Source organism: Pseudomonas sp. BT-42-2 (genome assembly GCF_025847435.2).
Lineage (GTDB): Bacteria > Pseudomonadota > Gammaproteobacteria > Pseudomonadales > Pseudomonadaceae > Aquipseudomonas > Aquipseudomonas urmiensis.
Genome location: NZ_JAOYTM010000009.1, coordinates 230087 through 287206 on the forward strand (window position 1 = coordinate 230087; position 57120 = coordinate 287206).

Sequence of the window (57120 nt, forward strand, 5' to 3'; positions counted from 1 at the left end):
AGATCAGCAACGCCAGCAGCAAACCGCCGCGCTTGAGACCGACCGTCAGCGCCGCGCCCACCGCGCCGAGCAAACTCAGTATCGGCGTGCCCAGCAGCAGCGAGGCGAGCAGCACTGGCAGGCAACTCGCTGGCAGGCCAAGCATCAATGCCAGGAGCGGAGCCAACAATACCAGCGCCAGCCCGGAAAAGATCCAGTGCGCCAGCACCTTGGCCAGCACCAGCATCGGCAAGGGATGCGGCGACAGCACCCATTGTTCGAGCGAGCCGTCCTCGAAATCACTGCGAAACAGCCCGTCCAGCGAGAGCAATACCGCCAGCAATGCGGCGACCCAGACCAGCCCCGGCGACAAGGTTTGCAACAATTGTGTCTCAGGGCCGACCGCCAGTGGAAACAGGGCGACCACGATGGCGAAGAACACCAAGGGGTTGGCCAACTCCGCCGGGCGGCGGAACAACAGACGGGCCTCGCGCCGCAACAACAGGACGAATACGCTCATGCCGCCCACTGCCCCACATTCAGTTCACGATAACCGGACGGCTTGCGCTCGAGGCTGTGATGGGTGGTCAACACGACCGTGCCACCGGCCTCGCAGTGGGCGGCCAGATGCGCCTCAAGCTGAGCCACACCCTGTTTATCCAGGGCAGTGAACGGTTCGTCGAGGATCCACAGCGGTGGGCTGTGCAGATACAGCCGAGCCAGCGCCACGCGGCGCTGCTGGCCGGCCGACAAGGTGTGACACGGCACATCCTCGAAGCCGCGCAGGCCCACCGCTGCCAGCGCCTGCCAGATCGCCTCGGGGGTGGCGGGCTGGTGCAGGGCGCACAACCAGGCGAGGTTCTCTTCGGCAGTGAGCAGGTCCTTGATGCCAGCGGCATGGCCGATCCACAAGAGGATGCTGGCCAGGGCATGGCGCTGCTCGGTCAGCGGCTGGCCATTGAGCAGGATCTGTCCGGCAGTCGGCTGCATCAACCCCGCCAACAGGCGCAGCAGACTGGTCTTGCCGCTGCCGTTAGGGCCGCTGACCTGGAGCATGTCGCCAGGGCGCAGCTGAAAATCCAGGTGCTCGAACAGCAGGCGCCAGTCGCGCTCGCAGGCCAGGCCAGTGGCTTGAAGGTCCAGGGTCACGGTTTCGCCTTATTCTGTGTCGGGTCTCGGCCAATATCTCAAGTCACCCCCTGCCCTGCCGTTATAGTGGGCAGTGGCGGGCGGCGCGGACGGCATTATTACATGCGACGACTCGCTGCCAAGAGGGCTGGCTCCACAGGTTGTATACAATCATGACCGAAATCAATAGTCTCGGCGCACAAACCGCGCTAGGCCCGCAAGCGGCCAAGGCCGCCATGACCGGCGAACTGCTGCGCCTGCTGCAGCCGCAGCCCGGTATCGTGCCGCCTGGCGAAACGGCCAAGGCCGAGGTGATGTCCTTGCGCCAGCTCGGCGTCGACTTCCAGTTGCTGCTGCGCCTGACCCTGGCCAACGGAACCCAGAGCCAAGTTCAGACCACTGCCAGCCAGCCACTGCCACCCGGCACTCAGTTGATGGTCAGCCAGGCTGACGGCAACCGCCTGGCGGTCATGGTGCAGCAGGCCAACGCCAGCAACGTCGCCACCCTCACCCGCCTGGACACCGCACAAATACCGGTGGGCACCCTGCTGCAAGGCAAAGTGCTGACTAACCAGGCGCTGCCGGTCAATCCGGGCGAGGCGGCCAGTTTCCGTTCGCTGGTCAGCCTGCTCAACAGCAGCCAGGCCGGCGCCACCTTGAGCATCGAAAGCCCCCGGCCACTGGCGGTCGGCAGCCTGCTCAGCGCCTTGGTGCAGAGTGATCAATCTTTGCGTTTCGTACCGCTGAGCGGTCGTCAGGATCAATTGCTGATCTCCCAGCAGCTGGCCTCCCAACAGAGCCGACAGGCATCGCTGCCAGGGCTGTTGAGCGCGCTGCAACAGTTGACCAGCAGCGCTGGTGGCAATGGCGCACTGCGTGCCAGCGCCGAGCGCCTGTTGGCCAGCCTGCCGCAAGCCAGTCAACTGGGCGATGCCAAGGCGGTGGCGCAAGCGCTGAACAACAGCGGCGCATTTCTTGAGGCGAAACTGCTGGGCGGCTTGAGCGCAGGCATCGTGCCCGACCTCAAGGCGCAGTTGGTCAGGCTGGTGGCGCAAGCCTTGCCCGGCGTGCCGGGCAACCCACTACTCAACCCAGCCATTGCCGCCAACACCCTAGCCCAGGTGCTGCCTGGCATGGCACGCAGTGCCTTGGGGATGCTCGACAAGGTCAGCCCGCGACCACAACCGGGTAGTTTTCCGCTGCCCTCGCGCCTGCTGCAAAGCCTTGAGCAGGAGGCCGACCTGCAACAGCTGCTGCGCCTGGCCGCCGCCGCCATCTCGCGCCTGCAAAGCCATGCCCTGTCCAGCTTGCAGCAGACCGGTACGCTGGAAAACGGCAACCTGCAGACCACCTGGCAAACCGAGATCCCCGTGCGTCATGGCCAGGACTTCATCCCCTTGCAGGTCAAACTGCAACGCGAGGAGACGCCGCAGCAGCAAGCCGACCCGCAGCGTGAGCAACGTGATCCACAGCAATCGCTGTGGCGCATCGAGCTGGCATTCGACCTGGCCCCGCTTGGCCCGTTGCAGGTGCAGGCGCAACTGAGCCAAGGCCGGCTGTCCGGCCAGTTGTGGGCGGAGCTACCGCGTACCGCCGAGCTGATCGACAGCCAGCTGGGCCACCTGCGTGAGCGTCTGCTGCAGCGTGGCCTGGATGTAGGGGATCTGGAGTGCCGCCCCGGCATCCCGCCGCAAGGCCCTCGGACCCGACTGGAGCAACGCTGGGTGGACGAAACCGCATGAGCAAGCAACCGCCACGTCAGGCCATCGCCCTGAGCTACGACGGCCAACAAGCGCCCACGCTCAGCGCCAAGGGCGATGACGCCCTGGCCGAAGCGATCCTGGCGATCGCCCGCGAACATGAAGTGCCGATTTATGAGAACGCAGAATTGGTGCGCCTGCTGGCACGCCTGGAGTTGGGCGAGCAGATCCCCGAGGCGCTGTATCTGACCATCGCCGAGATCATTGCCTTTGCTTGGCAGTTGCGCGGCAAGGTGCCGGCAGGGTTCAACGACGAGGCTGTAAACGAACGCGATATCACCGCGCCCCCACTTGGCCTGCCGATGGGACCTAGCAAGCTCTAACCCTCTCCAGATTGCGCCCGCCCTGAATCAATGGCTGTTGCGGCTCAGCCCCCAGCATGCAGTGCTCAACCTCAGTGAGTGGGTACAGCGTGCTCAAGCCCGGCGCCCCTTGGGCCAGAGCGCCTCGATAGGCCATGGGCAAAGTGGCGACGCAGCGGGTGCACTGCGCCACGCCCGGCGGCTCTATCGCAGCACTATGTACCGCACCGCTTAAAGAGCCTTGGGTGAACCTAACTGCTCCTATTAAGCTGGGTGACCGACATGACCCCATCCCTCATCAACGCTGCCGGCGTACAGTACGTGCGCGCCCATCTGGCAAATTTTCCGCGTCCTGACCGTGAGGCCGCTCAGGCCATACGCGACTGGGCATCGAGCAACGGCCTGGCCTTGGATCCAGACCGGATCGATGTGGTCACCTTGCACTATCGCCCTGATGGCCCACAGGGCTATCAGGCGCTGATCAGGCAGCGCCTGAGCCTGACTCAGGCGGTGCTGGGCAACTGGCAAGGCGAATCCAACAACGACGCCATAGGCGCCCTGTTTTCGGCCTCCTGGGCGGGCACCTTGCCCAATGGCCCAATCAAGATCGTCGAGCACCTGCCGCCACTCGGGCCGTTCGATAACAGCGCCGCGTTTGAAGTGTTCAATGGGTTGTTCCGCCGCACCGACCCGATGCGCTACGAGCCCGCCACACAGGTACACATACCCGCGGAAAAATTCCAGCGCTTTATCGAAAAGCTCGATTTCCACTCCCACTACCGCGCGCAGCTCGACCGTTATTGGCAACAACATCTGGACAGTCATCGCCTGTCCAGCAAGCTCAACTTCATTGCTGCCTGCAATAAGCAAGTCAGCGAAGGCAGTCTCAGTGACGCGGCACGAAAGCTGGTCTGGCGTGCCGCGAGGCTGATACCACGAGGACGCAAACTGCGCTTGAGCACATTGTCCGTTTACGGGTATGCCGCAACAGACCTTCTGTTCATCAACGAAGGCGAGACCGACCTGAGCCTGCTGTACCTACCCGGCAACAGTTCGCCGTTTCTGGAGTTTGCCAACCAAAACCTGCTCAAGGACTGGTTCGGCGAACAGTGTCAGTCCTCCGCCAAACGTCAAGCGCTCAAACAGTATTTCAACCTCGCCGATGGACCAGATGGCCTCGACTTCAGTGGCCTTGACACAGCCCTGGCGGGCATGGGCGATTACCCTGCCGTCCATCGACTGTCTTCTGATCGACCAGGTTTTACGACTGACGGACGCTGGTCGCCACGCGACTATGTCAACTACCGACCGGTAAAGTACAACCCACGGCTAACCGGCGATCTGTTCATGGCTGTGACGCTGCGACAACAGCAGCGCAGTTACGCCGATGCCGACTTCATCATCACCAGCAACAGCGAGGTCACCAAGGCCAGATGGCGTAGCTATCTCACCTCTGCGCTCAATCTGCTAATGCCCATGACCTTCGTAATACCTGGCCTGGCCCCGCTGCTCGCGCTCGGTGGCATAGCCCAGCTAGGCCTGGGGTTGGATCAGGCGATCAATGGCAAGACGCAGGAGGCGAAGGCTGATGGCGTCAGCAACATTGCTTACGGTTTGTTCAATGCCACGCCCTTGGCAGTGGCGGGCCTGACCAAAAGTGCCGAGATATTCCGGCTCAAAACCGATGGCTTTGTCTTGCCGAGCCGAGTCAACGACCAGATAGGCTACCCGCTGAGCCCGAGCGACCCGCCGCGGCTGCCCGAACTGGATGTCGCGCCCTACTTCCACAGCCCCGATCCCACTGCCCCACTGGATGACCTGCCCTCTGGAGAAAGCCCGGTTTCACGCATTCCTCAGTACACAGGCATGGCCGACCGGCTCAGCGCTCTGACGATCATTGAAGGTAACGTCCTAGTCGAGCTGGAGCTGGTCTATGACATGGAGTTCGATCTGTTCATTGAGCAAAGCCGCCTCAATGAGGTCAACGCACCCTACTACCAAGCTACTCCAGGTGAATTCGCCGTCGAGCGCGCTGACCCGCATGCTCGATCCGTCACAAATCCGATGCGGGTCACCACCCTGCGCAGTCTAGGGATAGACCTACCTATACCGGTAGAGCTGCCTGTGCCACTACGTGGCGAGGCGATTCCCAAGACAATCACCTCGCTCTGGGTCGGAGACAAGGTCATCGGCGCAGAGCTGTTGGAAAACGTTGCCAAGAACGCCAAGCGGCTCAAGGGCGGCGCCTATCAGTACCGGTTGTACCTGTCCCACGCAGACGCTGTCGCGCACACGGAAAACCTGCGTCTACTCAAGAGCAAGGCCCCTGACCTGCAAGTTCATACACTGGAGGAGCAACCTTTCTTCATCTCATTCAAGCAAAGCAAGTATTTCGCTCAGTACCAGGACGCTTTGGATGGCAATGCAGGAGTCGCCACCAACTACCCGTCGGCCTGCGATGTACTGCGCTACCCAATGCTGCACCATGAGGGCGGTTTGTACATGGACCTGGACGATGAGTTACTTGCCGCCAGCGGCAGGCGCTTGGGCTGTATTGGCGCCGGAGCGTGCGTGGCAGAGGCGATCGATGAGGTGGAGCTGGCGACCAGCAAAAACGGCTTGCTGCTTCATCCGGCGATGTCCAATGAAAAACTAGGGATGCACTTTCAGTACAATACCAGCATGATCGGCAGCCACCCAGGCAACCCGACCTTGGTGGCCATTTCTGATGAAATGCACGCACGCTATCAGAGCGAACCGGATCTCTATCGTAGCAAGCCAAGCCTGGCTGAAGACCCAACAGGATTTTATGAGTACGCCAGTCGCTTGAATCGCCTCACCGGGCCGGCCCTGTTCACCGATGTGGTCGACCGATTGCTCCCCGATCTGTACCGACTGCGCCAGCTCAGAAAGCTGTATGGCCTGCCCCGCACCAAAAGCTGGTTGTACGTGAATCTGCAGGCTTGGATGCTCGTTGAAAAAGAGCTATTGCCCCTCAGCCGCTTTGCCAAAGTCGGTGGCCAGCATGCGTGGATCACTACCTAAATGAAAACAGGCGACCCTGGTCGCCTGTTCTGCTCACTCGCCACGGTGCAACTTACTCATCAGTTGCGCCTCGGCTTGGGTCAAGCCGCAGGTTTGAGTCAGCTCCTCGATGCTGGCGCCCATCCCCACCAGCTTGGCCGCCTGGGTAAAGGTCACGTCATTAGGATCGCGCTGCTCCAGCTGCTGCAGCTTGTCTGGCAACGGCGCCACCACCGCACGCAGCTCATGGATCGCCTCCCCCATGCGCACGGTGCCATTCTGGTAGTCGTCCAGGCGCTTGGCCAGGTCCTTGATGCGCTGGTCGCGCAGCGCATCACCTTGAGCCTGCTGGGCGGCCAGCTCGCGCTGGCGCTTGCTGTAGTTGAGAAAAAACCACAGGCTCAGCGCCCACAACAGCGCCAGGAAGATGACAGCAACCTCGAAAATCAACTCAGATGTTCTCCAGCTCGGACCATTCTTCCTCGGTCATCATCTTGTCCAGCTCGACCAGGATCAGCAGCTCGCCATTCTTGTTGCACACGCCTTGGATGAACTTGGCCGACTCTTCGTTACCCACGTTTGGCGCGGTCTCGATCTCCGACTGACGCAGGTACACAACTTCGGCGACGCTATCGACCAGAATGCCGACCACTTGCTTGTCGGCCTCGATGATGACAATCCGGGTGTTGTCGGTCACTTCGGTCGGCACCAGGCCAAAGCGCTGGCGAGTGTCGATCACGGTGACCACGTTACCGCGCAGGTTGATGATGCCCAGCACGTAGCTCGGCGCACCCGGAACCGGAGCGATCTCGGTGTAACGCAGGACTTCCTGCACCTGCATGACATTGATGCCATAGGACTCGTTGTCCAGGCGGAAGGTTACCCACTGCAGGATCGGATCTTCGGAACCTTGTGCGGACGACTTTTTCATTCCCCTACCCCTCAAAATCCGCCATCGGCGGTGTGCTCGGTGTGGCCGCGGCAGCAGCGGCCGTCATTTATTAGTGTTTGGCGTGCAGCTGCTTGACGGCGCCGCTGGCGATCAACTCGGCCAGTTCAGCGACATCGAGCAAGGCACACATGTGCTCGATCACCGTGCCGGCCAACCACGGGCGTTGCCCGCGCTGGCTGCGCCACTTGATCTCGTTCGGGTCCAGGCGCAACGAACGGCTGACCTGATGCACCGCCAGCCCCCACTCATAGCCCTGGACGGAAATCACGTACTGCAAGCCCTGGCGAAAGTCATCGCGGTAGCGGTCAGGCATCACCCAGCGCGCGGTATCCAGAACCTTGAGATTGCCCGCCTGGCAGCTGAGGATGCCGAGGAACCAGTCCGGCTGGCCAAACAGTGGCGTCAGCTCCTGGCCGGCCAGGCTATAAATCGACCCCAGGCATACCAGGGGTACCGCCAGGGTCAGCCCGGCGACATCGAACAGCAAGCATTCGAAAGGCTCGGCGGCCCATTGCGGCCGGCCGTCAACCGTCGCTGGCGGCGCTGGAACGTTGGGCGCAGGCAGGTGCACCTCGACCAACGGCGCGACCGGCTCAGGCGCCTGAACTTCGGTCAGCACCGGAATACTGGCTTCGACCACCACCTGGGCCTCGACCACGGTGACCACCGGCTCTGCCACTGGCGCGGCAGGCGCCAGCACCGTGGCGAGCACCTTGGGTTGCGGCTCGGCAAAAGGCCGTGGGGCTGACGTTGGCGCAGGCTCGATCTGACGCTGGGCGTCGCGGGCCTGCTCTTCGCGTACCGCAGCCTCGAAGTCTTCGCTCGGCGCCGGCTGTGCAGCGGGCGCCTCGAACGTCTCGGTAGCGTCCTGCAGCAAGCCGTCCAGATAGGACTGCAAGGCCAACTGCGGCTTGCTGGTAATGGGCCGGGCTGAGTTCATCAGGCCACCTGCAGTGCGGATTTGTAAGTGAGCAAGTGCTTGAGCAAGGCGCGATAGGCAACCACCCCGCGGCTCTTGCCGTCGAACTGCGAAGGCGTGACGCCCGCCCGGCTAGCATCGCGCAGACGCGTGTCGACCGGGATATAGCCCTGCCAGACGTTCTCGGCGTAGGTATCGCGCAGCACTTTGAGCGTGCCCAAGGAAGCCTGGGTACGGCGATCGAACAGGGTCGGCACGATCTGGTAGGGCAGCGCCTGCTTGCGCGAGCGGTTGATCATGGCCAGGGTGCCAACCATCCGCTCCAGGCCCTTGACCGCGAGAAACTCGGTCTGCACCGGAATCACCAGTTGCTGACTGGCGGCCAGGGCATTGACCATCAGCACGCCGAGCAAGGGCGGGCTGTCGATCAGGGCGAAGTCGAAATCCTGCCACAGCTGCGCCAGACTCTTGGCGATCACCAGGCCCAGGCCACTCTGTCCTGGCGACTGGCGTTCGAGCACGGCCAGCGCGGTACTCGAAGGCAGCAGGGAAATACGCTCATCACTGGTCGGCAGCAGCAACTGCCCCGGCAGCCCCTCAGGCACCGTGCCCTTGTGCAGGAACAGGTCATAGCAACTGTGCTCCAGCGCATCGGGGTTGTGCCCGAAATAGCTGGTCATGGAGCCGTGCGGGTCAAGGTCGACCACGACCACGCGCTTGCCCGCCTCGGCCAGCAGCCCGGCCAGAGCGATGGTAGTGGTGGTCTTGCCGACGCCACCTTTTTGATTGGCTACTGCCCAGACTCTCATGGTGCCTTGCTTCCTCCCGGTATGGCCGCCTGCCCTGCCGGGAACGGTGTGAAAATGGGTGACGGGGATTTGACGGGGCTAGCCCCCTCCCGCCGCTGCAGGCGTTGCAGGTGCACTTTGTGTGCCAGCGCGGCGCAATGCCGAATCTGGCGTGGCATTGGCGCTGCCGGTAGCCGTGAGACTACGGCGCACTTCCAGATTGCGCGAAATCACCAGCACCACTCGGCGGTTACGCGCACGCCCTTCGGCGCTGTCATTACTTGCCACCGGCTGGTATTCGCCATAGCCCACCGAGGCCATCCGCCCAGGGTTTACACCATTCATCGCCAGCAGGCGGACGATGCTCGCCGCGCGCGAGGCCGACAGTTCCCAATTGGTTGGGTACTGGGCAGTTCGGATCGGCATGTTGTCGGTAAAGCCTTCGACATGCACCGGGTTGGCGAATGGCTTGAGGATATTGGCCACCTTCTCGATGATCTCGAAGGCAACGTCGCTGGGCATGGCATCGCCACTGCCGAACAGCAGCGCCGAGTTGAGCTCGACCTCGACCCACAGCTCGTTGCCACGCACGGTCATCTGGTCAGATTTGATCAAGTCGCCAAACGCTTCGCGCACATCGTCGCTGATAGTCTGCAAAGGATCGTTGCTGGTCTGAGCCAGGCCCGCATCGGTCTGCTCGCTGTCCTTGATCAAGGGCTCGGCCGGCCTCACACTCAGCGGCTGCTCATCACCGATCGGGATCGGCTTCATGCTCCGCTCAGGGTCGTTGAATACCCCGAGCAGAGCCTGGGAAATGACCTTGTACTTGCCCTCGTTGATCGAAGAGATCGAGTACATGACCACGAAGAAGGCGAACAGCAAGGTGATGAAGTCTGCATATGACACCAGCCAACGCTCGTGATTCTCGTGTTCCTCGGTGTGACGACGGCGACGCATGGCTTACTCCATGAAGCCTTGCAGCTTCAGCTCGATCGAGCGTGGGTTTTCGCCTTCGGCGATCGACAGCAGGCCTTCGAGGAGCATCTCGCGATAGCGCGACTGACGCATGACGATGGCTTTGAGCTTGTTGGCGATCGGCAGCAGGATCAAGTTGGCACTGGCCACGCCATAGATGGTGGCAACGAAGGCCACGGCAATGCCATTGCCCAACTGCGAAGGATCGGCCAGGTTGCCCATCACATGGATCAGGCCCATCACCGCACCGATGATGCCGATGGTCGGCGCGTAGCCGCCCATGCTTTCAAATACCTTGGCGGCCTGGATATCGCGGCCTTCCTGGGTCAGGAAATCGACCTCAAGGATACTGCGGATAGCCTCGGGCTCAGCGCCGTCGACCAGCAACTGCAAGCCCTTGCGCGCATACGGATCAGGTTCGCCATCGGCCACCCCTTCCAGCCCCAGCAAGCCTTCCTTGCGAGCGGTGAGGCTCCAGTTGACTACCCGATCGATACCGCCAGCCAGGTCTACCCGCGGCGGGAAGATGATCCAGCGGACAATCTGCAGGGCACGCTTGAACGACGACAACGGCGCCTGCAACAACGCCGCCGCCAGGGTGCCGCCCAGCACGATCAGCGCCGCCGGGCCATTGAGCAGCGCACCCACGTGGCCACCCTCGAGGAAGTTGCCACCGACGATGGCGACGAAGGCGAGGATCAGGCCAATCAGGCTCAAGACATCCATCAGACGCAGGCCTCGACCAGGTGCTTGCCGATCTCGTCCAGGCTGTACACCGCATCGGCCAGGTTGGCCTTGACGATGGCCATGGGCATGCCATAGATCACGCAGCTGGCTTCATCCTGGGCCCACACGGTGCTGCCGCCTTGCTTGAGCAAACGCGCGCCTTCGCGGCCGTCCGCGCCCATGCCGGTGAGGACCACCGAGAGCACTTTGTCGCCGTAGGACTTGGCAGCCGAGCCAAAGGTGATGTCCACGCAGGGCTTGTAGTTCAGGCGCTCGTCACCCGGCAGGATCTTCACCGTACCACGCCCGTCGACCATCATCTGCTTGCCGCCCGGGGCCAGCAGCGCCAGGCCTGGGCGCAGCACATCACCGTCTTCGGCTTCCTTGACGCTGATCTTGCACAGCTTGTCGAGGCGTTCGGCGAAGGCCTTGGTGAAGGCTGCCGGCATGTGCTGGATCAGCACGATCGGCGCCGGGAAGTTGGCCGGTAGTTGGGTCAGGACCCGCTGCAGGGCCACCGGGCCACCGGTCGAGGTCCCAATCGCCACCAGTTTGTAGGGCTTGCGCTTGGGTGCGGGCGAGTGCGTTGCGGCGGGAGCCGCAGCGCTACGTGCAGGTGCAGGCGCGCTAGCACGCACCGGAGCACTGCTGGCAAAGCTGCTGGAAGGCGGGTGGCTGCTCGACGCCGGGCTTGCGGCTGGCGCAGGCGCGGCGTAGCTGCCCAAGCGGCGGTTGCTGCGCGAAATGGTGTGGACCTTTTCGCAGAGCATCTGCTTGACCTTGTCAGGGTTGCGCGAGATGTCTTCGAAGTTCTTCGGCAGATAGTCCACCGCCCCGGCATCCAGCGCATCGAGGGTCACCCGGGCGCCTTCATGGGTCAGCGAGGAGAACATCAACACCGGCGTCGGGCAGCGCTGCATGATGTGGCGCACGGCGGTGATGCCGTCCATCATGGGCATTTCATAGTCCATGGTGATCACATCGGGCTTGAGCGACAGCGCCTGGTCGATTGCTTCCTTGCCATTGGTCGCGGTCCCCACGACCTGAATGGTCGGGTCGGCCGAGAGAATTTCCGAGACACGGCGGCGGAAGAAACCGGAATCATCCACCACCAGGACCTTGACTGCCATAAACACTCCATTAGGCGGCGCAACCGCCAGGCTGCGCCACCGAAATCAATAACGCTTGGCGGCGTAACGCTTGAGCATGCTCGGGACGTCGAGGATCAACGCGATGCGGCCGTCGCCAGTGATGGTGGCGCCAGACATACCCGGCGTGCCCTGCAGCATCTTGCCCAACGGCTTGATCACCACCTCTTCCTGGCCGACCAGTTGGTCGACGACGAAGCCAATGCGCTGGGTGCCGACCGAGAGGATCACCACGTGGCCCTCGCGTTGCTCCTCGTGCACCTGGTCCTGGACCAGCCAGCGCTTGAGGTAGAACAGCGGCAACGCCTTGTCGCGCACGATCACCACTTCCTGACCGTCGACCACATTGGTGCGCGACAGGTCGAGGTGGAAGATCTCGTTGACGTTGACCAGCGGGAAGGCGAACGCCTGGTTGCCCAGCATCACCATCAGTGTCGGCATGATCGCCAAGGTCAGCGGCACCTTGATGACGATCTTCGAGCCCTGGCCCTTGGCCGAGTAGATGTTGATCGAGCCATTGAGCTGGGAGATCTTGGTTTTCACCACGTCCATGCCCACGCCACGGCCAGACACATCGGAGATCTCGGTCTTGGTCGAGAAGCCCGGGGCGAAGATCAGGTTGTAGCAGTCCGACTCGCTCAGGCGATCGGCTGCGTCCTTGTCCATCAAGCCCTTTTCCACCGCCTTGGCGCGCAGGATGTTGGGGTCCATGCCCTTGCCGTCATCGGAGATCGACAGCAGGATATGGTCGCCTTCCTGCTCGGCCGACAGCACCACCTTGCCGGTGCGCGCCTTGCCAGAGGCTTCGCGCTCGTCAGGCATTTCCACGCCATGGTCGACTGCATTGCGCACCAAGTGCACCAGCGGATCGGCCAGGGCCTCGACCAGGTTCTTGTCGAGGTCGGTTTCTTCACCGACCAGCTCCAGGTTGATTTCTTTCTTGAGCTGGCGTGCCAGGTCACGGACCAAGCGCGGGAAGCGGCCGAAGACCTTCTTGATCGGCTGCATGCGGGTTTTCATCACCGCAGTCTGCAAGTCGGCGGTGACCACATCGAGGTTGGACACAGCCTTGGACATGGCCTCGTCGCCGCTATTGAGGCCCAGGCGCACCAGGCGGTTACGCACCAGCACCAGTTCGCCGACCATGTTCATGATCTCGTCCAGGCGCGCGGTATCGACCCGCACGGTGGTTTCCGCTTCGCTGACGTGCTTCTCGCCAGCCGGGGCCGGGGCACGGGCTGGGGCGGCCGGTTTGGCAGCAGCAGCTGCAGGCGCTGCGGCGGGAGGCGGGGCTGGTTTGGGCGCAGGCGTTGGTGCAGGCTGAGCTTGGGCCTTGGCCGCTACCGGTGCGGCAGCAACGGCAGCCGCTGGGGTTTCGGCAGTGGCCGTGTCGCCAGAGAACTTGCCCTTGCCATGCAACTGGTCGAGCAAGGCTTCGAACTCATGCTCACTGATCTCATCGCCCGACGCCGCAGGCGCGCCAGCAGCGGCAGGCGCCGCCGTGGCTGGCAATGCATCGGCGGCGAAGGTGCCCTTGCCATGCAACTGGTCGAGCAGCGCTTCGAATTCGTCGTCGGTGATTTCATCGCCAACCGGCGCCTCAGCAGCGGCCTCAGCAGCGCTGGCCACGACCTCAGGCGAGAACTGGCCCTTGCCATGCAGCTGATCGAGCAGCGATTCGAACTCGGCGTCGCTGATTTCGTCGCCTTCAGCGCTGGGTGCTTCGCCCTGCAGCTGTTCGGCAGCGGCCGCCTCAGCCTTGACCGCATCGAGCGAGTCGAGCAGTTGCTCGAATTCGGTGTCGGTGATGTCCGGTTCGGCGGCGGGAGCCTGGGCAACCGGCACCTCTTCGACGACCGCGGCAACCGGCTCAGCGGCGCCGGGCTCAGCCAGACGCGACAAGGCCGCCAGCAGCTCAGGCGTGGCCGGGGTGACTTCGCTACGCTCGCGAACCTGGCCGAACATGCTGTTGACCGTGTCCAGCGCTTCGAGGACCACGTCCATCAGCTCGGCGTCGACCCGACGCTCACCTTTGCGCAGGATGTCGAAGACGTTCTCTGCGATATGGCAGCACTCCACCAGCTCATTGAGCTGAAGGAAGCCGGCGCCCCCTTTTACAGTGTGAAAACCGCGGAAAATTGCATTGAGCAGGTCGGCATCATCCGGTCGGCTTTCCAGCTCGACCAATTGCTCGGACAGTTGCTCAAGAATTTCGCCGGCTTCTACCAGGAAATCCTGAAGGATTTCTTCATCGGCGCCGAAGCTCATTAAACGTGCTCCCTAAAAACCCAGGCTGGACAGCAGATCATCGACATCGTCCTGACCGGACACGACGTCTTCACGCTTATCGGCATGAATCTGCGGACCTTCACCCCGAGTCGGATGTTTTTCTTGATCTTTTTCAGCGCGCAGCTGTTGGTGGTCATGTTCGATACCGGCAAAGCGGTCGACTTGACTGGCCATCAGCACGAGCTTGAGCAGATTGCTTTCTACTTCGGTGACCAACGCGGTGACGCGCTTGATCACCTGCCCGGTCAGGTCTTGGTAGTCCTGAGCCAGGAGAATGTCGTTCAGATGCCCGGAGACCTTGCGGTTCCCTTCAGCGCTGTGCGTCAGGAAACTGTCGACCCGCTTGACCAACTCGCGAAATTCCGGCGCGGCCACTTCGCGGCGCATGAAGCGCTGCCAGTCAGCGCTCAGCGCCTGAGCTTCGCTGGCCAGATCGTTGAGCACTGGGGTGCTCTGTTCGACCAGGTCCATGGTGCGGTTGGCGGCGCCCTCGGTCAGCTTGACCACGTAGGACAAGCGCTCGGTGGCATCGGTGATCTGCGAGACTTCCTCGGCCTGCGGCATGGCCGGGTCGATCTGAAAGCTGACGATCGCGCTGTGCAGCTCGCGGGTGAGTTTGCCGACTTCCTGATACAGGCCGCGGTCGCGCGTCTGGTTAAGCTGATGGATCAGCTGCACCGCGTCGCCAAACCGGCCGCGCTCAAGGCTCTCGACCAGTTCCTGGGCATGCTTCTTCAGGGTCGTTTCGAACTCACCCAGAGACGTGTTGTTTGACTCCATGGCGCCCCCTGGCGTGACTTAGCCGTTCACGCGTTCGAAGATCTTTTCGATCTTTTCTTTGAGCACCTGGGCTGTGAAAGGCTTGACCACATAGCCATTGACGCCGGCCTGGGCCGCTTCAATGATCTGGTCGCGCTTGGCTTCGGCAGTGACCATCAACACCGGCATGCCCTTGAGGCGCTCGTCGGCCCGTACCTGGCGCAGCAGGTCGATCCCGCTCATGCCCGGCATGTTCCAGTCGGTCACCAGGAAGTCGAAGTGCTCGCTGTGCAGCATCGGCAGCGCGGTAACGCCGTCATCGGCTTCCTTGACGTTGGTGAAGCCCAGATCACGCAACAGATTCTTGATGATTCGCCGCATCGTCGAGAAGTCGTCAACGATGAGGATTTTCATGTCTTTGTTCAAGTAGACCTCCAAGCAGTCTTAAACGCGCTCGGCCCCCGAGCGCGCATTCAATCAATTCAGTACAACGTGAAAACGACTGCAGCGAACCCCGGTTACCGCGCCCGCCATTCACCCAAGCGACTGCGCAGCCGCGCCGCGCACTGGCTATGCAACTGGCTGACACGCGACTCGCTGACCCCCAGCACCTCACCAATTTCCTTGAGGTTCAGCTCTTCGTCGTAGTACAGCGCCAGCACCAGGCGCTCGCGCTCCGGCAGGTTGGCGATCGCATCGGTCAGCGCGGCCTGGAAGCGCTCGTCTTCAAGGTCACGCGACGGCTCGATCTGGCCGCTGGCTCCATCCTCGTGCAGGCCTTCATGTTCGCCGTCCTGCAACAGGTCGTCGAAACTGAACAGGCGGCTGCCCAGGGTATCGTTCAAAATCCCGTAGTAATCATCGAGACTCAATTGGAGTTCGGCAGCAACCTCGTGATCTTTAGCGTCGCGACCGGTTCTTGCTTCAACGGCGCGCATCGCGTCGCTGACCATGCGGGTGTTGCGGTGCACCGAACGCGGCGCCCAATCGCCCTTGCGCACCTCATCGAGCATGGCGCCACGGATACGGATGCCGGCGTAGGTTTCGAAGCTGGCGCCCTTGCTGGCATCGTATTTGTTGGCCACTTCCAACAGGCCAATCATGCCTGCCTGGATCAGGTCTTCGACCTGCACGTTGGCCGGCAGACGCGCCAGCAGGTGATAAGCGATGCGCTTGACCAGCGGCGCGTAGCGCTCGATCAACTCATACTGGGCATCTTTGGACGCCTTGCTGTACATCTTGAAACCGCTTGCACTCATAGGACGGGTCCCGCGCTGGTGGGCTGCACCAGTCGCTCGACGAAAAACTCCAGGTGCCCACGCGGGTTGGCAGGCAACGGCCAGCTGTCGACCTTCTGCGCAATGGCCTTGAATGCCAATGCACACTTGGACCGTGGGAAGGCCTCATAGACCGCGCGCTGCTTCTGCACCGCCTTGCGCACACACTCGTCGTACGGCACGGCGCCGACGTATTGTAGGGCGACGTCAAGGAAACGATCCGTGACCTTGGTCAACTTGGCGAACAGGTTGCGCCCTTCCTGCGGGCTCTGCGCCATGTTGGCCAGCACGCGGAAACGATTCATGCCGTAGTCGCGATTGAGCAGCTTGATCAGCGCGTAGGCGTCGGTGATCGACGTAGGCTCATCGCACACCACCAGCAGCACTTCCTGGGCGGCGCGCACGAAGCTCACCACCGAATCGCCGATGCCGGCAGCGGTGTCGATCACCAGCACATCGAGGTTGTCGCCAATCTCGCTGAACGCCTGGATCAGACCGGCGTGCTGCGCGGGCTGCAGATGGACCATGCTCTGGGTGCCGGAGGCGGCCGGGACGATACGCACGCCCCCTGGCCCCTGCAGCAGCACATCGCGCAGCTCGCAGCGGCCCTCGATAACGTCAGCCAGGGTGCGCTTGGGCGTCAGCCCCAGCAGCACGTCGACATTGGCCAGGCCCAGGTCGGCGTCCAGCAGCATGACGCGACGACCCAGCTCGGCCAACGCCAGGGACAGGTTCACTGAAACGTTAGTCTTGCCGACGCCACCTTTGCCACCGGTCACGGCGATCACCTGTACGGGATGCATGCTACCCATATTTGTTCTTTACCTTGTCTCGCTTGGACCGAGGCCACATGTGGGGCTGTTCTCGAAGCCCTTGATGTAGGTATTTTGCATTACGTTCTCCCTCAACCCGCGCGTTTGCCAGAGTTGTGGTAGAGATCAGCGAGCATATCGGCCATGGCCTCTTCGCTGGGGTCTTCCTGCATTTGCACACTGACTGCGCGGCTGACCAACTGGTGCTTGCGCGGCAGGTGCAGGTCGTCAGGAATGCGCGGGCCATCGGTGAGATAGGCAACCGGCAGTTCATGACTGATGGCCAGGCTCAATACTTCGCCGAGGCAGGCCGTTTCATCGAGTTTGGTCAGGATACAACCGGCCAGGCCGCAGCGCTTGTAGCTGTGGTAGGCAGCGGTGAGCACCTGTTTCTGGCTGGTTGTGGCCAGCACCAGGTAATTCTTGGCGGCAATCCCGCGCCCTGCAAGTGTTTCAAGCTGCATGCGCAGTGCCGGGTCGCTGGCTTGCAGGCCAGCGGTATCGATCAGCACCACGCGCTTGCGCAGCAGCGGCTCCAGGGCCTGGGCCAGCGACTCGCCTGGGTCGACATAGGTCACCGACACATTGAGAATCCGCCCAAGGGTCTTGAGCTGCTCCTGGGCGCCGATACGGAAGCTGTCCATGCTCACCAGAGCCAAGTTGCTGGCGCCGTACTTGAGCACGTAACGTGCGGCCAGCTTGGCCAGGGTGGTGGTTTTGCCCATGCCGGCCGGGCCGACCATGGCGATCACCCCGCCCTCCTCGATCGGTTCGATCTCCGGCACATCGATCATCCGCGCCAGGTGCGCCAGGATCATCCGCCAGGCCTGGCGCGGCTCGTCGATCTCGGCCACCAGGTCGAGCAGCTCGCGGGCCAGTGCGCCCGACAAACCGACGCGTTGCAGACGCCGCCAGAGGTTGGCCTGCATGGGCTTGCTGCCTTGCAACTGGCTCCAGGCCAGCGAGCCAAGCTGCACTTCGAGCAGCTCGCGCAGCCCGGAAAGCTCCGAGCGCATGGCATCGAACAGGCGCGGATCGACTGGCGCCGGCGCGGGTACGGCGGCAGCCGGCGGCACATCGACGTGTGGCTCGATCAACGGCTCGGATGCGGTCAGCGACAGACCCGCGAACAACTGGCGGTTGCCTTCATCGGTATCGTTGCGGCTGCTCAGCTCGGCCTGGGCGGTGGCGATGCGCGACTGGGTCTTGCGCAGCTCATCTTCAAGCTCGGCATTAGGCACGCGCGGGGCCAGCGCGGACAGTTTGTAGTCCAGCGCGGCCGTCAACTCGACACCGCCGGCAATGCGCCGGTTGCCGATGATGGCGGCATCGGCGCCCAGCTCATCACGGACCAGCTTCATGGCCTGACGCATATCGGCGGCGAAAAAACGCTTAACTTGCATAACCCACTACCTCAGCCGTTGGGGCCCACGGTGGCAACGATGGTGACTTGCTTGTTGTCAGGTATTTCCTGATACGCCAAAACATGCAAATTCGGTACAGCCAGCCGACCGAAACGCGACAGCATCGCGCGGATCGGGCCGGCCACCAGCAGGATAGCTGGCTGGCCTTGCATCTCCTGACGCTGGGCCGCTTCGATCAACGAACGTTGAAGCTTCTCGGCCATGCTCGGTTCAAGAAGAACACCATCTTCCTGACCTTGCCCGGCCCTTTGCAGACTATTGAGCAAAATCTGTTCCAACCTTGGCTCCAAGGTGATCACAGGCAGCTCGGACTCAACGCCGACAATGCTTTGCACGATGGCGCGACACAATCCGACGCGCACTGCGGCAACCAGCGCGGCGGTATCTTGACTCTTGCCGGCATTGTTGGCGATTGCCTCGGCGATGCTGCGGATGTCACGCACCGGTACTTGCTCGGAAAGCAGTGCTTGCAGGACCTTGAGCAGCCCCGACAAGGAAATGACGCCCGGCACCAGCTCCTCGGCAAGCTTGGGCGAAGCCTTGGACAGCACCTGCAGCAACTGCTGGACCTCTTCGTGGCCGATCAGCTCATGGCAGTGCTTCTGCAAGATCTGGTTCAAGTGGGTGGCGACCACAGTGCTCGCGTCGACCACGGTGTAGCCCAGCGACTGCGCCTGGGCGCGCTGGGCAATATCGATCCATACCGCTTCCAGGCCGAACGCCGGGTCGCGCGCAGCGATACCATTGAGGGTACCGAAGACCTGGCCAGGGTTGATCGCAAGCTCGCGATCCGGATAGATCTCCGCCTCGGCCAGGATCACCCCCATCAGGGTCAGGCGATAGGCGCTGGGTTGCAGGTCGAGGTTGTCACGGATGTGCACGGTAGGCATGAGGAAACCCAGATCCTGCGAGAGCTTCTTACGCACGCCCTTGATCCGCGCCAGCAACTGCCCGCCCTGGTTACGGTCGACCAGCGGGATCAGCCGGTAACCGACTTCCAGGCCGATCATGTCGATCGGGGTGACGTCGTCCCAGCCCAGCTCCTTGGTTTCCATCGCACGCTGTGGCGACGGCAGCAGGTCTTGCTGACGCTGTACTTCCTCCTGCGCCTTGACCTTGGCCGCCTGCTGCTTGCGCCACACCAGGTAAGCGCCACCGGCACACATCAGGCCAAGGCTGATGAAGGCGACATGCGGCATGCCCGGCACCACGCCCATTACCAGCATGATGCCAGCCGAGACCGCCAATGCCTTGGGCGAGTCGAACATTTGCCGATTGATCAGCTTGCCCATGTCCTCGGAACCCGAGGCACGCGTGACCATGATTGCCGCAGCAGTCGACAGCAACAGCGATGGCAATTGCGCCACCAAACCGTCACCGATGGTCAGCAGCGCGTAGACCTTGCCGGCTTCGCTAAAGCCCATGTTGTGCGAGAACATGCCGATCAGGATGCCACCGATCAGGTTGATGAACAGGATCAACAGGCCGGCGATGGCGTCACCGCGGACGAACTTGCTGGCACCGTCCATCGAGCCGTAGAACTCGGCCTCCTGGGCCACTTCGGCACGGCGCGACTTGGCCTGTGCCTGGTCGATCAGGCCGGCGTTGAGGTCGGCGTCGATGGCCATCTGCTTGCCGGGCATGGCGTCGAGGGTGAAGCGCGCGCTCACCTCGGAAATCCGCCCGGCACCTTTGGTCACGACCACGAAGTTGATGATCATGAGGATGGCGAACACTACCGCACCGACCACGTAGTTACCGCCGATCACCACTTCGCCGAAGGCCTGGATGACCTTACCTGCCGAGCCGTGGCCTTCGTGGCCATGCAACAGCACCACGCGGGTCGAGGCGACGTTCAGCGCCAGGCGCAGCAGCGTGGCCACCAGCAGGATGGTGGGGAAGGCGGCGAAGTCCAGCGGGCGCAAGGCGTACACGCAGACCAGCAGGACCACGATCGACAGGGCGATGTTGAAGGTGAAGAACACGTCGAGCAGGAACGGCGCTATCGGCAACATCATCATTGCCAACATCACCAGCAACAACAGCGGCACGCCCAGGTTGCCCCGGCCTAGTCCGGCCAGGTTGTTACGGGCGTTGCTGATTAACTGAGTGCGATCCACCGCGAGTCCTCTTCAAGCAAAACTTTGACGCCTTAAGGGCGCCTGGCGCTGCCTTTGCAAGAAGCTGTCCAACTTTTTCGTTGGTGGGGGATTGAATTGCGCGCATGAAGATCAAGAGCAGCCGAATAGCTACGCTCTCGCCAAAGCCAAATTTTGATTTTCTGTTTCGTGTTGTTTGTTCTGGCCTCTTCGCGGCGGTTCGGCGCCCCGACAAGCCCGCTCCCACAGGTACCGCGCAGGTTTTCAGTTCAGCGTTGAGCCAGCACTGACACCACGCAGAGACTGCAAACCCCACGAACCCTGTGGGAGCGGGCTTGCCCGCGAAGAGGCCGGACTATCCACCACACCTGCCACTATCGAAAGATAACGCCAGCCCAGTCACCGCCACTAACTTCGCGACTTCAGGAGGCCGCGCGGGCCCGGGAGGCACCGAAGCGAGGGGATCTCGCCACGGGCGGGACTGATGGTGAAGCGCAGACGTTTTGGTTACTTTTGGCTGGGCCGGCACACCGGGCGTTTGCCAAAAGTGACCTGCCGTAAGGGCGGAAAGGTGAATCAGCGTCTCCCTCGCAAATGGATCTGCTCACAAACCTAGAAACCTAAAAAACCTACAAATCAAGAATCACGCCGCAAATCCGGCGGAATCGGCAAATCCTTCTTCAACGGATCCGGCGCCTTCCCCTTCCCAGCCCGGTACTGCCGGATCTGGAACACATAAGCCAACACCTGCGCCACCGCCAAATACAACCCAGCCGGAATCTCCTGCTCAAGCTCGGTAGAGTAATAGATCGCCCGCGCCAACTCCGGCGATTCCAAAATCTGCACCTTATGCTCAGCAGCAATCTCACGCATTTTCAACGCGATGAAGTCGGTGCCTTTGGCCAGCAGCAGCGGCGCCGCCGAACCATTATCGGGGTCATACTTCAGCGCCACTGCATAGTGCGTCGGGTTGGTGATGATCACGTCAGCCTCAGGCACCGCAGCCATCATGCGCCGCTGCGAAACCTCCCGCTGCAACTGACGGATCCGCTGCTTGACCTCAGGCTTGCCTTCACTGTCCTTGTACTCGTCGCGCACTTCCTGCTTGGTCATCTTCAGCTTGTTGTGGGTTTGCCACAGCTGGAACGGCACATCCAGCGCAGCAATCAGCAACAGCCCCGCCGCCATCCACAAGGCACTCCACCCGACCACCTGGACACTGTGAATGATCGCCTGCTCAAGCGGCTCATTGGCAATCGCCAACAACGCCTGGCGGTCGTTGGAAAGCACCACCAGCGCCACCACCAAGATCATGAAAAACTTCGCCAATGCCTTGAGCAGCTCGGTCAAGGCATTCAAGGAGAACATGCGCTTGATCCCCGCCAAGGGATTCATGCGACTGAATTTGGGCTGCAGCAAGCTGCCTGAGAACAGGAACCCACCCAGAGCAATCGGTGCAATGAAGGCGACCACGAACAACAGGACCAGGATCGGCTGCACAGCCCAGATGGCCATCTTGCCCGAGTTGAGCAGATAGGCGGCCATGGACCCTTCAGCCATCAACACCTCACGCGGCAAGCTGAAGTTCAGGCGCATCAGCTCCATCAGGGTCTCGCCCAGGTAGCCACCAAAGGCCAACAGCGCACCCGCCCCGCCCAGGGTTACGGCAACGGTGTTCAGCTCCTTGGAGCGAGCCACCTCACCCTTCTCCCGCGCCTGCGTCTTGCGCTTGTCGGTGGGTTCTTCCGTCTTGTCCTGACCACTCTCGCTCTCGGCCATGCTCAGCGCGCCCGTGCCAATTCACGCAGCCATTGCAGCGCTTCGCTGGCCAATGCCTGGTAGTGGGAAAGAATGTCGGCCAGCCCTACCCAGAAGATGGCCATGCCCAACACCAGTGTCAGCGGGAAACCGATCGAGAAGATATTCAACTGCGGCGCTGCGCGGGTCATCACGCCGAAGGCAACGTTGATCACCAACAGCGCAGCGATCATGGGCAGCACCAGCAACAATCCGGCACCCAGCACCCAACCCAAACGCCCGGCCAGCTCCCAGAAATGATTGACCAATAGACCACTCCCGACCGGCAAGGTCGTAAAGCTCTCAGTCAAGACCTCGAACACCACCAGGTGGCCGTTCATCAGCAAAAATAGAATACTCACCAGCATGGTCATGAATTGGCTGACCACCGCGACGTTGACGCCATTGGCCGGATCGACCATCGAGGCAAACGCCATACCCATTTGCACCGCGATGATCTGCCCCGCCACCACAAACGCCTGAAACAGCATCTGCAATGAGAAACCAAACAGCGCACCGATGATCACCTGCTCGCCACACAGCAAAAAGCCCCGCAGGCTCAGCGGCTCGAACTCCGGCAATGGCGGCAGACCCGGCACGATCACCACAGTGATGGCTAGGGCCGCATACAGGCGAATGCGCGCCGGGAGCATCTTGGTGCCGAAGATCGGCATGGTCATCAGCACCGCAGTGACGCGAAACAGCGGCAGCATGAAGGTCGCAACCCAGGTCCCTATCTGCGCGTCGGTCAGCTCCAGCATGGCCGCCCTACCCGATCAGCTGCGGAATGCTGGTGTACAGACCAATGAAGTACTCCATGAACTTCTGGGTAAGCCACGGCCCGACGACAATCAAGGTCACCAGCATCACCAGCAAACGCGGCAGGAAGCTCAGGGTCTGTTCGTTGATCTGGGTGGCAGCCTGGAACATCGCCACCACCAGGCCGATCAACAGGCTCGGTACCACCAGCACGGCCACCATCAGGGTGGTTAGCCACAGAGCGTCGCGGAACAGGTCGACAGCAACTTCAGGTGTCATGCAAGGCTCTCCTTGATGGCGTCAGACGCCACCGAAACTGCCAGCCAGGGTGCCCATGATCAGCGCCCAGCCATCGACCAGCACGAACAGCATGATCTTGAACGGCAAGGAAATGATCAGCGGCGACAGCATCATCATACCCATCGCCATCAGCACACTGGCGACCACCATATCGATGATCAGGAACGGGATGAAGATCATGAAGCCGATCTGGAACGCGGTCTTGAGCTCGGAGGTCACGAACGCCGGCACCAGGATGGTCAGCGGCGCCTGGTCCGGGCTGGCGATATCGGTACGCTTGGACAAGCGCATGAACATGTCCAGATCGCTCTGTCGGGTTTGCGCGAGCATGAAGTCCTTGAGCGGAACCTGGGCCTTGTCGATGGCCTGCTGGGCGGTCATCTGCTCGTTCAGATAGGGCTGGATCGCCGTCTGGTTCACCCGGTCGAACACCGGCGCCATGATGAAGAAGGTCAGGAACAGCGCCATGCCAGTCAGCAACTGGTTCGATGGCGTCTGTTGCAGACCCAGCGCCTGACGCAGGATGGAGAAGACGATGATGATCCGGGTAAAGCTGGTCATCAGAATGACGAACGCTGGAATGAAACTCAGCGCCGTCATGATCATCAGGATCTGCAGGCTGACCGAATATTCCTGCTGCCCGTCCGCACCGCTGGACAGGGTGATGGCAGGGATCGACAGGGGGTCGGCGGCCAGCGCCTGCGGCGCCGCCAACCACAGCACGACTGGCAACAAGGTGCTCAACAGGATGCGCAGGGCGCCACTCATTACTTCTTGTCCTTCTGATCCTTGCCCATCAGCTCGAGCAGCCGCTGGGCGAATTCCGGCGTGGCCGGACGGGCACCGGCGGGCACCTCGACCGGTTCGGCCAGCACATGCAGGGCCTCGATGCTGCCCGGGCTATGCCCGATCAGGATCTGCTCCTTGCCCACCTGTACCAACAACAACCGATCACGCGGACCGATGGCGCGCGTACCGACGATTTCGATCACTTGCCCGCTACGCGGCGCGGCGCCTTGCATCCGGCGCACCAGCCAGGCGAGCAAGAAGATCAGCCCGACCACCAGCAACAGCCCGAAGACCATCTGCGCCAGTTGCCCACCGAGGCTACCTGGGGCTCCAGGGGCAGGCGTGGCAGGGATCGTCGCAGCGATCGCTACCTCACTGGCGAGCAGCGCCGCCAGGGCCGTCGCGGCCCGCATCAGCGCCTTCACTCAGCGCAGCTTCTTGATGCGTTCGCTTGGGCTGATCACGTCGGTCAGGCGAATGCCGAACTTCTCGTTGACCACCACGACCTCGCCATGGGCGATCAGCGTGCCGTTGACCAGCACGTCGAGCGGCTCGCCGGCCAGGCGGTCAAGCTCGATCACCGAGCCCTGGTTGAGCTGCAGCAGGTTGCGGATGTTGATTTCGGTGCTGCCCACTTCCATCGAAATGCTCACCGGAATATCCAGGATCACATCCAGGTTGGGGCCTTCGAGGCTGACGTTTTCGTTCGGCTTGGGCGAGCTGGCGAACTCTTCCATTGGCAGTCGGCCGGCACCGGAGTTGCCCGCGTCCGCCGCCAGCAGCGCATCGATGTCGGACTGGCCGGCATCGCCGGTCTCTTCCAGGGCTGCTGCCCACTCATCTGCCAAAGCCTGCTCCTCGGGGGAGCTGATCTCGTTTTCGTTAGCCATAATGTCCTCGACAAGCATTCAATTCGGGGGTTGCGAGCGGCACGCCTTCAGCGGCGCTCGATCGGATCGATGATCTGCAGCGACAGGGTGCCCTTGTGCGAACCCAGCCGCGCCTTGAACGACGGTACGCCGTTGGCGCGCAGTACCAGATGCTCGGGCAGCTCCACGGGAATCACATCGCCAGGCTGCATGTGCAGGATGTCGCGCAGCTTGAGCTGACGCCGCGCCACGGTGGCCGAGAGCGGCACGCTGACGTCCAGCACGTCCTCGCGCAGGGCCTTGACCCAACGCTCGTCCTGATCGTCCAGGTCGGACTGGAAGCCCGCGTCGAGCATTTCGCGCACCGGCTCGATCATCGAGTACGGCATGGTCACGTGCAGGTCGCCGCCACCGCCATCGAGTTCGATGTGGAAGGTCGACACCACCACTGCCTCGCTTGGGCCAACGATGTTGGCCATGGCCGGGTTGACCTCGGAGTTGATGTACTCGAAGTTGACCGGCATGATCGCCTGCCAGGCCTCCTTGAGATCAACGAAGCACTGGTCCAGGACCATGCGCACAACCCGCAACTCGGTCGGGGTGAACTCACGCCCTTCGATCTTGGCGTGACGCCCGTCGCCACCAAAGAAGTTGTCGACCAGCTTGAACACCAGCTTGGCATCGAGGATGAACAGCGAGGTGCCGCGCAGCGGCTTGATCTTGACCAAGTTGAGGCTGGTCGGCACGTACAGCGAGTGCACGTACTCACCGAACTTCATCACCTGCACGCCACCGACCGCGACATCGGCGGAGCGGCGCAGCAGGTTGAACATGCTGATCCGGGTGTAACGGGCAAAGCGCTCGTTGATCATCTCCAGAGTCGGCATGCGCCCACGCACGATTCGGTCCTGGCTGGTCAGGTCATAGCTTTTGACGCTACCGGGCTCGGCTGCGCTTTCAGTCTGTACCAGCCCATCATCGACGCCGTGCAACAGGGCATCGATCTCATCCTGGGACAGCAGGTCCTGTACGGCCATTGCGGACTCCTACTGCAATACGAAATTGGTGAACAGCAGCTGGTCGACGACCGGCTTGCCGACTTCCTTCTGCGCCACTTCCTGAACCACCGCAGTGGCCTTCTGGCGCAGCATTTCCTGGCCGACCGAGCTACTGGCCAAGGTGTCGAAACCTTGACCGGAGAACATCATCACCAGGTTGTTGCGAATGACCGGCATATGCACTTTCAGCGCGTCCAGGTCAGCCTGGTTGCGGCCCTGCATGGTGATGCTCACCTGCATGTAGCGCTGGCGGCCGTTCTGGTTGAAGTTGACCACGAAGGCGGGGGCCAGGGGCTCGTAGATCGCTGCCGGCTTGATGTTGGCCAGGGCTGGGTCCGCTGCCGGAGCCGACTCGCTCTTGTGCATGATGAACCAGGTGGCGCCCACCGACAGGCCGACGGCCAGTAGCAGGGCTACTACCAGCAGCAGGATCAGCTTGAGTTTGCCTTTCGTGGCGGGGTCTTTCACTGCGTCGCTCTTCGCCATGCCAATAATCCGTCGTCCATCGGGGTTTCAAAGGAAGATGACGTGGCTTGAGCAAGTGTTATGCCAGAATCGCCGGGAGGGGCCATTGCCGGGCGAGGTTAACGATAAACCGCTGTGTGCATGGCCAGGGCTGCGCCCTGGTTCGAGGGTAAGCCCGTACCCACAGCGTTAGCGTCGTCTTTCTAACGCGTGGCCGGCACGAACCCTGTAGGAGCGAGCTTGCTCGCGAACCAGGGCGAAGCCCCGATCAGGCGTAGTAGTCGACCGCACTATCACCGATCACTACTTGCTGCTCGAGTGGCTGGGCAGCGGCATCCGCCGGCTCGCCTGGCTCGCCAGAGGCGGCTTGTGCACGCCGTGCGGCCACTCCAGAAAGCTGCGAGTTATCTTGTTGCGCCTGCTGTTGCTGACCGCGCGACTGATCGGCAACGTTGACATCAGGCTGGGCCAGGCCCTGCTGGGCAAACAGCTCGCGCAGGCGATGCAGCTGACTGTCGAGGCTGTCGCGCACGCCAGCATGGCCGCTGATGAAGGTGATTTGGGTCGCCTGATCCGCCGCTACATTGACGCGAATATCCAGACGCCCCAACTCAGCCGGCTCCAGTTGAATCTCGGCAGACTTGAGGTTCTGACTGGAAAGGTACATCACCCGGTTCACCAAGCCCTCGGTCCAGGCGTTCTGATTCATCGACAGCGGCTGATGCAATGGCGCCGGGTTGACCGGCAGCGCATTGGCAGTTTTGGCCGTAGCTGCCTGGGTCAGACTGGCCAGGCGATCGGCGAAGTCGTCGACCCGAGTGTCACTGCCGGCACTCTTGATGTCTTTCAGGCCATCTTCAAGCAAACTACCAAAGGCTTTATCGCCCGGCTCGGACTGCTCACCCTCGGTTTGCGATTTGCTGATCAGGTTCGCCAAGGTATTGACGGCTGGCTGGCCGTCGTCAGGCTGCGGCTGGGCGCTATCAGCACTAGTGGCGTGTGCCGAGGTGGTGCCTTTGGACTGAGCGCTCTGCTCGAGGGCCAAGCGCAGGGTGGGCAAGCCCGCCAGCGGGTCCGCCTCAGGATCGAATGCTTCATTGGCGGCTTCGTCGCCCACGGTTGGCGCCAAAGGTGCTGCAGGCACGGGCTGTTGGACCACGGCCTGAAGCACTGGCGCCACTGCCTCGGCTTGCGCCTGGATCAATTGGGCGCCGGGCTGCGCATCGGTCACCTGCCCAGCAACCAGGCTGGCATCCAGTGAACTGGCAGCGTCATCCTTAGCGATTTCGCCTGCTGCAAGGGCTGCATCGGCAGCTGGCAAATTCTTGCCGTCATCGGCAACCGATGCCTTATCGCCAGCGTCTTTCTTGCCGCTAGCTGCAGCATCCGGTTTGTCTTTGGGCTTGGCCTGGGCAACCTTGTCGTCACGCACAGGGCTGTTATCACGCCCCTGCTTGGCCATGACCTGATCGAATCCTTTACCCTGCTCGGCCACCGCCGACTGGGGCTTGTCGGCCGTGCGCGACTGCTTGGCGATAGCGCTGGCTTGCAACAAAGGATTGGGTGCGACAGGCATTGAAAAGTCTCCGCGCCAGATGGCGTAAAAATCGTCTGGGCAGAAACACGCAAAAGTCGCGCCAAGTTTTGATCAGCTGCTAGAAACGCGCGCGCATTCACCGCGGTAGAAGCACTGAACTTCACGGTACTCCTGGTCGATGCGGTTGATCAGATCCTCGATGCCATACAACGGCGACTGGCGGACTCGCTCTTCCAGCTGCTGACACAGCGCCGCCAAGCCAACAGCGCCCATGTTGCTACTGCTGCCCTTGAAGCTATGGGCAGCCAGGCCGAGCTCGGCCGCATTCTTGGCACCGTGCAGTTGGCTCAGGCGGCGTTCGGAGTCCTCCAAAAAGGTCTCCAGCAGCTGTTGATAGCCGCCCTCCATGACGTCTTGCAAGTCGCTCAGGACTTGGTGATCGATATGCATGTCCACCACTTGCTCACTCCTTGATCAAGTCCAGTATGACGTATTGGCGGCCAACCGGGGTCAGCCCTCACCAACGGATTTGTATCCGCGCGCAGCGCCCGCCTTCCAGCCATTGCGCCTGCTGGCTCAAGCGCCGCACCAGATTCACTCCACGACCACTGAAGCCTTGCTCATGCGCAGGTCGAGCTAAAACCTGTTCGACATCAAAGCCTGCGCCACTGTCTCGCACCTCAATGCTCAGATGCCCACCTTGGCCAAGCGGTTCAACCCGTAAATCAAAGCGCACATAGCCATCGACCTGTCGCACCAGGCGCTCTGCGCGCTGCCGATAGTAGTCGGCAAACCCACTGGCATCGCGCTTGAGGCCCGAATCCAAGCCCAGCACGCCATGCTCCAAGGCGTTGGAATACAGCTCACTGAGCACACTGTGCAAGACTCCGCTGCTTGGCCGCAGCCCATGGACCTCTTGCAGCAACTGCAACAGATAGGGCACGGGGTTGAAGCGCTTCAAGCTATCGCCCCGCAGCGTGAACCCCAGCGACCAATCCAGCGGGCTGGATCGACCACTGTCAGAGTAGAGCATTGCCGCAGGCGGCTCGAACCCTGGCGCAACCATGCGGATGTCACACAGACTGATATCGTCGCGAGCACGCCCGCCAAAACGCTCCAGCGCCTGCAACACGTCATCGAACAAACGCTCTGGTTCAAGGTTCTCGGCCATCACCGCCTGCAAGCGCTCGACACCAAACAAGCGCTCTTGATCATCGCTGGTATCGAGCACCCCGTCCGATAGCAACAACAGCCGTTCGCCCACGCCCAGCGGCATTACCTCGGTGCTGTCATCGAACCGCTCTGGCGCCAGGATGCCCAGCGGCAAATGCCTGGAGGCCAAGGTAGCCAGCAGTTCGCCACTGGCCGACAAACGATAGCCGTCGGGCATGCCACCATTCCAGACTTCCACGCTGGCTCGCTGGAAGCTCAGGTTCAGCAACAGCGCACAGCAGAACATGTCCACCGGCAGGATACGCTTGAGCTTGGCGTTCATCTCGCGCAGGGTTTCGGCCAGGCCATAGCCCTTGGCCGTCATGCCGTAGAACACTTCTGCCAGGGGCATGGCGCCGACCGCCGCTGGCAGGCCATGACCGGTGAAGTCTCCCAGCAGCACATGCATATCACCGCTAGGGGTAAAGGCCGCCAACAACAGATCGCCGTTGAACAGCGCATACGGCGACTGCAAGTAGCGGATATTCGGTGAGCGCAGGCAACCGCTGTGGGCCACCTTGTCGAACACAGCCTTGGCTACCCGCTGCTCGTTGAGCAAGTGATGGTGGTGACGGGCTATCTGGTCGCGCTGCTCCAGCACCGTTGCTTGCAACCTGCGCAAACGGTCCATGGCGTGGATCTTGGCGCCGAGAATCACCGCACTGTAGGGCTTGGCCACGAAGTCATCGCCGCCTGCTTCAAGGCAACGCACCAGGTCGTCGTCTTCGCTGAGCGAGGTGAGAAAGATGATCGGCACCAGCGCCTGGCCGGCCAGCGCTTTGATCTGGCGGGCAGCCTCGAAACCGTCCATCACCGGCATCAGCGCATCGAGCAGAACCAGCTGCGGGCGTTTTTCGGCGAACAGGGTAACCGCCTGTTCGCCGTTTTCGGCGGTGAACACTTCATGACCTTGGCGACGGACGATTTGCGCGAGCAATAGCCGGTCGGCCGCTCCGTCTTCGGCAATCAATACGCGCAGCGCTTGGTTGGCTGGCATCGGGCTGTCAGCTGATGTCGAAAAGCTTATCGAAATTGGAAATGGCCAGGATCTTGCGCACATCGGAGCTGGTGTTGATCACACTGATGCACGAGTCATCACCGCCTTCGTGATCGCGCAACAACAACAGCATGCCGAGTGCGGAACTGTCCAGGTAGGTGGCCTCCTTGAGGTCGACTACGACAGTATCGGGGCGTTCAGGTTGGCGCTCATAGGCGCTTCGAAACTCCTGGTGCCTGCCGAAATCGAAGCGACCCTTGACCTTGATCGTCAGCTTTTTCTCGTCCCGTGAAAAATCAGTTTCGACTGCCATGCTAGCGATTCCTTCGATGATGGCGAATGCAACTTCAGAAGGTTTAGCAGGCCAGCGGCCATGCCGCAAGCGGGGGGTGCGGCAGGCAATCTGCGGCGCCCTTTTCGCGGGCAAGCCCGCTCCCACAAGGTTCAGCGTGGGCCTGGCATTAACGCACCTGCCCGCAGTCAAAATGGCACTGACTAGGCCTCGCACTAACGCGCCCGCCCGCAGACAAAATGGCACTGACACAACAAGACCACTGCTTCAGCGCAAAACCCTGTGGGAGCGGGCTTGCCCGCGAAAAGGGCGCCGCGTACTACATGTAGTTCTGCCGAGGCAAGCGCTGCGACAACTCATCCAGCAGCTTCTGCTCGCGCTTGTCCTCAGCCCGGCGCGCCTCATCCAAGTAACGCTGAACCAGCTTGCGCAAGCCCTCGACCCGCGCATAGGCCTGCTGCCAGGTATTGCGCGCATTGTTCAGGTTGGTCTGGTGCCAGGTCAGGCTCTGGCGCTGCTGGGTCATGGCCGTTTCAAGTTGCGCAAGGAAGCGCTGGTAGTTGAGCAACCAGCTGCCGTTGACCCCCTGCCCACCGCGGTTGATCCACTGCGCTTGGTAGTCTTCGCGAAAGCGCTCAAGCTCAGCCAACTTGGCCTGCGCCTGAGCCACCTGCTGCTGAAAATGGCCAAGCCGTTGCACGGCCTTGCGCTCGGCCTCCTCGGCCATCTCCACCACCGGCGCCAGGCGCGCGGCTCGACTGGGCATGGCCATGGCCTATCAACCGCCCGCCGGCGCAGCGAACACCGCACCCAGCTGTTCGCGGCTCTGCGCCATGCTGACGTTTTCGTCCAGGCCTTGGCGCAGGAAGCCGACCAGCTTGGCCTGCAGCGCGATGGCCAGGTCCGTCTCCGGATCGCCACCGGCCACGTAGGCACCCACGCTGATCAGGTCGCGGCTTTGCGACAGGCGCGACCATAATTGCTTGAATTTCTGCGCCTGGCGCAAGTGATCGGCATCGACCACTTGGGGCATGACCCGGCTGATCGACGCTTCGATATCGATCGCCGGATAATGCCCTTCTTCAGCCAGGCGCCGCGACAACACGAAGTGACCATCGAGCACACCCCGCGCCGAGTCGGCGATCGGATCCTGCTGGTCGTCACCTTCCGAGAGCACGGTGTAGAAGGCGGTGATCGAACCGCCCCCTGCCTCGCCATTACCGGCGCGCTCCACCAACTTGGGCAGCTTGGCGAACACTGACGGCGGATAGCCACGAGTCGCCGGCGGCTCGCCAATGGCCAGGGCGATTTCCCGCTGGGCCTGGGCGAAACGGGTGAGCGAATCCATCAACAGCAGGACATTCTTGCCTTTGTCGCGGAAATATTCGGCGATCCGCGTGCAGTACATGGCTGCGCGCAAGCGCATCAGCGGCGCATCGTCGGCGGGCGAAGCCACCACCACCGAACGCTTGAGGCCTTCTTCGCCAAGGATGTGCTCGATGAACTCCTTGACCTCACGACCCCGCTCGCCGATCAACCCGACCACGATGATTTCGGCTTCGGTGAAGCGGGTCATCATGCCCAGCAGCACCGACTTACCCACACCGGTACCGGCAAACAGGCCCAGGCGCTGGCCGCGACCCACCGTCAACAAACCGTTGATGCTGCGAATACCGACATCCAACGGCTGGCTGATCGGGTCGCGGTTGAGCGGGTTGATCACCGGGCCGTCCATCGGCACCCAGTCTTCGGCCTTCATCCCGCCCTTGCCGTCCAGCGCACGGCCAGCGCCGTCGAGCACCCGCCCGAGCATGCTCATGCCCATTGGCAGGCGGCCGCTGTCATCCAGTGGCACCACGCGCGCGCCCGGGGCGATGCCGGCGATACTGCCGACTGGCATGAGGAACACTTTACTGCCGGAAAAGCCCATCACCTCGGCCTCGACCTGGACCGGGTGATAAGTGTCGTCATTGATCACCATGCAGCGGCTACCGACGGCGCCGCGCAGGCCTTCGGCTTCTAGGGTCAGGCCGACCATGCGCAGCAGACGACCCTCCACCACGGGCTGCTCAGGCAACTTGATCGCCTCGGCGTAACCGCCCAGGCGCTTGCCGAAACTGGTGCGATCAAGGCGCATCAGCAGCTCCAGAAGGGGCATCCAGTTCGATCGACAGATCTGCCGCCGCCGGGTGCAGGGCCTGGTCATGCAACTGGTCGAACAGTTGCGCCACGGCCTTCTCCATACGGGTTTCCACAGTTGCGTCGATGCGGCTGTGGGCGGTCTCGATGCGGCAACCACCTGGCAGCAGCGCCTCGTCTTCAAGCAACTTCCAACGCTCCTCATGCCGTTCGCGCAGAGCCTTGGCCAGCTCGAAGTCTTGCGGGTTGAGATGGATGCGAATGTTGTCGGCGCCCATGGGCAGCAGCTTGAGCGCCTCGCGCAACACGTGGGTGATATGGCTGGAGTCGTTGCGCAGTTCGCGACCGATCACCTGACGGGTCACATGGGCGACCAGATGCACCAGGGATTTCTCGATCTGGGTATCCTGCTCGGCGATCGGCTCGAGCAAATGCCCCATCAGCTGTTCCAGGCTTTGCAGCTTGGCCGCCAGGGCCACTTCGGCCTCCTGGCGCACCTTCAACTGAGTGCTGTGAAAGCCCTCGCGCTCGCCAGTGGCGAAGCCTTCGTTGTAGGCCTCCTGGCGGATCGCTTCGAGCTCTTCGAGGGTCAGCGGCTGGACTTCCTCCAGCGGCACTTCCTCGACTTCTTCCTCGATCACTTCTGGCTCAGGTTCCGGCTCCGGCTCAGGTGCCGGATCGAAGCTAGGCAGCGCCCACACATCGACGCCCTCGAGGTCGCGGGCACGGATCAGGTCGCTGGGGTGTTCAGTAGTAGACATGCTTGATGTTCCCGAAACCAATTTCAACCAGAGCAGCGTAGGTGCGGGCTTGCCCCGCGATAGCGATAGCAGTGACAACCTTGCCGCCTGTTCTGATGCTATCGCGGGGCAAGCCTGCGCCCACGCAACTATCCGGCGAATTCGTTAGATCATCTCTTCGGCGCCCTTGCCGCCAAGCACGATCTCGCCGGCATCGGCCATACGCCGGGCGATGGTGAGGATTTCCTTCTGCGCCGTTTCCACGTCGCTGACCCGCACCGGCCCCTTGGCTTCCAGATCGTCGCGCAGCAGCTCCGAGGCACGCTTGGACATGTTCTTGAAGATCTTGTCCTTGACCCGCTCGTCGGCACCCTTGAGCGACACCACCAGCACGTCCGAGGAGACTTCGCGCAGCAGCGCCTGGATGCCGCGGTCGTCGACGTCGGCCAGGTTGTTGAAGACGAACATCAAGTCTTCGATCTGCTCCGACAGGTCGTTGTCGATCTCGCGGATCGAATCCATCAACTGGCCTTCGACGGAGCTGTCGAGGAAGTTCATGATGTCGGCAGCGCGCTTGATACCACCCAAGGTGGTGCGCGCGGCGTTGGAGTTGCCGGAGAACTGCTTCTCGAGGATCTGGTTCAGCTCCTTGAGCGCCGCCGGTTGCACGGTGTTGAGCGAGGACACGCGCAAGATGATGTCCAGGCGCACCTTGTGGTCGAAGTTGCCCAGCACCTCACCGGCCTGGTCAGGGTCAAGGTAGGCCACCACGATCGCCTGGATCTGCGGGTGCTCGTAGCGGATGACGTCGGCCACGGCGCGCGGCTCCATCCACTTCAGGCTGTCCAGGCCGCTGGTGTTACCACCCAGCAGGATGCGGTCGATCAGGCCGTTGGCCTTGTCCTCACCCAGCGCCTGGTTGAGCATCTTGCGGATGTAGCCGTCGGAGCCCACGCCCAGGCTGGTCTGGTCGCCGACGATCTCGACGAACTCGCTCATCACCTGCTGAACCTGTTCGCGATGGACGTTGCCCATCTGCGCCATGGCCACACCGACCCGCTGCACTTCCTTGGGGCCCATGTGCCGCAGCACCTGGGCGGCATCGGTCTCGCCCAGCGAGAGCAGGAGGATCGCCGCTTTGTCGGTGCGGCTCAGCTTGGCGGTAACGGCTCGGTTATCACTCATCGGCGTTGATCCACTCTTTCACGACCTGGGCCACGCGACCCGGGTCTTCGGCCACCAGGCCTTTGATTGCGTTCAGCTGTGCCTCGTAACCCTCGCTTGGGCTCGGCAACAGAATGCTTTGCGGGCCACCGAGGCTGACGCGGTCGTTGGCCAGTTCGCCATCCAGACCGATCATCCCGCCCAGTTCCATGTCGCTGTCGCTGGCAGCCTGCTTGCCGCCACCGGTGATGTTATTGAGCACAGGACGCAGCACACCGAACACCAGCACCAGGATGAACAGTACGCCGAGCACTTGCTTGACGATGTCCCAGAACCATGGCTGCGAGTAGAACGGAATGTCAGCGATTTCCGTGCCACGGTCGGCGGCGAACGGCACGTTGATCACCGTCACGCTGTCGCCACGGCTGGCATCGAAGCCAACGGCGTCCTGTACCAGGCGGGTGAAGCGCGCCAGATCTTCGGCGCCCCATGGCGCACGGGTCATTTCACCCGTGGCGGCATCGAGCTTGGCCTGGTCATCGACTACCACGGCCACCGACAGGCGGCTCAGACGCCCTTGCTGCTGACGGGTGTGGCTGATCGAGCGATCCAACTCGAAGTTCTTGGTCGACTGCTTGCGCTTGTCGGCCGGGTACGGCGCGAGCATCGGCTGGCCGGTGACCGGGTCCATGATCTGCGCGCCGTTGGCATCGAGCAGCGGCTGGCCAGGTTGGACTGCCCCGGCAGGCGGCGCGGCGGCAGTCGCGTTTTCCGGCGCGGCAGCGCCAGCCGGCGGCTGGTTGCTCAGGGCGCCAGGCACACCTTGCGGGCCTTGGCTGCTGGTGCGTTGCTCATCGACCGACTGCTCGCTGCGCAGCGCCGGCTGATCAGGGTTGAACTGCTCGGAGGTCGACTCGGTGGCACTGAAGTCGACGTCTGCCGAAACTTCTGCCTTGTAGCGGTCGTTGCCCAGTACCGGCTGCAGGATGTTGTGCACGCGCTGGGTGAGCATGCCTTCCATGCGGCGGCTGTAGTCGAACTGCTTGCCGGCCATGGTCAGGGCAGTGTCTTGCAACTGATCGGAGAGCAGGTTGCCCTTCTGGTCGACCACGGTGACCTGCGACTTGTCCAGCTCAGGCACACTGGTAGCGACCAGGTTGACGATCGCCATCACTTGGCCCGATTCCAGGGCACGGCCCGGATACAATTCGACCAGCACCGAGGCGCTCGGCTTGCGCTCGTCACGCACGAACACCGAGCTCTTCGGGATCGCCAGGTGCACGCGAGCGGCCTTGACGTTGTTCAAGCTGGAGACGGTGCGGGCCAGTTCGCCTTCGAGGCTGCGACGGTAGCGGGTCGCCTCCATGAATTGGCTGGTGCCCAGGCCCTGCTCTTTGTCGAGCAGCTCGAAGCCAACATTGCCATCGCTTGGCGCCACACCGGCGGCAGCCAGTTTCAGGCGCGCACGGGAGAGGTCGTCGGCCTTGACCAGCAACGCGCCGGAGTTGGGTTCCACGTTATACGGAATGTCAGCCGCACCGAGCACTTCCATGACTTGCTTGGTATCCATGCCCGCCAGGCTGCCGTACAGCGGCCGGTAGTCAGGCTGCTGCGACCAGAGCACCACGGCAAAGCCGATCGCCACGCTGGCAGACAGGCCGACCAACAGGCCAACCTGACGCAGCATGGGCATCTGCGAGATGTTTTCCAGGAACGCCATGCCAAACAGCGGCGGCTTTGCCGCTGGCGGGCCACTTTTGGCGGGGGCGTTATCGACGACTGCTTCGGCCATGACTCAATCTGTCCTCAAACCGGCATCTGCATGATGTCCTGGTACGACTGAACAACTTTGTTGCGTACCTGGGTCAGCGCCTGGAAGGACACGGTGGCTTTTTGCGAAGCGATCATCACATCGGTCAGGTCGACGCCGCTCTTGCCGATTTCGAAGGCATTGGCGATCTGCGACGAGGCCTGCTGGGTATTGTGCACAGCACCAATGGCACTGCCGAATAGATCGGCAAAGCTGCTCTGCCCCGGCGCCAGCTCAGGCGCGGCAGCGACCTTGGGCAGCGACATGGCATCGGCCTGCATGGCACGCATGTCCAACATCAGACGATTGAATTCAACACCTTGGCTCATGAACTTCTCTCTCCGGCGGCCGCATTTTTTTGACACTCATGCAGCGGATAGGCTGGAGCTAGCAACAAGAGTGCCAGCCCAATCCACAATCGTTTTAAAAATCCTCGATCAGCCGAACAGGCTGGCTTCCACATCCAGCCCGGCATCACGCATCTGCGCCAGCTTGTAGCGCAACGTGCGCGGGCTGATACCCAAGCGATCGGCCGCTTCTTTGCGGCGACCACGTTCGGCGCGCAGGGTGTCGATGATCATCTGGTATTCATGACGGCGCATGTCGTCGCCCAGGCCACTGCCTTGCCCAGCGGCTTCAGGCGGTGCCGGCTCGCTACTGACCGCAACGGGTGCCGACAAGGCAATGGCGCCACTCAGACAGAAATCCGCCGCCTCGATCACGCCACCCTGCTGCAGGATCAACGCGCGCTGCAACGCATTGTCCAGCTCGCGCACGTTGCCCGGCCACTGGTGCCCCTGCAGGCAGGCACGGGCATCCGCAGACAGGCGCACCGGGGCGTGCTTCATCTTCGCCACGTGACGCGCCAGCAGACGCTCGGCCAACGGCAAGATGTCGGCACTGCGCTGGCGCAGCGGACTCCAGGCCAAGGGAAACACCGACAAACGGTAGTAGAGGTCTTCACGGAAGCGCCCCGCCGCCACTTCGCCCGCCAGATCACGATTGGTCGTGGCCAGCACGCGAATATCCAGGGCGATCGGCTTGCGCCCACCCACCCGCTCCACCTCCCGTTCCTGGAGCACGCGCAGCAGCTTGGCCTGCAAGCCCAGCGGCATTTCAGAGATCTCGTCGAGCAACAAGGTGCCGCCGTCAGCCTGTTCGAACTTGCCCGGCTGGGCGGCGATGGCGCCGGTAAAGGCGCCCTTCTCATGGCCGAACAAAGTGGCCTCGAGCATGTTGTCGGGGATCGCCGCGCAGTTGATCGCGACAAACGCCTGGGTCGCGCGCGACGATTGCTGATGAATGTAACGCGCCAAGACCTCCTTGCCAGTGCCCGACTCACCAGAAATCAGCACGGTCGAATCGCTGCGCGCAACCCGCGCGGCCAGCTCCAGCAGCTGGCGACTGGCAGGCTCGCAGGCTACCGGCCCTTCTTCGTCGACGCCGCCCACCCGCCCACCGGCATGGCGCTCGACCAGGCTGAGCAGCGCTTTGGGCTCGAAAGGCTTGACCAGATAATCGGCAGCGCCCTGGCGCATGGCCTCGACCGCACGCTCGACGGCAGCGTGAGCGGTCATCAACAGCACCGGCAACTGCGGATGATGACAGCGCAGCTGGGCCAGCAACTGGTGGCCATCCATGCCGGGCATGTTGACATCACTGACCACCAGGCTGAACGCTTCGCCTGCCACGGCTTCGAGCGCTTCCTCAGCAGAACCTACGGCGTGATAGGCAAACCCACCCAGCTCAAGGGTGTCGGCCAGGGCTTGACGCAAGACCCGATCATCTTCGACCAGCAGCACCTTGATACCCATCACACGCCCCCCGCAGGCAGCTCGCCGATCAGCGGCAGAACAACCTGCACACAGGTACCACGCCCCACTTTCGAGCGCACCTTCAGCGCGCCTTGGTGGGCCCGCACCACTGCCTGAACTACCGCCAGCCCCAGACCGGTACCGGTAGCCTTGGTGGTCAAAAATGGCTCGCCCAGGCGCGCTAACAGCTGCGCATCAATGCCAGAACCTGCGTCACTCACGCACAGGTGCAATGACTGCCCACGGCGGAACAGGTGAACCTTGACCCGCGCCGGGCCTTGGCAGGCCTGCAACGCGTTCTCGATCAGATTGAGCAAGGCACCCACCAAGGTGTCGCGATTGCACAGCAACTCACCCAGGTGAATATCGCACTGCCAGCGCACCGCATGCCCCTGCACATGTGACTGCGCCGCTTGCTGCAGCGCCTGGAACAAGGCCTTTGGGCTGATCCGATCAGACACCGGCAGCTCGCCGCGGGCGAATACCAGCATGTCGCGAACCTGATGCTCCAGCTCATGCAGGCGCTCTTTCAAATTGCCGGCAAAGCGCTGGCGCGTGTCGCGCGGGAGTTCTTGCTCGGCATCGGCCAGGTGACTGGCATAGAGCATGGCCGCCGACAACGGCGTACGGATCTGATGGGCCAGTGAAGCGACCATCCGCCCCAACGACGACAGCCGTTCATGACGGGCCAATTGATCTTGCAGGCGACGAGTTTCAGTCAAATCATTGAGCAGCACCAACTGGCCCGGCTCGGCATCCAGCGAACGGGTGGCGATCGACAAGCGCCGACCATCACGCAGCGACACCTCATGCCCATCGTCCTTGCGCGGGGCAAAGCTGCGGGCGATAACCTGCCGCCACAGCTGACCAATCAGCGGCTCACCGAGCAGCTCGCATGCGGCTGGATTGGCCTCGCGCACAAAGCCCTGGGCATCGATCACGATGACCCCGCCTGGCAGCAGGTCGAGCAGGTTTTGCAAACGATTGGCCAGGCGTTCCTTCTCGTCCAGCTCCGCCATACGCTGGGCACTGACCACCGCCAGCTCGCCCTTGAGCTCGCTGACGCGCGCCTCAAGCATGCCGTACGACTCGCTGAGCTGGCTGGAGACCTGGCTGAACAGTGCGAAGGCCTGCTCAAGGCCCAGTCGACTTTCCTGCTCGACCGGGGTACGCCCCTGCGGATCGGGGGCTCGGGAAATCGTGGCGACTTGGGGCATCGTGCTCTCTCGCGTGACTGACCGTCAAAAACGGTGTGTTGCCTGCGATATAGCAATAGCCGTGCCGGAGATTCGAGAGGGCGTTGCGAAGAAAACCACAAGTGGGCGTGGAGCCCCTTGAATACGGGGCCTTGCGCCCCTGCAAATGGTGTGGACATTAGCTTCGGCGGGCCATCCCTTGCCCGGACCGAAGCGAACAGGCGTCAATCCTCCGCCTGCTCCTCGCCATCACGGCGGCTCATACCGTACTTGCGCATCTTCTCCACCAGCGTGGTGCGACGAATACGCAGGCGCTCGGCGGCCCGAGCAACAATGCCATTGGCGTCGTCCAGCGCCTGCTGGATCAAGCCTTGCTCAAGGCTACCCAGGTAGTCCTTCAAGTCGAGGCCTTCCGGCGGCAACATGGCGTGACTGGAGAAGTCCGGCGCGTGGCCATTGATCGCCACCCGCTCTTCGAGGTCGCTGCGCAAGCTGTCGACCAACTGCTCGTCTTCGTCATCGACGTAGCGGAATTTCTTCGGCAGCTCCGACACCCCGATCACCCCATAGGGGTGCATGATCGCCATGCGCTCGACCAGGTTGGCCAGCTCACGCACGTTGCCCGGCCAGCCATGCCGGCACAGCGACATGATCGATGCCGAGTTGAAGCGGATCGAGCCACGCTTTTCGTGCTCCATGCGCGAGATCAGCTCGTTCATCAGCAGCGGGATATCCTCGACGCGCTCGCGCAGCGGGGCCATCTCGATGGGGAAGACATTCAAGCGGTAGTACAGGTCTTCGCGGAAGGTGCCGTCCTCGATCATGGTCTCGAGGTTCTTGTGCGTCGCGGCAATGATGCGCACATCGATGCTTTGGGTCTTGTTGCTGCCCACCCGCTCGAAGGTACGTTCCTGCAGCACGCGCAGCAGCTTGACCTGCATCGGCAGCGGCATGTCGCCGATCTCGTCAAGGAACAAGGTGCCGCCGTTGGCCAGCTCGAAACGCCCGGCACGGCTGGTGATCGCCCCGGTGAAGGCGCCCTTCTCGTGACCAAACAGCTCGCTCTCGAGCAACTCGGCCGGGATCGCCCCGCAGTTGACCGGCACGAACGGCGCTTCGCGGCGCTTGGAGTGATAGTGCAGGTTGCGCGCCACCACTTCCTTGCCGGTACCTGACTCGCCCAGGATCAGCACGCTGGCATCGGTATCGGCGACCTGCTGCATCATCTGGCGCACATGCTGGATGGCGCGACTGGTCCCGACCAGGCTGCGGAACAGGTTCGGCTCGCGCTGACGACCGCGCTCACGGGCCTGGTCGTACATCTCGCGATAGACCTGGGCACGGTGCAGCGAGTCGAGCAGCTGGCTATAGCTGGGCGGCATTTCCAGGTTGGACAAGACGCGGCGGCGCAGATCTTCCGGGAACTCCGCAGAAGAAATTTCACCCAAAAGCAGCACTGGAAGGAACTCATCCCAGGCAGCCACTGTCTTAAGGAGCCCCAACACACTGGCTGGCGCATTTACGGTTCCGATGAGTACGCAGAGCACTTCACGACTGGAAGACAACGACTCCACCGCTTGCTGCCAATCCTGGCTGGAGCACGGGAGGTTTTCTTCGCCGAGGAAGTTCAACACCACCGCCAGATCGCGGCGGCGGGCGCTGTCGTCATCGATCAGGAGAATCTTGGTTTCACGCCACATGCAATAGCAACTTCCCTAGTCATATCGGCGCCCGAGGGCGTGCTCGACATCATTCCGACTGAATGGTCAGTGTTCGGACGTCTGAAATTCGAAAACAGCCACTAGTAAAGTCAAAAAACAGCACATAGTCAAATTTATGGCGCGCAGCTTTTTGCATCTTTCAGTGTCAGCTGAACAGATGGTATACCTTCGCCGCATTTTTCGCCTGACGGATTTGCGCCATCTCGTCGACTATTGATTGACGCTCACCACTTGCAACCTCAATTAGATGCCGGTAAGTCTCCAGCAATTGCTCAAGACTTGCCCGCACCGCACCTTCGTTTTGCGTGGCCTCTGCCAGTACGTCCTCGACGCACAAGCGGCATTCGAGGTCGAGCTCGCCCACCGCATCCCAGTCACGTCCGGCCAGGGCGGCCAACAACGCCTCACGGGTCTGTTCGATGCGCTCGATAACCTCGCTCATGACACTCTCCTCGAATCAGCCTTCAGGCTGCTGGTCGGCGATAGCATCCCAACCTTCCTTGACCGTGATCAGCAGGCGCGCGACTTCGTCGATGATCGCCGGATCACTGTTGACGTTGGCCTCGACCAGACGGCGGCTCATGTAGGTGTAGAGGTTGTCCAGGTCGGTCAAGCTGTCGGCGTGGTTTTCCAGGTCCAAGCCTTCGCGCAGACCGCCGATGATGTCGATGGCCTTGCCGATCAGAATGCCCTTCTGGGCCACATCCTTGCGCGCAATGGCGCCCTTTGCCTGAGCCAAGCGGTCCAGGCCACCCTGCATGAGCATCTGTACCAGACGGTGCGGGCTGGCCTCGGAGGTCTGCGCCACGCCATTGACTTTCTGGTATTGCCGAAGGGCCAACATCGGGTTCATGGATCTACCTCGTTGCAGCGAAAAAGGTTGCGTATACCCTGTGTATCGCCGTCACGTCAAAAAACTTTAGCGCCAAAGCGAAAAGCCCGGTGCGTCGATATGACGCTACCGGGCTTTGAGCCGCTGCCGTGAATCAGGATTTCTTGGCTTGGGCGTTGATCGCTTCGAAGATCGAGGTGATCTGGTCGGCCTGGGCTTTCATCTTGCCCAGGGCGGTGTCCAGCGCTACGTATTTCTTGGTCAGCGACTCGGTCAGCGACGCGGTGCGACGATCCAGGGCGGCCTGCTGGTCACTGAGGTTCTTGGCTACGATATCCAGGTTGTTCTTGCGGGTGACCAGGCTGCCGTCGGTGGCATTGTACGGATTAATGGCCTTGTTCATGCGCTCGAAGATACCATTGGTGCCGGTGAACAGCTCCTGAACCTCACCACCAAGTTTCTTGTCGTTCATGGCCGCGGTGAACTTGGTGCTATTGAACTCCAAGGTACCGTCTTTCTGGGTGTTGATACCCAGCTGGCTCAAACTGGTCAGGCGATCGCCCGCGCCGACCTCAGCCAGTACGCCACGCACATCCGACAACAACGAGCGAGTGGTCGGGTCGTTGGTCAGCGGGCCGAGCACCAGATTGTCATCGGCGTCACGGCTGGTGCTGGTCAGCGAGGTAATGGTTTTCTGCAGGGCATTGTAGGCGTCGACGAAAGCCTGGACGGAAGTCTTCAGGCCATCGTTGTTGGCCGCAACCGTGACTGCAGTCTTGGTGCCAGCCACGCTGGAACCGGTCAACTCCAGACTCAGGCCGCTGATGGCGTTACTGACCGTGTTCGACGCACTCTTGACCTCTAGACCGTCGATTTCCAGCACGGCATCTGCGGCGGGGGCGGTGATATATCCGGCGCCTTCGGTATTCATCGACTTGGTACCGTCGATTTTCAGCTCATCTATGCCATCAACAGAAATATCAGTGAACTCACCGGTGGTGGTCGACCCCAAAACCAGGCGCGAGCCGTCCTCACCGCTGATGATGTTGGCGGAAATACCGCTGGCACCCAACTCCTTGTTGATCTGGTCGCGCACAGACTGCAACGTGGCGTTGTCACCCACCTTGACGGTGTAGGTCTTGTCACCCTGAGTGATGGTCAGGTCACCAGGCGAGATCGCCTTGCTAGGACTGTCGAACGCCTGGCTGGCCACCTTCGAACTGGTGGCCAGGTTCTTGACTTCGATGTTGTAGGTACCCGCCACAGCAGCATTGCTGGCAGTAGCCTTGACAATGTTTTCATTGCCAGATTTGGCCGCGAAGGCATTGAACGCCGGCGCGGTCTTATCGTTAAGCTTGTTCATGGCAGTGGTGAAGGTCGTGAGGGCACTGCGCAGCGAGCCGATACCGGAGATGAACGCCGTGTTGTTGGCGGTCTGCCGAGTGATCTGCGCCTGCTTGGCGGCAGTATCGGATTGGACCAGGGCCGTGACGATCTCGGTGATATTGAGACCGGACCCCAGGCCCAAGCTGGGCGTAATCGGACTTGCCATACTGTATTCCCTCTCGTAAATGCGCCAGGAACCACTCCTGTGGACCTAGCCTTCACCACATCATGATGTTCGCCGCAGATCAGACTTTGGCGTCGAACAGAAGACTATTGACATCGCTCAAGCTATTGGCGATCCGCAGAGCCTCTTCGGAGGGCAACTGGCGAATCAACTCACCGGTTTCGCTGGCGATGACCTTGACCACGATCTTGCCGGATTCTTCGTCCGTGGAGAATTCCAGGTTACGTCGGGTCGAACTGAGAAACTTTTCAATCTCCGAAACAGCGCTGCGCACCTTTTCGACGTCTGTAACCGCCGACGGCTCTTTGGCATCGCTGCTACGCTCGGCGTCCGTCGCCCGGGCAACCGACTTATCGGCGATCGATTTATCGGCGACCTGCTCAGCCGGACGTGCGGCCGGGTAAGACAGGTTCAGCTTGACGCTCATGTCCATGCCCACCACCTCCCAATGAAAAGGCGGAGAAGCGCCTTCAGAGCACTTCCCCGCCAGGTACTGTCAGGCAGATTAGCCCAGCAGCTTCAGGACTGCCGATGGCAGCTGGTTGGCCTGGGCCAGAACCGAGGTCGAAGCTTGCTGCAGGGTCTGCTGCTTGGTCAGCTGGGCAGTTTCAGCAGCGAAGTCGGTGTCCTGTACACGGCCACGAGCGGCTTCAGCGTTCTCGTTGATGTTCTGCAGGTTGTTGATGGTGCTGGTCAGACGGTTCTGGGCAGCACCCAGGTCAGCACGAGTCGAGTTGATGGTCTGCAGAGCGTTGTCGATCGCGCTCAGGGCGGAGCTGAAGTTGGCGTTGATGTCAGCGTCAGCACCGGAAATGGCGATTGCGCCGCTGTCCACGCCCAGGGTGGCAGCAGTCATGTCGGCCAGAGTGATGGAGATCTGGTTGTTGCCGCCGCTGTCGGAACCGACCTGGAAGGTCATGGTGATGCCGGAGTTCAGCAGGTTCTTACCGTTGAGCTGGGTGCTGTTGGCGATACGCGACAGCTCTTCGGACATTTGGGTGAACTCTTTGTTCAGAGCTTCACGGTCTTTTTCGCTGTTCGAGTCGTTTCGCGACTGAACTGCCAGTTCACGCATACGCTGCAGGATGTTGGTCTGCTCTTGCATCGCGCCTTCAGCGGTCTGGGCGATGGAGATACCGTCGTTGGCGTTCTTGATCGCCATGGTCTGACCACGGATCTGCGAGGTCATGCGAGTAGCGATCTGCAGGCCGGCGGCGTCGTCTTTGGCGCTGTTGATTTTCAGGCCGGAGGACAGACGGGTCATCGAGGTGCTCAGCGCGTCGGAAGCACGGTTCAGGTTTTTCTGAACGCCCAGAGAGGTGGTGTTGGTGTTAACGGTCAAAGCCATGACGAATTCCTCGTTGGATTGGGTACTACGGCTTCCGGCCTTGGCAATTCGCCGGGTGTGGCACAGAGAACCTTCGTAATAGTTATCGTCGTCAGGGCGGGTTGCTTTAGCGGATTTTCGAAAAAAATTACTGGCATCCTGCCAGCCCAATGAAATCAAGGAGTTGACGCCAAAATACAGACAGCCTGATGCGCACAAAAGGGCAAGCGCATACTCGTTCAGAGCCCGCATACAAAAACGCCGCCCGGGAAACGGCGGCGTTGGTTCTCAGGAGCAGCTGTCAGTCACGTCGCTCGATGATCGCCGAGCCCCACGACAGCCCCACACCGAAGCCGCTCAGCGCAACGCGCTTGTGCTGCGAGCCAAGCACGTGCTTTTCCAGCAGCAACGGAATGCTCGACGACACGGTATTGCCAGTCTCTACCATATCCTTGACGAACTTGGTCTTGTGCTCCCCCTCATCAAAACGCGCCGAAACCGCATCAACGATCGCCGCGCTGCCTTGATGCAGACAGTACAAATCGATGTCATCGGCCCGAAGCCCGCTGGCCTCAAGCAGCTGCTGCAAATGCGCTGGCACTTTGACCAAAGCAAAATTGTAAACCTGACGACCGTTCATGAAGAACTTGCCATCGGTCGTACGCAGATGTTCAGCGCCGGAGCCATCGCTTCCGAACAGCGACTTGCCAAGCTGCCAAGCGGCGCCCTCGCCCATCCAGGTCGCTGTAGCGGCATCACCGAACAGCATGGTGGTGTTGCGATCCTCAGGGTCGACGATCTTCGAGTACGGGTCGGCGGTGAGCAGCAAACCATTCTTCAGACCTGACGCCTCCATGAAGCCTTTCATGGCATAGATGCCATAGACATAGCCGGAGCAACCCAAGGAAATATCAAAGGCAGCGATCGCGGTCGGCAGGCCCAACTTGTGCTGGACGATGGCTGCGGTGTGCGGCAGGCCTTCGGCATCGCCATTCTGGGTAACGACGATGACGATATCGATGGATGCCGGGTCAAATGAAGGATTAGCAGCGAACAGATTCCTCGCGGCTTCGACACACAAGTCGGAGGTTTCCTGCTCATCATCCTTGCGCGGCAAGAAGGTCGAACCAATCTTGCCGAAAATGAAATCCTGATCCTTGCCGAATTTCGCACCTTGGGCGTAGTTGTCGACACCCTCGACAGGTACGTAACTGGCGATGCTTTTGATGCCAATCATTGTGGCTTCCCGATAGATATGGCGGAATTTCGCGGACCGTGGCCCATGATACTGGCCTGACGCACAGTGGTGACGGTATTGCCCGCTGACTCAATAGATTAAAGATGCGCGTTTCGACTGCCAAGTCACGTCGCACCCCCAAAGTCACTTCACCCCACCCCTGCTTTCAGATCCTAGCACTCCGTTAGCTACTGCATCGGTGATTGGCAGACCTTTTGCTTACCCTGCCCCAACGCCGGAAGACTGACGCTCGCCTAGCCGCGCCCAGCCAACTGCCACCCCATCACATCAGCACGAGAGAGACTATGACCAGCCGAGGCCGATCAAAAGGTGAGCGGATTGACATCGACTACAGCTCGACCCAGGCCTTTTTCGACAAGCGTGGCAAGGCCGATTACGCCAATGTGCTTAGCGCCACCATGTACCAGGACAGCAATCCGGAACTGGTCGAGCAGCGCGACGCCACTGAGAAGCAGGTACTTTCACCTCAGTTGCGCCTAGGCACTGGCAGCCGCGTCCTCGATATCGGTTGTGGCATCGGACGCTGGGGGTGGTTCGTGCATGACCAGGCGCCGAGCGCTCAGTATCTGGGCATCGACTTCTCCCCCTCACTCGTGGAAAAAGCCCAGGCCGAGGCAGGCTTGCGCGGCAAGCCCGAGCTCCGCTTCCAGGTGATGTCGGCCACCGACATCACCCCAGACACGCTGGTGCTCGCGCCGCCCTACGACCTGATAATCGTTTCCGGACTGCTGATCTACCTCAACGACCAGGACTGTTTGAAGCTGCTCACTCAGGCCGGCAAGCTCTGCGCCCCCGGCGGCCAGATCTACTTACGCGAACCGGTTGGCGTCAGCGAGCGCTTTACCCTCGATCGTTTCTATTCCAATGAACTGCAACACGAGTATTCGGCCATCTACCGCACCATCGCCGAACTTGAGCAACTGCTGGAACAGGCTCTGACACCCGGAGCCTTCAGCGTTCGGGCGTCGGACTTTCTGTTCGCCCAGGACCTGGAAAAGCGTGCAGAGACTCGCCAGTACTACCGTATTCTGCAAAAGGCAGCGCAGCCATGAGCACCGCTTACTGCTTCGACCTCGACGGAACCCTGACGCGACAGGAACTACTGCCGCTGATCGCGTCTTCCGTGGGTCTTGAAGATGAAATCTCTGTCCTGACCCAAGCCACCATCAATGGCGTGCTGCCATTTGATAAATCTTTCAAGCTGCGGGTGCGCCTGCTTCGTGACGCACGGCTTGACTGGATTCACGCTGCCCTGGCCGAACAGGTCGAGTTCGACCAGCACATGCTCGAGTTCATCCGCCAACGGCCCGAGCAGTGCTTCGTTGTGACCGGCAACCTGGATGTCTGGGTGCGGCCGATTCTCGATCGCCTGGGCATCCAGAGCTTCACGTCCACCGCACAGCTGGAAAACGGCAGCCTTACCGGTATCGCCCACGTGCTGCACAAAGGTGATGCCATCGCCAGCCTTAGAGATCGCTTTGACCGGGTCATCGCCGTGGGCGACGGCATGAATGATGTGCCTATGTTCGAGGCGGCCAACTGGCGCATTGCCTTCGGCGGCACCCACACGCCAAACCCCTTGCTGGTCAAACTGAGTGATTTCGTCATCAACGACGGTAAAACCCTATGTCGCCTATTAAGCATGTTGTGATTTGCGCTGCCGGGATCGGCTCCCGGCTAGGCCTGAACAAACCCAAATGCCTGGTCGAAGTCTGTGGCCGTTCGCTGCTCGACTATCACCTGGAACGTCTGGCATGGGCGGAAAACGTCTGGCTGGTGGTCGGCTTCGAGGAAGAAGATGTCATTGCACACGCCATGGCCCTGCGCCGTGACCTGATCGTGGTGCGCAATCCCGACTACTTGCGAACCAATACCCTGCAAAGTTTGCATCTGGTTTCCCGGCACCTGGGCGAACGGTTCCTGATGATCGATGCCGATACCCTGGTGGAAGACACTTCTTTCCAACAGTTCATCGCGGCCGCCAACGAGCACCGGCAGTTGATCGGCGTATCGCGCTACACCACCAGCGACGGCGTGCGCGTGACACTCGACGCCGCCGGTGAATGCGTCACCGGCTTCACTCGCGAGCCGCACCCCCCACACGAATGGACCGGCATTGCCGTCATCGAACCGAACCTGGTCGTGGACAAACCGCTGTACGTCTACCAGGCGATAGAGCCGTTCCTGCCGATACGCGCCATGGAACTCAAAGCCTTCGACATCGATACCACCGCTGACCTGGACATGGCCGGCCAGGTACTTGCCAGTGGCTGGAAAGCCAGGACCGAACATGCATAAGGACAATTCCGTGAAGGGCAAGCGCCGCCTGGCCATTCTTTATCAACTGCCCGAATCATGGGGCAACGTGCGCACTCTCTGGGAAGCAGCCCGCGACGACGCCGATACCGAGGTGGTCGTGGTGCTGCTGCCGTTCATCCACAACGACTACCAATGGAAGCGCGAAGTCGCGCAAGCGCACCTGGATGAGATGGGCGTCCCCTTCGTGGCCTGGGATGCGTTCGACCTGCACGCCGCCGGTTTCGATGCTGTGATTTATACCTCGCCCTATGATGAAACCCGCCCACCGGCCTACCGCTTCGCCAACCTGCGCCAGCAGGTGCGTTATACGGCATATATTCCTTACGGCCTTGAGGTTGGTGGTGGCGCACACAACTATGTGTATCAGTACGGGCAGCCGGTGATCACAGGGGCCAGCGCTGTGTTCGTGCGCTCCGAGGGAGTGCGCGAAATGTTCGAGCGGCATTGCCCTACTGGCGCCAAGCATGTCCATGTCACCGGACACCCGCGCATGGATGGGCTGGCAAATCTCGAGCAATTCCCGGTCGACCCGACACTTCGCCAAGCTATCGGTGATCGCCGAGCAGTGCTGTGGAACGCGCACTTCTCCATCGACGGCGACCTGTGGTCCACTTTTGACCTGCTCGCCGCGCCAATCTTCGATGCCTTCGCCCGCCGCCCGGACCTGGCGCTGATCTTCCGCCCACATCCGTTGCTGTGGAAGAAGCTGATCAACCTGAACATTCTCGATGAAGCGGGTATCGCCGCCCTCAAGCAGGCCCTGCAAGCGCGAGGCGTGATCATCGACGAACACACCGACCACCGTCATGCCTTCGCTGCCAGCGACGCGCTGCTCAGCGACGTCGGCTCGTTCCTGATGGAGTACCTGGCAACTGGCAAGCCGGTACTGTACTTGCACAATCCCGATGGATTGGGGCTCAACGAAGAGGGCAGCAGCGTGGTCCGCCATTACCAGGTCGCCAGCGGCGCCGCCCAGATCGAGCAGTTTCTCGATCAGTTGCGCGACGGCCAGGACCAGTTGGGCGAGACCCGTCGCGCCGCCATCGAACAGTTCTTCCACGGTTTCGATGGCCGGGCCGGGCAGCGCGCCCTGGACGTGCTCAAGGAACTGATGGCATGACTACCCAACACCCTTTGGCCGATGTCCAAAGCAGCGCAATCGGCGACGGCACACGTGTTTGGCAATTCGTGGTGATCCTGCCAGGTGCTCGCATAGGCCGTGACTGCAATATTGCCGCGCACTGCTTCATCGAGAACGATGTACAGGTGGGCGACCGGGTCACGGTCAAGTGCGGCGTACACCTGTGGGATGGCCTGCGTGTGGCCGACGATGTGTTCATCGGTCCCAACGCCACCTTCACCAATGACCGTTTTCCTCGCTCCCGGCAATGGCCAGAGCGCTTCCCCGAAACCCGCATCGAACGCGGCGCATCCATTGGCGCAGGGGCGGTGATCCTGCCCGGCCTGACCATCGGCGAGCACGCCATGGTCGGCGCCGGTGCCGTGGTAACGCGAGACGTACCGGCACGGGCACTGGTGGTCGGCAACCCGGCCCGTGTCGTTCGCTATCTGGATGAAGACCATGCATCGCTTTCTTGACCTGCAACAGCTCACCGCACGTGATGAGGCGCAACTGACCGAGGCCTTCGTGCGGGTACTGCGCTCGGGCTGGTACGTGCTCGGCCAGGAAGTGCAAGCATTCGAACGCGAATTCGCAGCGCTGTGCGGCGTTGAGCACTGCATAGGTGTGGGCAATGGCCTGGACGCGCTAACCCTGATTCTCAAAGGCTACCGTCAACTGGGCAAGCTCGCGCCAGGCGCCCAGGTGATCGTGCCTGACAACAGCTTCGTCGCCACCGCCCTTGCGGTGAACGCAGCCGAGTGCGTACCGGTGCCAGTGGACCCAGTGCAGGACGGTTTCCTGATCGACCCCGCGCAAGTGCAAGCAGCCATCACCCCGCATACCGGGGCGATCATCGCCGTTCACCTATATGGCCAGTTGGCCGATATGGCCAGGCTGCGGGCCATAGCCGACGCCCATGGTCTGCTGCTGATCGAGGATGCCGCGCAGGCGCACGGCGCCCTGGATGCCCAGGGTGTTTCGGCGGGCGCACTCGGGGATGCGGCAGGCTTTAGTTTCTTCCCAGTCAAGAACGTCGGCGCGCTGGGCGACGCCGGCGCGGTGACCACCCAGGACCTGGCATTGGCCAATGAGGTGCGTCGGCTCGGGAACTACGGCTCCAGCGAGAAGTACGTGCATGCGGTAAAGGGCACCAACTCACGTCTGGACGAGCTGCAGGCTGCATTCCTGCGCGTGAAATTGGCCCGAATGCACGATGATGCCCGGCATCGCGAAGCACTGGCCCAGCGCTACCTGGACACCATCGACAACCCGCTGATCTTGCTGCCGCAACCCAGCGAACCGCGCCAGTCCCACGTCTGGCACCTGTTCGTGGTGCGCTGTGCCCAGCGCGACGCACTACAGGCGCACCTGCACGCCTGCGGTATCCCGACCCTGATCCACTACCCGATCCCGATCCATCGGCAAGGCGCCTATGCCGAGCTCGACAGCGCGCACTTGCCTGTGGCCGACCGGCTCGCCGAACAGGTCCTCAGCCTGCCCTTGTACCCCGGCATGCCCGAAACATTGGTCGAGGCTGTGATCGATGCATGCAATAGCTTCGCACCCGCCGCTGCCCCCAATTCGCCCAAGGATCCGTCATGTCTCTGAAAGACTGCAAAATCATCGATCTGCCAAAGATTGAAGACCCGCGCGGCAACCTGACATTCGTCGAGTCCGACCGGCACATTCCCTTCTCCATCGAGCGAGTCTACTACCTGTACGACGTGCCTGGTGGCTCCCATCGCGGCGGCCACGCGCACAAAGGCTTGCATCAGTTGCTCATTGCCATGTCCGGCAGCTTCGACATTCTGCTCGATGACGGCCGTACACGCTTCAAGTACCACCTCAATCGCTCCTACTACGGCCTATACATACCGCCAATGATCTGGCGCGAAATCGACAATTTCTCCAGTGGTTCGGTGTGTATGGTGCTGGCCTCCGAGCGCTACGACGAAGACGACTACTTCCGCGACTATGACACCTTCCGCGCAGCGGTACAGAAGGAGCAGGCATGACCCAGGTGAACATTCAGGACGCAGCCCTGGCGCGTTTGTTCAACGGGCTGGAACAGCTTCGTGAAATCAAGGCCCGCCAGCGCAAGCCCAAGCCCCCTGTGGTAGATGTCACCGTTGCGGTGATGTCCTACAACAATGCCAGCTTCGTCGGGCAGACTGTCGAGTCTGTCCTGGCTCAGGAAGGCGTGAACCTCGAACTGCTGGTATTCGACGATTGCTCGCCCGACGACAGCCTGCAAGTGCTCGAGCGCTACCAGCAGGATCCGCGCTTCACCTACAAGGTCAATGAACGCAACCTGGGGATGATCGGCAACTACAACCAATGCTTACGCTCCGGCAGCGGGCGCTATGTTGTGGTATTGGGCTCCGATGACGTGATTTACCCAGGCCACCTGCGCAGCTTGGTCGCGGCCATGGACCAGCACCCGCAGGTCGCCTTGGGTTATACCCAGTGCCTGTGGATCGACCAACACGGCCAGGTGCTCAAGCACGCCGTACACCCGGGGCACCGCGCCAATAATTACGTGGGCGGGCGCGACGAGCTGGTTGACCTGCTGACCCATGACAGCTACATCACCCCCTCGGCGGCGATCTTCAGACGCAGCGCCCTGCCTGGTTTCACCCTCGAAGACGGCTGCATCCACCGTGAGCAAATGCTGGCCGGTGACTGGGAACTGTGGACCCGCATCGCCCAGGTCGCCCCTGACTTCCTGTTCCTGAACCAAGCGAGCGTCGGCTACCGCATCCATGGCGGACAGATTTCGCAGAAGTTCTATGCCTCAGACAAACCCTTGGCTGAACATACCCGCATCCTGGAGCTGAACCTCGCTGTCCCAGCTGCCCGCCAGCGCATGCAGCAAGGCGCGGGCGGCATTTGGCAGCTGTACCTACGGCGCCTGGCGGGCTACCCGGCGCAGGTCCAGGCACGCTTCGCCGAACGGAAGGAGGCGATTCGCCAGATGCTGTTCGAAGTGCAGCACACGGCGATCGAATCCGACACGCTGTTCAGCGTGATCCTCACCACCTTCAACCGTCCGCGTTTGTTGGTCGATGCCCTGGACAGCCTGACCCGCCAAAGCTGCCAGGACTTCGAGGTGATCCTGGTCAACGACAAGGGGGCTGGGGTCGAGTCATTGCTCGACGGCTACGACTTCCCCATCACCTACCTGCGCCAGGGCCGCAACCAAGGTCCGGCGGCGGCGCGCAATGCGGCACACCGTCTGGCGCGCGGCCGCTACGTGGTGTACCTGGACGATGACGACCTGTACCTGCCGCACCACCTGCAGACGCTGGCCCATGCCATCGAGAGCCACCCTGGAGAGGTGGTCTACACCGATGCGGTGCTCATCACCGAGACGCTGGAGGGCGATCGTCGGGTGGAGATGCGTCGTGAGCAGCGCTACCGGCATGCTGAATACTCCCGTGAGCGGCTGTTCTACAACAACTATATTCCGGTCAACACCTTCGCCTGCCCGCGTGCCCTGATCGCTGCAGTGGGCGGTTTCGACGAGGCCTTGCCGGCGTTCGAGGATTGGGACTTCCTCATGCGCCTGGCGTTGCGCGCCAACTTCCGGCATGTGCACTGCGAATCCGTCGAAGCGCGCATGCGCGCCAGCGCAGTCGATCCAACGCGGCGCTCGCAACAAGCGCTCAAGGACTACCCGGCGCTGTACCAGCAGCTCTACGCCCGCCATTGGGACCTGGACAGCGAAACCGTTCGCACGGGCCGGCGCAAAATGCTGGTGCGTCTGGGCCTGATCGAAGAGGATCAAGCCGAGGCGCCGGGTGTGCAGGATTGGCTCGCACAGCGCAACCTTACACCGTTGCAGCGCGGCCTGGTCGAACAGCGCCTGGAACAGCATGGCCAGGGAGCGCGCTTCGCCGTGCTGGTACTTGACCTGCACGGTGACCCTGCCAAGGTCGCCGCGACCCAGCAGTCACTGGCCGCTACCCACCAGATCTATCGCAACATCCACCCCGTGCTGCTAAGCGTCGCCGACGCGCCTGAGTTCACTGGCCAGGTCATCCCGGTAACGACACAGCACTGGATCGAGGCGCTCAACCGCCTGCTCAGCGAACCTGCGTTCGACTGGTTCTGCCTGATCGATGCTGGCGACGAGCTGACCGCCAGCGGTCTGCTGGTGGCGGGCCTGGAACTGCTCAATGCGCCTGATTGCCGGGCACTCTACTGCGATGCTCTGTACCGCCAGGGCGACGACAGCCTGGGCGCGGTACTCAAGCCGGACTTTAACCTCGACTACCTGTTGAGCCTACCTGCCTCAATGGGACGCAACTGGCTGCTGCGCCGGGATGCGGTGGTAGCGGCCGGAGGCTTCGACAGCCATTACCGGCAACGACCGGAGTTCGAGTTGATCCTGCGCCTTATCAACCTCGGTGGCCTGGATGGCCTTGGCCATATCGCTGAGCCTTTGCTGATCAGCGATGCACCACAACTGGCTGATCTGACGGAAGAGAAGAACGCCATCACCCAGCATTTGCGCGCACGTGGCTACGAGGCGCCCGAGGTACTTTGCGAAAAGGCCGGCCAGTACCGCATACGCTATGGCCATCGACAGCAGCCTCTGGTCTCGATCCTGATCGTGGCTGGCAGCGACCTGAACTACCTACAGCGCTGTATTGAAAGCGTGCTCGAGCAGACACGCTACCGCAACCATGAGCTGTTGTTGATCGAAAGCGACCCGGAGGCGACAGAGGTCCGCGGCTGGCTCGGCGCCCTCGCTGGGCTGGGCGATCCGCGGCTGCGGCCTCTGCTTCATGACGCCGCCCATGCCAGTGAGGCAAGCGCGATCAACAACGCCGCCGAACAGGCGCGGGGCGACTACCTGCTGCTGCTCTCACCACGCGTCGCTGCCTACGATGACGAATGGCTTGATGAACTGCTCAATCATGCTCAGCGCCCGGAAGTCGGCGCGGTGGGCGCCAAGTTGCTGTCTGCCGACGGCAAGGTCAGCCATGCCGGCCTGATTCTCGGTCTACAGGGTCCAGTCGGGCGCCCCTTCCTCGGCCTGGCTGCAGACGCACCGGGCTACATGCAACGGCTGCAGGTCGACCAGAACTACAGCGCCGTCAGCGGCGATTGCCTGATGATTGCGCGCGAGCTGTTCCAGACATTGGGCGGTCTGAGCGATGACGTGTCGCCGCGCTATCAGGATGTCGACCTCTGCCTACGTGCCCGGCAGGCGGGCTACCTGAATGTCTGGGCCGCCAACGCACAGTTGCTGCTCAGCAGCCAGACCACCGAGCCCGCTTCACAGCAAGAGGACGACGCGCTGTACGCGAAGTGGTTGCCGTTGCTCGCCAGAGACACAGCCTACAATCCGAGCTTATCGCTCGTGCACAAAGGCGGCTTCCAGCTCGCTAATACGGCCTTGTCATGGCGCCCGCTGTCATCGTGGAAACCCTTGCCAACCGTACTGGCCCACCCTGCCGATCTATCCATGAGCGGGCATTGCCGCATCGTGCAGCCGTTCACTGCACTGCAGCAGGCTGGCAGCCTCGACGGAGCGTTATCGCTGGGCTTGATGCACCTGCCTGACCTTGAGCGTTATGAGCCAGACAGCATCATCCTGCAGCTCAAGCTCGACGAGGAACGCTTGGTCGCCATGCAGCGGATGAAAGCCTTTAACCGGGCGTTCAAGGTCTTGGAACTGGATAGCTGCCTGCCGGAGTTGCCTGGCGAACTGCGTGATGCCCTCAATGTATCGGGCGACGTGTGCGGCGCATTGCAACGAAGCCTGGCTTGCGTCGATCGCCTGGTAGTTCCCACCGCCTCGTTGGCGGAAGCGTTGGCTGGGTTGCACGAAGATATCCGCGTCGTCGAAAACCGGCTGTATCTACCCGCATGGGCAACCGTTCAGGGGCAGCGCCGCGTCGGCCGCAAGCCGCGCGTCGGCCTGACCGGCCAGGCCCAGGACAGCCGCGACTTGCTGATGTTGCTGGAGGTAGTCAAGGAACTGGCCGCCGAGGTCGAGTGGGTGTTCCTTGGCCACTGCCCCGAGCCATTGTGCGCATTCATGCATGAACTCCATGGCGCGGTCCCGCCGGAGCGCTATCCGCAAGCGCTGGCGGGGTTGAATCTGGACCTGGTCCTGGCTCCACGGGAGCAAACTCGTTTCAACGAGTATCAAGGCAATGTGCAATTGCTGGAATATGGCGCTTGCGGCTTCCCGGTAATCTGCAGTGACGTACTGGGTGAGCGCAGCGAGGAACTTCCCGTAACGCGGGTAGACAACCGCGACCAGGACTGGCTGCAAGCGATTCGTATGCACCTGAGCGATCTGGACGAGACTGCACGTCTGGGCGACAAACTGCAAACGAGAGTGCGCAGGGACTGGATGCTAGACGAGCGATCCCTGCAAGCCTGGCGCAACGCCTGGTTGGCTGGTTAAGCGAAATGCCTGTGGGAAGGGGCAAGCCCTTCTCACAGGTCCAACGTCGTTATTGCAAGACGCAGTGAAGAAACCCGCCCAGCACTTCAATCGTCCAGCCAACCTCTTTCCCAAGCCCGCAGTGCATCGCCGCGCAGCACGTAATCGCGCATCACTCGCTCATGCAGTTCGTCGCCCATTTTGTAGCTGGCGACCGGGTCGCTCAGATGCATGCGGATAGCTTGCAACCAATCATCGGTACTGTTGCTGCGCACCCGGGTGCAGGGCAAGTCACCGCGATAGGCCTCAGTGTCGGAGCACACCACAGGGTATCGGCAAGCCCCGTATTCGAGCAGGCGCAGGTTGCTCTTGCAGTCATTGAAAATATGCTGCTCCAACGGTGCCAGCGCCAGATCCAGGTTCAAGCTGGCCAACTTGCGCGGGTAATCGTGCAAGCCAATCGCCGGGTGGAACTCATGCACATAGGGCAGCAGGTTATCCGGGCACATACCGAAGAATACCCATTCGACGTGAGCGGCTAATTCCCGCACAACCTCTGCGATCACCTCCAGGTCTCCGCCATGGCTGGTTCCCCCGCCCCAACCGATGCGCGGCTTGGACGAGGTCGCGCGCAGGCTCTGCAAGCCTGTCCATAGGTGCGGAGCCAGCGTGTTAGGGACTACGCGAATGTCGCGATGCATACTCGACAAAGCGTTCGCCAGTGCCTGAGTGGTCACGACCACCCGATCGCATAAGCTGATACTCCTGCGCAGATGCTGTTCGATGTCCGCCGGCTTGTTGCGTGCATGACTGTTCTTCGACGGGGCAGCCAGCACATAGTCATCGATTTCGAATACCCTTCGAGCCGATGAGATTCGCGCGATGCGCTCGATATCCTGCGCCGTCCCTGCGGTGTGCCGAAGCTGCAGGACCACCACGTCCGGATTCATCCGTGCCAACTGCACGGTGTTGGGGGACTCATGGGCAACGTGGCCGATCACCCTTCCCGCGCCCTCAAGCTCAATGAACGGCTGGATGACCCGGTAGTGACCGACCGCCGAGGCATTGATAGGCAGGCAAAGCACCGATGGCACTATTCTCGCGCACAGCGGGTTCCAGCTGCCACGAATGGTGGGCTCGACCGCAAAGTTAGCGACGGTCAGGTTGAGGTTGGGGTTGTATGCCGGGTCCTGGATCAAACGCGGCAGCCATTGATCAACGAAAGCCTGTATCTGGTTATCGGGCCGTGCCAGACCTTTTGCCGGTCC

Annotated in this window: 55 protein-coding genes (2 of these 55 only partly in view); 11 read left to right on the top strand and 44 right to left on the bottom strand. The window is 61.7% G+C overall.

What is annotated here, in order from left to right:
- On the bottom strand, positions 1-499 hold the 5' portion of the coding sequence (ccmB, locus tag OIU19_RS11085; protein ID WP_264235030.1) for a heme exporter protein CcmB. The gene continues 170 nt to the left of window position 1, outside the view; the window shows 499 of its 669 coding nt (coding positions 1-499); the start codon lies at positions 497-499; its stop codon lies beyond the left edge, outside the window.
- Complete coding sequence (gene ccmA / locus OIU19_RS11090) at positions 496-1128, bottom strand: cytochrome c biogenesis heme-transporting ATPase CcmA (RefSeq protein WP_264235031.1); 633 nt, start codon at positions 1126-1128, stop codon at positions 496-498. Before ccmA ends, ccmB begins: the two co-directional genes overlap by 4 nt.
- Positions 1129-1280: 152 nt before the next feature.
- On the opposite strand from ccmA, the gene OIU19_RS11095 reads away from it, so the two are divergent.
- The 3 genes from OIU19_RS11095 (at position 1281) to OIU19_RS11105 (ending at position 6214) form a co-directional block, all read left to right on the top strand.
- Entirely contained in the window at positions 1281-2849 is a 1569-nt protein-coding gene (locus OIU19_RS11095) for a flagellar hook-length control protein FliK (protein ID WP_264235032.1), read from the top strand.
- On the top strand, positions 2846-3190 hold the full coding sequence (locus OIU19_RS11100) for an EscU/YscU/HrcU family type III secretion system export apparatus switch protein (RefSeq protein ID WP_264235033.1): 345 nt from the start codon (positions 2846-2848) through the stop codon (positions 3188-3190). The genes OIU19_RS11095 and OIU19_RS11100 overlap by 4 nt, the downstream gene beginning before the upstream one ends.
- 261 nt (positions 3191-3451) lie before the next feature.
- Positions 3452-6214 (top strand): dermonecrotic toxin domain-containing protein, encoded by a 2763-nt coding sequence (locus tag OIU19_RS11105; RefSeq protein WP_264235136.1) that lies wholly within the window; start codon positions 3452-3454, stop codon positions 6212-6214.
- Between the two features lie 33 nt (positions 6215-6247).
- On the opposite strand, the gene OIU19_RS11110 is transcribed toward OIU19_RS11105, so the two are convergent.
- The 41 genes from OIU19_RS11110 to OIU19_RS11310 all read right to left on the bottom strand — a co-directional run bounded on the left by OIU19_RS11110 (position 6248) and on the right by OIU19_RS11310 (position 45986).
- Positions 6248-6643 carry a DUF2802 domain-containing protein gene (locus OIU19_RS11110; RefSeq protein ID WP_264235034.1) on the bottom strand — a complete coding sequence of 132 codons (396 nt, stop codon included), beginning with the start codon at positions 6641-6643 and terminating at the stop codon, positions 6248-6250.
- Position 6644: 1 nt separating this feature from the next.
- Entirely contained in the window at positions 6645-7124 is a 480-nt protein-coding gene (locus tag OIU19_RS11115) for a chemotaxis protein CheW (protein ID WP_119143286.1), read from the bottom strand.
- A 70-nt stretch (positions 7125-7194) separates the two neighbouring features.
- Positions 7195-8085, bottom strand: a complete 891-nt coding sequence (locus OIU19_RS11120) for a CheW domain-containing protein (RefSeq protein WP_264235035.1) — start codon at positions 8083-8085, stop codon at positions 7195-7197.
- Positions 8085-8873 carry a ParA family protein gene (locus tag OIU19_RS11125; protein ID WP_264235036.1) on the bottom strand — a complete coding sequence of 263 codons (789 nt, stop codon included), beginning with the start codon at positions 8871-8873 and terminating at the stop codon, positions 8085-8087. Before OIU19_RS11125 ends, OIU19_RS11120 begins: the two co-directional genes overlap by 1 nt.
- Before the next feature lie 78 nt (positions 8874-8951).
- The gene (motD, locus tag OIU19_RS11130) at positions 8952-9809 is read right to left on the bottom strand and encodes a flagellar motor protein MotD (RefSeq protein WP_264235037.1); all 858 of its coding nucleotides are present in this window, start codon (positions 9807-9809) and stop codon (positions 8952-8954) included.
- A gap of 3 nt (positions 9810-9812) precedes the next feature.
- The gene (locus OIU19_RS11135) at positions 9813-10553 is read right to left on the bottom strand and encodes a flagellar motor protein (RefSeq protein WP_186555997.1); all 741 of its coding nucleotides are present in this window, start codon (positions 10551-10553) and stop codon (positions 9813-9815) included.
- Positions 10553-11683 carry a chemotaxis response regulator protein-glutamate methylesterase gene (locus tag OIU19_RS11140; protein ID WP_264235038.1) on the bottom strand — a complete coding sequence of 377 codons (1131 nt, stop codon included), beginning with the start codon at positions 11681-11683 and terminating at the stop codon, positions 10553-10555. The genes OIU19_RS11135 and OIU19_RS11140 overlap by 1 nt, the downstream gene beginning before the upstream one ends.
- Before the next feature lie 45 nt (positions 11684-11728).
- Positions 11729-13969, bottom strand: a complete 2241-nt coding sequence (locus tag OIU19_RS11145) for a chemotaxis protein CheA (protein WP_264235039.1) — start codon at positions 13967-13969, stop codon at positions 11729-11731.
- A 12-nt stretch (positions 13970-13981) separates the two neighbouring features.
- Entirely contained in the window at positions 13982-14770 is a 789-nt protein-coding gene (locus tag OIU19_RS11150) for a protein phosphatase CheZ (protein ID WP_186555994.1), read from the bottom strand.
- Positions 14771-14788: 18 nt separating this feature from the next.
- On the bottom strand, positions 14789-15163 hold the full coding sequence (locus tag OIU19_RS11155; RefSeq protein ID WP_186555993.1) for a chemotaxis response regulator CheY: 375 nt from the start codon (positions 15161-15163) through the stop codon (positions 14789-14791).
- Positions 15164-15267: 104 nt separating this feature from the next.
- Positions 15268-16008, bottom strand: a complete 741-nt coding sequence (gene fliA, locus OIU19_RS11160) for an RNA polymerase sigma factor FliA (RefSeq protein WP_186555992.1) — start codon at positions 16006-16008, stop codon at positions 15268-15270.
- Positions 16005-16838 carry a flagellar synthesis regulator FleN gene (gene fleN / locus OIU19_RS11165; protein WP_186555991.1) on the bottom strand — a complete coding sequence of 278 codons (834 nt, stop codon included), beginning with the start codon at positions 16836-16838 and terminating at the stop codon, positions 16005-16007. Before fleN ends, fliA begins: the two co-directional genes overlap by 4 nt.
- Positions 16839-16930: 92 nt before the next feature.
- A complete protein-coding gene (gene flhF / locus OIU19_RS11170) occupies positions 16931-18241 on the bottom strand; it encodes a flagellar biosynthesis protein FlhF (RefSeq protein ID WP_264235040.1) in 1311 nt (436 codons plus the stop codon).
- A gap of 11 nt (positions 18242-18252) precedes the next feature.
- On the bottom strand, positions 18253-20382 hold the full coding sequence (gene flhA / locus OIU19_RS11175) for a flagellar biosynthesis protein FlhA (protein WP_264235041.1): 2130 nt from the start codon (positions 20380-20382) through the stop codon (positions 18253-18255).
- A 615-nt stretch (positions 20383-20997) separates the two neighbouring features.
- Positions 20998-22140: a flagellar biosynthesis protein FlhB gene (gene flhB / locus OIU19_RS11180; RefSeq protein ID WP_264235042.1), complete on the bottom strand. Its 1143-nt coding sequence runs from the start codon at positions 22138-22140 to the stop codon at positions 20998-21000.
- A 2-nt stretch (positions 22141-22142) separates the two neighbouring features.
- On the bottom strand, positions 22143-22919 hold the full coding sequence (gene fliR / locus OIU19_RS11185) for a flagellar biosynthetic protein FliR (protein WP_264235043.1): 777 nt from the start codon (positions 22917-22919) through the stop codon (positions 22143-22145).
- A gap of 7 nt (positions 22920-22926) precedes the next feature.
- Positions 22927-23196, bottom strand: a complete 270-nt coding sequence (gene fliQ / locus OIU19_RS11190; RefSeq protein WP_264235044.1) for a flagellar biosynthesis protein FliQ — start codon at positions 23194-23196, stop codon at positions 22927-22929.
- A gap of 21 nt (positions 23197-23217) precedes the next feature.
- Positions 23218-23985 carry a flagellar type III secretion system pore protein FliP gene (fliP, locus tag OIU19_RS11195; RefSeq protein ID WP_264235045.1) on the bottom strand — a complete coding sequence of 256 codons (768 nt, stop codon included), beginning with the start codon at positions 23983-23985 and terminating at the stop codon, positions 23218-23220.
- Positions 23985-24419 (bottom strand): flagellar biosynthetic protein FliO, encoded by a 435-nt coding sequence (gene fliO / locus OIU19_RS11200; protein WP_186555984.1) that lies wholly within the window; start codon positions 24417-24419, stop codon positions 23985-23987. The genes fliP and fliO overlap by 1 nt, the downstream gene beginning before the upstream one ends.
- Positions 24420-24431: 12 nt before the next feature.
- Positions 24432-24896: a flagellar motor switch protein FliN gene (fliN, locus tag OIU19_RS11205; protein WP_186555983.1), complete on the bottom strand. Its 465-nt coding sequence runs from the start codon at positions 24894-24896 to the stop codon at positions 24432-24434.
- Positions 24897-24943: 47 nt separating this feature from the next.
- Positions 24944-25912 (bottom strand): flagellar motor switch protein FliM, encoded by a 969-nt coding sequence (fliM, locus tag OIU19_RS11210; RefSeq protein WP_186555982.1) that lies wholly within the window; start codon positions 25910-25912, stop codon positions 24944-24946.
- Between the two features lie 9 nt (positions 25913-25921).
- The gene (gene fliL, locus OIU19_RS11215) at positions 25922-26419 is read right to left on the bottom strand and encodes a flagellar basal body-associated protein FliL (protein WP_186555981.1); all 498 of its coding nucleotides are present in this window, start codon (positions 26417-26419) and stop codon (positions 25922-25924) included.
- Between the two features lie 247 nt (positions 26420-26666).
- A complete protein-coding gene (locus OIU19_RS11220) occupies positions 26667-27974 on the bottom strand; it encodes a flagellar hook-length control protein FliK (RefSeq protein ID WP_264235046.1) in 1308 nt (435 codons plus the stop codon).
- Between the two features lie 72 nt (positions 27975-28046).
- Entirely contained in the window at positions 28047-28394 is a 348-nt protein-coding gene (locus tag OIU19_RS11225; protein ID WP_264235047.1) for an Hpt domain-containing protein, read from the bottom strand.
- 58 nt (positions 28395-28452) lie between these two features.
- The gene (locus OIU19_RS11230; protein WP_264235048.1) at positions 28453-30144 is read right to left on the bottom strand and encodes a fused response regulator/phosphatase; all 1692 of its coding nucleotides are present in this window, start codon (positions 30142-30144) and stop codon (positions 28453-28455) included.
- A 7-nt stretch (positions 30145-30151) separates the two neighbouring features.
- Complete coding sequence (locus tag OIU19_RS11235; protein WP_186555977.1) at positions 30152-30457, bottom strand: STAS domain-containing protein; 306 nt, start codon at positions 30455-30457, stop codon at positions 30152-30154.
- Positions 30458-30755: 298 nt separating this feature from the next.
- Positions 30756-31208 (bottom strand): flagellar export protein FliJ, encoded by a 453-nt coding sequence (fliJ, locus tag OIU19_RS11240; RefSeq protein WP_264235049.1) that lies wholly within the window; start codon positions 31206-31208, stop codon positions 30756-30758.
- Between the two features lie 6 nt (positions 31209-31214).
- Entirely contained in the window at positions 31215-32573 is a 1359-nt protein-coding gene (gene fliI, locus OIU19_RS11245; protein WP_264235050.1) for a flagellar protein export ATPase FliI, read from the bottom strand.
- On the bottom strand, positions 32563-33336 hold the full coding sequence (fliH, locus tag OIU19_RS11250; protein WP_264235051.1) for a flagellar assembly protein FliH: 774 nt from the start codon (positions 33334-33336) through the stop codon (positions 32563-32565). Before fliH ends, fliI begins: the two co-directional genes overlap by 11 nt.
- Before the next feature lie 144 nt (positions 33337-33480).
- Positions 33481-34500 carry a flagellar motor switch protein FliG gene (gene fliG, locus OIU19_RS11255; RefSeq protein WP_186555973.1) on the bottom strand — a complete coding sequence of 340 codons (1020 nt, stop codon included), beginning with the start codon at positions 34498-34500 and terminating at the stop codon, positions 33481-33483.
- A complete protein-coding gene (gene fliF / locus OIU19_RS11260; RefSeq protein WP_264235052.1) occupies positions 34493-36271 on the bottom strand; it encodes a flagellar basal-body MS-ring/collar protein FliF in 1779 nt (592 codons plus the stop codon). Before fliF ends, fliG begins: the two co-directional genes overlap by 8 nt.
- A 14-nt stretch (positions 36272-36285) precedes the next feature.
- A complete protein-coding gene (gene fliE, locus OIU19_RS11265) occupies positions 36286-36618 on the bottom strand; it encodes a flagellar hook-basal body complex protein FliE (protein ID WP_264235053.1) in 333 nt (110 codons plus the stop codon).
- Positions 36619-36726: 108 nt separating this feature from the next.
- Positions 36727-38103 carry a sigma-54 dependent transcriptional regulator gene (locus OIU19_RS11270; RefSeq protein ID WP_264235054.1) on the bottom strand — a complete coding sequence of 459 codons (1377 nt, stop codon included), beginning with the start codon at positions 38101-38103 and terminating at the stop codon, positions 36727-36729.
- Positions 38103-39320 (bottom strand): PAS domain-containing sensor histidine kinase, encoded by a 1218-nt coding sequence (locus OIU19_RS11275; protein WP_264235055.1) that lies wholly within the window; start codon positions 39318-39320, stop codon positions 38103-38105. Before OIU19_RS11275 ends, OIU19_RS11270 begins: the two co-directional genes overlap by 1 nt.
- Positions 39321-39523: 203 nt before the next feature.
- A complete protein-coding gene (fleQ, locus tag OIU19_RS11280; protein ID WP_264235056.1) occupies positions 39524-40999 on the bottom strand; it encodes a transcriptional regulator FleQ in 1476 nt (491 codons plus the stop codon).
- 166 nt (positions 41000-41165) lie between these two features.
- Positions 41166-41462 (bottom strand): flagellar protein FliT, encoded by a 297-nt coding sequence (gene fliT / locus OIU19_RS11285; RefSeq protein WP_264235057.1) that lies wholly within the window; start codon positions 41460-41462, stop codon positions 41166-41168.
- A gap of 15 nt (positions 41463-41477) precedes the next feature.
- Entirely contained in the window at positions 41478-41873 is a 396-nt protein-coding gene (gene fliS, locus OIU19_RS11290; RefSeq protein ID WP_186555966.1) for a flagellar export chaperone FliS, read from the bottom strand.
- A 133-nt stretch (positions 41874-42006) separates the two neighbouring features.
- Complete coding sequence (gene fliD, locus OIU19_RS11295; protein WP_264235058.1) at positions 42007-43404, bottom strand: flagellar filament capping protein FliD; 1398 nt, start codon at positions 43402-43404, stop codon at positions 42007-42009.
- Positions 43405-43483: 79 nt separating this feature from the next.
- Positions 43484-43855, bottom strand: a complete 372-nt coding sequence (locus OIU19_RS11300; RefSeq protein ID WP_264235059.1) for a flagellar protein FlaG — start codon at positions 43853-43855, stop codon at positions 43484-43486.
- A 72-nt stretch (positions 43856-43927) separates the two neighbouring features.
- Positions 43928-44770: a flagellin domain-containing protein gene (locus OIU19_RS11305; protein WP_264235060.1), complete on the bottom strand. Its 843-nt coding sequence runs from the start codon at positions 44768-44770 to the stop codon at positions 43928-43930.
- A 280-nt stretch (positions 44771-45050) separates the two neighbouring features.
- Entirely contained in the window at positions 45051-45986 is a 936-nt protein-coding gene (locus OIU19_RS11310) for a ketoacyl-ACP synthase III (RefSeq protein ID WP_264235061.1), read from the bottom strand.
- Between the two features lie 305 nt (positions 45987-46291).
- Between OIU19_RS11310 and OIU19_RS11315 the strand changes: the two genes are divergently transcribed.
- Genes OIU19_RS11315 through OIU19_RS11350 form a run of 8 tightly spaced genes read left to right on the top strand, consistent with a single transcriptional unit; the run spans position 46292 to position 55873 of the window.
- A complete protein-coding gene (locus tag OIU19_RS11315) occupies positions 46292-47059 on the top strand; it encodes a class I SAM-dependent methyltransferase (RefSeq protein WP_264235062.1) in 768 nt (255 codons plus the stop codon).
- Positions 47056-47658, top strand: coding sequence for an HAD family phosphatase (locus tag OIU19_RS11320; protein ID WP_264235063.1), 603 nt, complete (start codon positions 47056-47058; stop codon positions 47656-47658). The genes OIU19_RS11315 and OIU19_RS11320 overlap by 4 nt, the downstream gene beginning before the upstream one ends.
- On the top strand, positions 47634-48305 hold the full coding sequence (locus tag OIU19_RS11325; protein ID WP_264235064.1) for an NTP transferase domain-containing protein: 672 nt from the start codon (positions 47634-47636) through the stop codon (positions 48303-48305). The genes OIU19_RS11320 and OIU19_RS11325 overlap by 25 nt, the downstream gene beginning before the upstream one ends.
- Complete coding sequence (locus OIU19_RS11330; RefSeq protein ID WP_264235065.1) at positions 48298-49446, top strand: CDP-glycerol glycerophosphotransferase family protein; 1149 nt, start codon at positions 48298-48300, stop codon at positions 49444-49446. The genes OIU19_RS11325 and OIU19_RS11330 overlap by 8 nt, the downstream gene beginning before the upstream one ends.
- The gene (locus OIU19_RS11335) at positions 49443-49925 is read left to right on the top strand and encodes an acyltransferase (protein ID WP_264235066.1); all 483 of its coding nucleotides are present in this window, start codon (positions 49443-49445) and stop codon (positions 49923-49925) included. Before OIU19_RS11330 ends, OIU19_RS11335 begins: the two co-directional genes overlap by 4 nt.
- Entirely contained in the window at positions 49909-51057 is a 1149-nt protein-coding gene (locus OIU19_RS11340; protein ID WP_264235067.1) for a DegT/DnrJ/EryC1/StrS aminotransferase family protein, read from the top strand. Before OIU19_RS11335 ends, OIU19_RS11340 begins: the two co-directional genes overlap by 17 nt.
- Complete coding sequence (locus OIU19_RS11345; RefSeq protein WP_264235068.1) at positions 51048-51464, top strand: FdtA/QdtA family cupin domain-containing protein; 417 nt, start codon at positions 51048-51050, stop codon at positions 51462-51464. The genes OIU19_RS11340 and OIU19_RS11345 overlap by 10 nt, the downstream gene beginning before the upstream one ends.
- The gene (locus tag OIU19_RS11350) at positions 51461-55873 is read left to right on the top strand and encodes a glycosyltransferase (protein WP_264235069.1); all 4413 of its coding nucleotides are present in this window, start codon (positions 51461-51463) and stop codon (positions 55871-55873) included. Before OIU19_RS11345 ends, OIU19_RS11350 begins: the two co-directional genes overlap by 4 nt.
- An 86-nt stretch (positions 55874-55959) precedes the next feature.
- Here OIU19_RS11350 and OIU19_RS11355 read toward each other — a convergent pair whose 3' ends face one another.
- Positions 55960-57120 carry the final stretch of a glycosyltransferase gene (locus OIU19_RS11355; RefSeq protein WP_264235070.1) on the bottom strand. It continues 2409 nt past the right edge of the window, so 1161 of the gene's 3570 nt are visible here — the last part of the coding sequence; the start codon falls outside the window, past its right edge — the gene reads right to left on this strand; its stop codon occupies positions 55960-55962.

Excerpts from the sequence above, each read along its gene's own strand:
- OIU19_RS11095 (WP_264235032.1), top strand. The coding sequence starts at position 1,281 with ATGACCGAAATCAATAGTCTCGGCGCACAAACCGCGCTAGGCCCGCAA.
- OIU19_RS11100 (WP_264235033.1), top strand. The coding sequence starts at position 2,846 with ATGAGCAAGCAACCGCCACGTCAGGCCATCGCCCTGAGCTACGACGGC.
- OIU19_RS11105 (WP_264235136.1), top strand. The coding sequence starts at position 3,452 with ATGACCCCATCCCTCATCAACGCTGCCGGCGTACAGTACGTGCGCGCC.
- OIU19_RS11115 (WP_119143286.1), bottom strand. The coding sequence starts at position 7,124 with ATGAAAAAGTCGTCCGCACAAGGTTCCGAAGATCCGATCCTGCAGTGG.
- OIU19_RS11120 (WP_264235035.1), bottom strand. The coding sequence starts at position 8,085 with ATGAACTCAGCCCGGCCCATTACCAGCAAGCCGCAGTTGGCCTTGCAG.
- OIU19_RS11125 (WP_264235036.1), bottom strand. The coding sequence starts at position 8,873 with ATGAGAGTCTGGGCAGTAGCCAATCAAAAAGGTGGCGTCGGCAAGACC.
- motD (WP_264235037.1), bottom strand. The coding sequence starts at position 9,809 with ATGCGTCGCCGTCGTCACACCGAGGAACACGAGAATCACGAGCGTTGG.
- OIU19_RS11135 (WP_186555997.1), bottom strand. The coding sequence starts at position 10,553 with ATGGATGTCTTGAGCCTGATTGGCCTGATCCTCGCCTTCGTCGCCATC.
- OIU19_RS11140 (WP_264235038.1), bottom strand. The coding sequence starts at position 11,683 with ATGGCAGTCAAGGTCCTGGTGGTGGATGATTCCGGTTTCTTCCGCCGC.
- OIU19_RS11145 (WP_264235039.1), bottom strand. The coding sequence starts at position 13,969 with ATGAGCTTCGGCGCCGATGAAGAAATCCTTCAGGATTTCCTGGTAGAA.
- OIU19_RS11150 (WP_186555994.1), bottom strand. The coding sequence starts at position 14,770 with ATGGAGTCAAACAACACGTCTCTGGGTGAGTTCGAAACGACCCTGAAG.
- OIU19_RS11155 (WP_186555993.1), bottom strand. The coding sequence starts at position 15,163 with ATGAAAATCCTCATCGTTGACGACTTCTCGACGATGCGGCGAATCATC.
- fliA (WP_186555992.1), bottom strand. The coding sequence starts at position 16,008 with ATGAGTGCAAGCGGTTTCAAGATGTACAGCAAGGCGTCCAAAGATGCC.
- fleN (WP_186555991.1), bottom strand. The coding sequence starts at position 16,838 with ATGGGTAGCATGCATCCCGTACAGGTGATCGCCGTGACCGGTGGCAAA.
- flhF (WP_264235040.1), bottom strand. The coding sequence starts at position 18,241 with ATGCAAGTTAAGCGTTTTTTCGCCGCCGATATGCGTCAGGCCATGAAG.
- flhB (WP_264235042.1), bottom strand. The coding sequence starts at position 22,140 with ATGGCCGAGAGCGAGAGTGGTCAGGACAAGACGGAAGAACCCACCGAC.
- fliR (WP_264235043.1), bottom strand. The coding sequence starts at position 22,919 with ATGCTGGAGCTGACCGACGCGCAGATAGGGACCTGGGTTGCGACCTTC.
- fliQ (WP_264235044.1), bottom strand. The coding sequence starts at position 23,196 with ATGACACCTGAAGTTGCTGTCGACCTGTTCCGCGACGCTCTGTGGCTA.
- fliP (WP_264235045.1), bottom strand. The coding sequence starts at position 23,985 with ATGAGTGGCGCCCTGCGCATCCTGTTGAGCACCTTGTTGCCAGTCGTG.
- fliO (WP_186555984.1), bottom strand. The coding sequence starts at position 24,419 with ATGCGGGCCGCGACGGCCCTGGCGGCGCTGCTCGCCAGTGAGGTAGCG.
- fliN (WP_186555983.1), bottom strand. The coding sequence starts at position 24,896 with ATGGCTAACGAAAACGAGATCAGCTCCCCCGAGGAGCAGGCTTTGGCA.
- fliM (WP_186555982.1), bottom strand. The coding sequence starts at position 25,912 with ATGGCCGTACAGGACCTGCTGTCCCAGGATGAGATCGATGCCCTGTTG.
- fliL (WP_186555981.1), bottom strand. The coding sequence starts at position 26,419 with ATGGCGAAGAGCGACGCAGTGAAAGACCCCGCCACGAAAGGCAAACTC.
- OIU19_RS11220 (WP_264235046.1), bottom strand. The coding sequence starts at position 27,974 with ATGCCTGTCGCACCCAATCCTTTGTTGCAAGCCAGCGCTATCGCCAAG.
- OIU19_RS11230 (WP_264235048.1), bottom strand. The coding sequence starts at position 30,144 with ATGCCAGCCAACCAAGCGCTGCGCGTATTGATTGCCGAAGACGGAGCG.
- OIU19_RS11235 (WP_186555977.1), bottom strand. The coding sequence starts at position 30,457 with ATGGCAGTCGAAACTGATTTTTCACGGGACGAGAAAAAGCTGACGATC.
- fliJ (WP_264235049.1), bottom strand. The coding sequence starts at position 31,208 with ATGGCCATGCCCAGTCGAGCCGCGCGCCTGGCGCCGGTGGTGGAGATG.
- fliI (WP_264235050.1), bottom strand. The coding sequence starts at position 32,573 with ATGCGCCTTGATCGCACCAGTTTCGGCAAGCGCCTGGGCGGTTACGCC.
- fliH (WP_264235051.1), bottom strand. The coding sequence starts at position 33,336 with ATGTCTACTACTGAACACCCCAGCGACCTGATCCGTGCCCGCGACCTC.
- fliG (WP_186555973.1), bottom strand. The coding sequence starts at position 34,500 with ATGAGTGATAACCGAGCCGTTACCGCCAAGCTGAGCCGCACCGACAAA.
- fliF (WP_264235052.1), bottom strand. The coding sequence starts at position 36,271 with ATGGCCGAAGCAGTCGTCGATAACGCCCCCGCCAAAAGTGGCCCGCCA.
- fliE (WP_264235053.1), bottom strand. The coding sequence starts at position 36,618 with ATGAGCCAAGGTGTTGAATTCAATCGTCTGATGTTGGACATGCGTGCC.
- OIU19_RS11270 (WP_264235054.1), bottom strand. The coding sequence starts at position 38,103 with ATGGGTATCAAGGTGCTGCTGGTCGAAGATGATCGGGTCTTGCGTCAA.
- OIU19_RS11275 (WP_264235055.1), bottom strand. The coding sequence starts at position 39,320 with ATGCCCCAAGTCGCCACGATTTCCCGAGCCCCCGATCCGCAGGGGCGT.
- fleQ (WP_264235056.1), bottom strand. The coding sequence starts at position 40,999 with ATGTGGCGTGAAACCAAGATTCTCCTGATCGATGACGACAGCGCCCGC.
- fliT (WP_264235057.1), bottom strand. The coding sequence starts at position 41,462 with ATGAGCGAGGTTATCGAGCGCATCGAACAGACCCGTGAGGCGTTGTTG.
- fliS (WP_186555966.1), bottom strand. The coding sequence starts at position 41,873 with ATGAACCCGATGTTGGCCCTTCGGCAATACCAGAAAGTCAATGGCGTG.
- fliD (WP_264235058.1), bottom strand. The coding sequence starts at position 43,404 with ATGGCAAGTCCGATTACGCCCAGCTTGGGCCTGGGGTCCGGTCTCAAT.
- OIU19_RS11300 (WP_264235059.1), bottom strand. The coding sequence starts at position 43,855 with ATGGACATGAGCGTCAAGCTGAACCTGTCTTACCCGGCCGCACGTCCG.
- OIU19_RS11305 (WP_264235060.1), bottom strand. The coding sequence starts at position 44,770 with ATGGCTTTGACCGTTAACACCAACACCACCTCTCTGGGCGTTCAGAAA.
- OIU19_RS11310 (WP_264235061.1), bottom strand. The coding sequence starts at position 45,986 with ATGATTGGCATCAAAAGCATCGCCAGTTACGTACCTGTCGAGGGTGTC.
- OIU19_RS11315 (WP_264235062.1), top strand. The coding sequence starts at position 46,292 with ATGACCAGCCGAGGCCGATCAAAAGGTGAGCGGATTGACATCGACTAC.
- OIU19_RS11320 (WP_264235063.1), top strand. The coding sequence starts at position 47,056 with ATGAGCACCGCTTACTGCTTCGACCTCGACGGAACCCTGACGCGACAG.
- OIU19_RS11325 (WP_264235064.1), top strand. The coding sequence starts at position 47,634 with ATGTCGCCTATTAAGCATGTTGTGATTTGCGCTGCCGGGATCGGCTCC.
- OIU19_RS11330 (WP_264235065.1), top strand. The coding sequence starts at position 48,298 with ATGCATAAGGACAATTCCGTGAAGGGCAAGCGCCGCCTGGCCATTCTT.
- OIU19_RS11335 (WP_264235066.1), top strand. The coding sequence starts at position 49,443 with ATGACTACCCAACACCCTTTGGCCGATGTCCAAAGCAGCGCAATCGGC.
- OIU19_RS11340 (WP_264235067.1), top strand. The coding sequence starts at position 49,909 with ATGCATCGCTTTCTTGACCTGCAACAGCTCACCGCACGTGATGAGGCG.
- OIU19_RS11345 (WP_264235068.1), top strand. The coding sequence starts at position 51,048 with ATGTCTCTGAAAGACTGCAAAATCATCGATCTGCCAAAGATTGAAGAC.
- OIU19_RS11350 (WP_264235069.1), top strand. The coding sequence starts at position 51,461 with ATGACCCAGGTGAACATTCAGGACGCAGCCCTGGCGCGTTTGTTCAAC.